Source organism: Paraburkholderia sp. WS6, from assembly GCF_030464835.1.
In the GTDB taxonomy this organism is placed as follows: Bacteria; Pseudomonadota; Gammaproteobacteria; order Burkholderiales; family Burkholderiaceae; genus Paraburkholderia; species Paraburkholderia madseniana.
The window spans coordinates 1-57671 of sequence record NZ_JALQCK010000054.1 but is presented as its reverse complement, the minus strand read 5'-3'; the positions used below and the strand labels follow the sequence as shown (position 1 = coordinate 57671).

52 protein-coding genes and 2 pseudogenes are annotated in these 57671 nt (G+C 60.2%); 32 read left to right on the top strand and 22 right to left on the bottom strand.

Translation table 11 applies throughout. The features are described 5' to 3' along the window. Positions 1–335 precede the first annotated feature (335 nt). Complete coding sequence (locus M0D64_RS39590; protein ID WP_266261658.1) at positions 336–1028, top strand: CBS domain-containing protein; 693 nt, start codon at positions 336–338, stop codon at positions 1026–1028. A gap of 377 nt (positions 1029–1405) precedes the next feature. On the opposite strand, the gene M0D64_RS39585 is transcribed toward M0D64_RS39590, so the two are convergent. Beyond that, a complete protein-coding gene (locus M0D64_RS39585; protein WP_266261652.1) occupies positions 1406–3112 on the bottom strand; it encodes a 3-(methylthio)propionyl-CoA ligase in 1707 nt (568 codons plus the stop codon). A gap of 440 nt (positions 3113–3552) precedes the next feature. Between M0D64_RS39585 and M0D64_RS39580 the strand changes: the two genes are divergently transcribed. After that, positions 3553–3843 carry a hypothetical protein gene (locus M0D64_RS39580; RefSeq protein ID WP_154562303.1) on the top strand — a complete coding sequence of 97 codons (291 nt, stop codon included), beginning with the start codon at positions 3553–3555 and terminating at the stop codon, positions 3841–3843. A gap of 87 nt (positions 3844–3930) precedes the next feature. On the opposite strand, the gene M0D64_RS39575 is transcribed toward M0D64_RS39580, so the two are convergent. Continuing rightward, positions 3931–4665: a phosphatase PAP2 family protein gene (locus M0D64_RS39575; RefSeq protein WP_266261651.1), complete on the bottom strand. Its 735-nt coding sequence runs from the start codon at positions 4663–4665 to the stop codon at positions 3931–3933. Between the two features lie 823 nt (positions 4666–5488). After that, the gene (locus M0D64_RS39570) at positions 5489–6064 is read right to left on the bottom strand and encodes a TetR/AcrR family transcriptional regulator (RefSeq protein ID WP_035538937.1); all 576 of its coding nucleotides are present in this window, start codon (positions 6062–6064) and stop codon (positions 5489–5491) included. Between the two features lie 130 nt (positions 6065–6194). Between M0D64_RS39570 and M0D64_RS39565 the strand changes: the two genes are divergently transcribed. The 4 genes from M0D64_RS39565 to M0D64_RS39550 all read left to right on the top strand — a co-directional run bounded on the left by M0D64_RS39565 (position 6195) and on the right by M0D64_RS39550 (position 10700). After that, the gene (locus M0D64_RS39565) at positions 6195–6929 is read left to right on the top strand and encodes an SDR family NAD(P)-dependent oxidoreductase (RefSeq protein WP_007588950.1); all 735 of its coding nucleotides are present in this window, start codon (positions 6195–6197) and stop codon (positions 6927–6929) included. Positions 6930–7031: 102 nt separating this feature from the next. Then, a complete protein-coding gene (locus M0D64_RS39560; RefSeq protein WP_154562299.1) occupies positions 7032–7631 on the top strand; it encodes an NADPH-dependent F420 reductase in 600 nt (199 codons plus the stop codon). An 833-nt stretch (positions 7632–8464) separates the two neighbouring features. Continuing rightward, positions 8465–10153, top strand: coding sequence for a long-chain-fatty-acid--CoA ligase (locus M0D64_RS39555; RefSeq protein WP_266261650.1), 1689 nt, complete (start codon positions 8465–8467; stop codon positions 10151–10153). Between the two features lie 193 nt (positions 10154–10346). After that, positions 10347–10700, top strand: coding sequence for a BON domain-containing protein (locus M0D64_RS39550; protein ID WP_266261649.1), 354 nt, complete (start codon positions 10347–10349; stop codon positions 10698–10700). A 392-nt stretch (positions 10701–11092) separates the two neighbouring features. Here the strand turns inward: M0D64_RS39550 and M0D64_RS39545 are convergent, their stop codons facing one another. The 4 genes from M0D64_RS39545 to M0D64_RS39530 form a co-directional block, all read right to left on the bottom strand. Then, the gene (locus M0D64_RS39545; protein WP_266261648.1) at positions 11093–12742 is read right to left on the bottom strand and encodes a PQQ-binding-like beta-propeller repeat protein; all 1650 of its coding nucleotides are present in this window, start codon (positions 12740–12742) and stop codon (positions 11093–11095) included. Between the two features lie 228 nt (positions 12743–12970). Further along, a complete protein-coding gene (locus tag M0D64_RS39540) occupies positions 12971–15790 on the bottom strand; it encodes an ATP-binding protein (protein WP_266261647.1) in 2820 nt (939 codons plus the stop codon). After that, positions 15787–16920, bottom strand: coding sequence for a substrate-binding domain-containing protein (locus tag M0D64_RS39535; RefSeq protein WP_266261646.1), 1134 nt, complete (start codon positions 16918–16920; stop codon positions 15787–15789). Before M0D64_RS39535 ends, M0D64_RS39540 begins: the two co-directional genes overlap by 4 nt. A gap of 204 nt (positions 16921–17124) precedes the next feature. Then, positions 17125–17481 carry a septal ring lytic transglycosylase RlpA family protein gene (locus M0D64_RS39530; protein ID WP_154565409.1) on the bottom strand — a complete coding sequence of 119 codons (357 nt, stop codon included), beginning with the start codon at positions 17479–17481 and terminating at the stop codon, positions 17125–17127. A 568-nt stretch (positions 17482–18049) separates the two neighbouring features. Here M0D64_RS39530 and M0D64_RS39525 point away from each other — a divergent pair. The 11 genes from M0D64_RS39525 to M0D64_RS39475 all read left to right on the top strand — a co-directional run bounded on the left by M0D64_RS39525 (position 18050) and on the right by M0D64_RS39475 (position 29802). Next, positions 18050–19234, top strand: a complete 1185-nt coding sequence (locus tag M0D64_RS39525) for an FIST N-terminal domain-containing protein (RefSeq protein ID WP_266261645.1) — start codon at positions 18050–18052, stop codon at positions 19232–19234. A 93-nt stretch (positions 19235–19327) separates the two neighbouring features. Then, a complete protein-coding gene (locus M0D64_RS39520) occupies positions 19328–20365 on the top strand; it encodes an MBL fold metallo-hydrolase (protein WP_266261644.1) in 1038 nt (345 codons plus the stop codon). 145 nt (positions 20366–20510) lie between these two features. Next, the gene (locus M0D64_RS39515; protein WP_174825323.1) at positions 20511–20729 is read left to right on the top strand and encodes a hypothetical protein; all 219 of its coding nucleotides are present in this window, start codon (positions 20511–20513) and stop codon (positions 20727–20729) included. Positions 20730–20735: 6 nt separating this feature from the next. Continuing rightward, complete coding sequence (locus M0D64_RS39510) at positions 20736–21215, top strand: DUF417 family protein (RefSeq protein WP_154565412.1); 480 nt, start codon at positions 20736–20738, stop codon at positions 21213–21215. Positions 21216–21333: 118 nt separating this feature from the next. After that, positions 21334–21621: a TlpA disulfide reductase family protein gene (locus M0D64_RS39505; RefSeq protein ID WP_266261643.1), complete on the top strand. Its 288-nt coding sequence runs from the start codon at positions 21334–21336 to the stop codon at positions 21619–21621. Positions 21622–21739: 118 nt separating this feature from the next. Next, positions 21740–22576 carry a shikimate dehydrogenase gene (locus tag M0D64_RS39500; RefSeq protein ID WP_266243217.1) on the top strand — a complete coding sequence of 279 codons (837 nt, stop codon included), beginning with the start codon at positions 21740–21742 and terminating at the stop codon, positions 22574–22576. 593 nt (positions 22577–23169) lie between these two features. Continuing rightward, a complete protein-coding gene (locus M0D64_RS39495) occupies positions 23170–24567 on the top strand; it encodes an MFS transporter (RefSeq protein WP_154565415.1) in 1398 nt (465 codons plus the stop codon). A 189-nt stretch (positions 24568–24756) separates the two neighbouring features. After that, a complete protein-coding gene (locus M0D64_RS39490) occupies positions 24757–25809 on the top strand; it encodes a Gfo/Idh/MocA family protein (protein ID WP_266261642.1) in 1053 nt (350 codons plus the stop codon). A 239-nt stretch (positions 25810–26048) separates the two neighbouring features. Then, complete coding sequence (locus tag M0D64_RS39485; protein WP_266261641.1) at positions 26049–26879, top strand: 3-keto-5-aminohexanoate cleavage protein; 831 nt, start codon at positions 26049–26051, stop codon at positions 26877–26879. Positions 26880–26994: 115 nt separating this feature from the next. Next, the gene (locus M0D64_RS39480) at positions 26995–28914 is read left to right on the top strand and encodes a bifunctional sugar phosphate isomerase/epimerase/4-hydroxyphenylpyruvate dioxygenase family protein (RefSeq protein ID WP_266261640.1); all 1920 of its coding nucleotides are present in this window, start codon (positions 26995–26997) and stop codon (positions 28912–28914) included. Positions 28915–28968: 54 nt separating this feature from the next. Beyond that, positions 28969–29802: a sugar phosphate isomerase/epimerase gene (locus tag M0D64_RS39475; RefSeq protein WP_266261639.1), complete on the top strand. Its 834-nt coding sequence runs from the start codon at positions 28969–28971 to the stop codon at positions 29800–29802. A gap of 288 nt (positions 29803–30090) precedes the next feature. Here the strand turns inward: M0D64_RS39475 and M0D64_RS39470 are convergent. Continuing rightward, positions 30091–30345, bottom strand: a pseudogene (locus M0D64_RS39470) (site-2 protease family protein); the annotation flags it as partial. A gap of 99 nt (positions 30346–30444) precedes the next feature. Here M0D64_RS39470 and M0D64_RS39465 point away from each other — a divergent pair. From M0D64_RS39465 to M0D64_RS39455, 3 genes are all read left to right on the top strand, one after another. Continuing rightward, positions 30445–30897, top strand: coding sequence for a DUF3828 domain-containing protein (locus M0D64_RS39465; protein WP_266261637.1), 453 nt, complete (start codon positions 30445–30447; stop codon positions 30895–30897). A gap of 431 nt (positions 30898–31328) precedes the next feature. Then, on the top strand, positions 31329–32702 hold the full coding sequence (locus tag M0D64_RS39460) for a M14 family metallopeptidase (RefSeq protein ID WP_266261636.1): 1374 nt from the start codon (positions 31329–31331) through the stop codon (positions 32700–32702). A 409-nt stretch (positions 32703–33111) separates the two neighbouring features. Continuing rightward, on the top strand, positions 33112–33633 hold the full coding sequence (locus M0D64_RS39455) for a PH domain-containing protein (protein WP_266261635.1): 522 nt from the start codon (positions 33112–33114) through the stop codon (positions 33631–33633). Positions 33634–33790: 157 nt separating this feature from the next. On the opposite strand, the gene M0D64_RS39450 is transcribed toward M0D64_RS39455, so the two are convergent. The 4 genes from M0D64_RS39450 to M0D64_RS39435 form a co-directional block, all read right to left on the bottom strand. Then, complete coding sequence (locus M0D64_RS39450; protein WP_200564999.1) at positions 33791–34243, bottom strand: cupin domain-containing protein; 453 nt, start codon at positions 34241–34243, stop codon at positions 33791–33793. Between the two features lie 156 nt (positions 34244–34399). After that, positions 34400–34831, bottom strand: coding sequence for a cupin domain-containing protein (locus M0D64_RS39445; protein WP_266261634.1), 432 nt, complete (start codon positions 34829–34831; stop codon positions 34400–34402). 45 nt (positions 34832–34876) lie between these two features. Next, complete coding sequence (locus M0D64_RS39440) at positions 34877–35704, bottom strand: SDR family oxidoreductase (RefSeq protein ID WP_266261633.1); 828 nt, start codon at positions 35702–35704, stop codon at positions 34877–34879. A gap of 35 nt (positions 35705–35739) precedes the next feature. Further along, entirely contained in the window at positions 35740–36486 is a 747-nt protein-coding gene (locus tag M0D64_RS39435; protein WP_154565445.1) for an SDR family oxidoreductase, read from the bottom strand. Positions 36487–36603: 117 nt separating this feature from the next. Here M0D64_RS39435 and M0D64_RS39430 point away from each other — a divergent pair, with 117 nt between their 5' ends. Beyond that, positions 36604–37539, top strand: coding sequence for a LysR family transcriptional regulator (locus M0D64_RS39430; RefSeq protein WP_154565427.1), 936 nt, complete (start codon positions 36604–36606; stop codon positions 37537–37539). Positions 37540–37714: 175 nt separating this feature from the next. After that, positions 37715–38410 (top strand): SH3 domain-containing protein, encoded by a 696-nt coding sequence (locus M0D64_RS39425; RefSeq protein ID WP_266261632.1) that lies wholly within the window; start codon positions 37715–37717, stop codon positions 38408–38410. Positions 38411–38477: 67 nt separating this feature from the next. On the opposite strand, the gene M0D64_RS39420 is transcribed toward M0D64_RS39425, so the two are convergent. From M0D64_RS39420 to M0D64_RS39395, 6 genes and pseudogenes are all read right to left on the bottom strand, one after another. Further along, positions 38478–39026, bottom strand: a complete 549-nt coding sequence (locus M0D64_RS39420) for a hypothetical protein (RefSeq protein WP_266261631.1) — start codon at positions 39024–39026, stop codon at positions 38478–38480. A gap of 225 nt (positions 39027–39251) precedes the next feature. Continuing rightward, positions 39252–39986, bottom strand: a complete 735-nt coding sequence (locus tag M0D64_RS39415; protein WP_266241124.1) for an LrgB family protein — start codon at positions 39984–39986, stop codon at positions 39252–39254. Positions 39987–40108: 122 nt separating this feature from the next. Then, positions 40109–40432, bottom strand: a pseudogene (locus tag M0D64_RS39410) (CidA/LrgA family protein); the annotation flags it as partial. 150 nt (positions 40433–40582) lie between these two features. Continuing rightward, complete coding sequence (locus tag M0D64_RS39405; RefSeq protein ID WP_266261630.1) at positions 40583–40846, bottom strand: DUF4148 domain-containing protein; 264 nt, start codon at positions 40844–40846, stop codon at positions 40583–40585. Positions 40847–41248: 402 nt separating this feature from the next. Next, positions 41249–41866, bottom strand: coding sequence for a response regulator transcription factor (locus M0D64_RS39400; RefSeq protein ID WP_266261629.1), 618 nt, complete (start codon positions 41864–41866; stop codon positions 41249–41251). Between the two features lie 28 nt (positions 41867–41894). Further along, entirely contained in the window at positions 41895–43565 is a 1671-nt protein-coding gene (locus tag M0D64_RS39395; RefSeq protein WP_266261628.1) for an MASE1 domain-containing protein, read from the bottom strand. Between the two features lie 402 nt (positions 43566–43967). On the opposite strand from M0D64_RS39395, the gene M0D64_RS39390 reads away from it, so the two are divergent. Continuing rightward, complete coding sequence (locus tag M0D64_RS39390) at positions 43968–44996, top strand: hypothetical protein (RefSeq protein ID WP_266261627.1); 1029 nt, start codon at positions 43968–43970, stop codon at positions 44994–44996. Between the two features lie 60 nt (positions 44997–45056). Here the strand turns inward: M0D64_RS39390 and M0D64_RS39385 are convergent, their stop codons facing one another. Then, a complete protein-coding gene (locus M0D64_RS39385; RefSeq protein WP_266261626.1) occupies positions 45057–45812 on the bottom strand; it encodes a TrmB family transcriptional regulator in 756 nt (251 codons plus the stop codon). Between the two features lie 310 nt (positions 45813–46122). Here M0D64_RS39385 and M0D64_RS39380 point away from each other — a divergent pair, with 310 nt between their 5' ends. From M0D64_RS39380 to M0D64_RS39360, 5 genes are all read left to right on the top strand, one after another. Beyond that, positions 46123–46464: a carboxymuconolactone decarboxylase family protein gene (locus M0D64_RS39380; protein ID WP_266261625.1), complete on the top strand. Its 342-nt coding sequence runs from the start codon at positions 46123–46125 to the stop codon at positions 46462–46464. Positions 46465–46493: 29 nt separating this feature from the next. Then, positions 46494–47180, top strand: coding sequence for a hydrolase (locus tag M0D64_RS39375; RefSeq protein WP_266261624.1), 687 nt, complete (start codon positions 46494–46496; stop codon positions 47178–47180). 217 nt (positions 47181–47397) lie between these two features. Next, on the top strand, positions 47398–47544 hold the full coding sequence (locus M0D64_RS39370) for a hypothetical protein (RefSeq protein ID WP_266261623.1): 147 nt from the start codon (positions 47398–47400) through the stop codon (positions 47542–47544). Positions 47545–47567: 23 nt separating this feature from the next. Further along, the gene (locus M0D64_RS39365; RefSeq protein WP_266261622.1) at positions 47568–48485 is read left to right on the top strand and encodes a glyoxalase; all 918 of its coding nucleotides are present in this window, start codon (positions 47568–47570) and stop codon (positions 48483–48485) included. Between the two features lie 76 nt (positions 48486–48561). Beyond that, the gene (locus M0D64_RS39360; RefSeq protein WP_266261621.1) at positions 48562–49260 is read left to right on the top strand and encodes a YoaK family protein; all 699 of its coding nucleotides are present in this window, start codon (positions 48562–48564) and stop codon (positions 49258–49260) included. Between the two features lie 118 nt (positions 49261–49378). On the opposite strand, the gene M0D64_RS39355 is transcribed toward M0D64_RS39360, so the two are convergent. Next, complete coding sequence (locus M0D64_RS39355) at positions 49379–51139, bottom strand: FAD-dependent oxidoreductase (RefSeq protein WP_266261620.1); 1761 nt, start codon at positions 51137–51139, stop codon at positions 49379–49381. 385 nt (positions 51140–51524) lie between these two features. On the opposite strand from M0D64_RS39355, the gene M0D64_RS39350 reads away from it, so the two are divergent. Further along, a complete protein-coding gene (locus M0D64_RS39350; protein ID WP_266261619.1) occupies positions 51525–54290 on the top strand; it encodes a glucosidase in 2766 nt (921 codons plus the stop codon). Between the two features lie 223 nt (positions 54291–54513). On the opposite strand, the gene M0D64_RS39345 is transcribed toward M0D64_RS39350, so the two are convergent. After that, positions 54514–54777, bottom strand: a complete 264-nt coding sequence (locus tag M0D64_RS39345; RefSeq protein ID WP_166618289.1) for a DUF4148 domain-containing protein — start codon at positions 54775–54777, stop codon at positions 54514–54516. Between the two features lie 568 nt (positions 54778–55345). Here M0D64_RS39345 and M0D64_RS39340 point away from each other — a divergent pair. The 3 genes from M0D64_RS39340 (at position 55346) to M0D64_RS39330 (ending at position 57482) form a co-directional block, all read left to right on the top strand. Continuing rightward, the gene (locus M0D64_RS39340) at positions 55346–55711 is read left to right on the top strand and encodes a DUF2946 domain-containing protein (protein WP_266261618.1); all 366 of its coding nucleotides are present in this window, start codon (positions 55346–55348) and stop codon (positions 55709–55711) included. A gap of 138 nt (positions 55712–55849) precedes the next feature. After that, positions 55850–56908, top strand: a complete 1059-nt coding sequence (locus tag M0D64_RS39335; RefSeq protein WP_266261617.1) for a transporter — start codon at positions 55850–55852, stop codon at positions 56906–56908. Continuing rightward, entirely contained in the window at positions 56898–57482 is a 585-nt protein-coding gene (locus M0D64_RS39330; RefSeq protein WP_266261616.1) for a TlpA disulfide reductase family protein, read from the top strand. The genes M0D64_RS39335 and M0D64_RS39330 overlap by 11 nt, the downstream gene beginning before the upstream one ends. A gap of 73 nt (positions 57483–57555) precedes the next feature. Here the strand turns inward: M0D64_RS39330 and M0D64_RS39325 are convergent. Then, positions 57556–57671, bottom strand: a 116-nt coding sequence (locus M0D64_RS39325) for an aldehyde dehydrogenase family protein (RefSeq protein WP_266261657.1), incomplete at its 5' end; no start/stop codon positions are given.

Sequence of the window (57671 nt, the reverse complement as noted above, 5' to 3'; positions counted from 1 at the left end):
CGTGTTGGTGGCCTCCGTCCTTTAATCGCTGCCTGCGCAAACGGCGAGCCAGACATACGCAGGGCATCGTCGGCGTGCTGTCGCTCGACGACGTAATCGACGAACTCGGCTGCGACCGGCCGCTGCTCGCGAGCATCGGCCACTTCCATCAGAACCGCGAGAGTCCGGACAGCGTGCAGTCATCGCCGCATGCGCGACACTGGAGCGAGCGGCCGTTTGTTAAGCACTGGATTCAGGCGCCTCAGCACCGCGCGGCCCGCCGCCGGTGCGTCTGCCGAAATCGCGCGACGGGTGCAACAGATGGGGACCCGTCGCGACACGCTGAGGGAGCGACCATGCGCGCACTCGACATCATGACGCCGTCCGTCGTCACCGCCACACCGGACATGACGATCCACGACGCGGCAAGACTGTTCGTCGATAATCGTATCAGCGGCATGCCGGTCGTCGACGCGAACGGACAGGTCGTCGGCATCGTCAGCCAGGGCGACCTGTTGCATCGCGTGGAGACCGGCACCTGCCGCGGAAAGCGCGCGTGGTGGCTCGAACTCCTTTTGTCGTCGCCCCGCGAGCAGGCTGCGAGGTATGTGAAGGAGCACGGGCATGTCGTCGGCGACGTCATGTGCGACCAGGTGATTTCGATTTCCGAGGACATGCTGCTCCAGCAGATCGCGGACCTCATGGAGCGCCGGCATCTCAAACGCGTGCCGGTGCTGAAGGACGGCAAGCTGGTCGGAATCGTGAGCCGCTCGAACCTGATCCGCGCACTCGCGAGCGTCGCGCTGGCCGTGGACTCGGCTTCGCACGACGATGTGAGCCTGCGCGACGCGATAGTCCTGGAAATGCACGGGCAGCCCTGGGGGTTGCCGAAACAAGGCGTCCTCGTCAAGGACGGCGTCGCGCATCTATGGGGCGTGATCGAGTCCGAGGAGGAAAAGCGCGCGATCCGCATCGCGGCCGAGGGCGTGCCCGACGTCAAGCACGTGGAGAGTCACTTGGTGTTTCCGAGCGTGATGCCGTCGCTATAGTCCGCAGGCGGTCGCAAGACGCGTGCAGGGCCGTTCGACCAGGAGCTGCGCCGGCTCGTCGACGCCGAAGGCGTGTGGGCCCATTGCATCGGGATGGCCGACGCGATGAACGGTGCGAGTTGGCCGGCCGCTCGCGACGAACTGGCCCCGCCATGTTCGGCAGAGACAGGCCTGTTTCGGTCATTCATCGGAACGCGCTCAGATAGCCGCTCATTTACTGCATGCGTTAGACCAGTATGGACGATGAAGGGAACGTCCGTTGTACTCCGAGAGCCGTCGTAATTCTGTTCCCGTTTGGAACGGCAGCTCCGGGTCGGCTACGGCCGGTTGCACCAAATGGCGGTGCGGTGGCGGTCCCTTTGACAGCCTCCTTCCGATTATTCCGCCGCAGGTTTCGACCCGGCGCCTTCCGTTGCGCGCTCGTCGGCAAGCGGACAGTTCTCAACTTCGAGCGCCGACGGCAGCAGGTGATCGCAGAACTGCTCGCGCAGCTTCTGTTTGTGCAGCTTGCCAACGGCCGTATGCGGCAATTCGTTGACGAAGACAACGTCATCTGGCATCCACCACTTCGCGACCTTGCCCTCGTAGAACGCGAGCAGTTCTTCGCGCGTGATCTCCGCGTCCATGCGTTTGACGACGACGAGCAGCGGCCGCTGCAGCCACTTCGGATGGGCGCAGGCGATGCAGGCCGCCTCTGCGATGGCCGGATGCGCGATCGCGATGTTCTCGATTTCGATCGAACTGATCCACTCGCCTCCCGACTTGATCACATCCTTGCTTCGGTCGGTGATGCGCATGAAACCGTCCCGGTCGATCGTGGCCACGTCGCCGGTCGGAAACCAGCCGTCGACGAGCGGCGAGTCATCCTGCTGGAAATACCGCTTGATCACCCACGGACCGCGCGTGCGCAGTTCGCCGAACGCGATGCCGTCCCACGGCAGATCGCGCCCATCGTCGCCGACGATCTTCATGTCCACGCCGTAGATCACGTGCCCCTGCTTTTCGCGCAGCCTGCGCTGCTCTTCCGGCGGCCGCTGTGATTGTTCCCAGTTCAGTTTTGCGACCGTGCCGAGCGGTGACATCTCGGTCATGCCCCATCCGTGAATGGCTTCGACGCCGTATTCCTCGAAGGTGCGCAGCATCGCCGGCGGGCACGCGGACCCGCCGATCACCGCGCGTTGCAGTGACGACAACCGCACGCCCGCTTCCTTCATGTAGTTGAGCAGGCCAAGCCAGACGGTTGGCACGCCGGCGGAATACGTGACGCGCTCCGCCTGCATCAGTTCGAACAGGGATTTTCCGTCGAGATCCTTGCCCGGAAGGACGAGTTTCGCGCCCGTGAGCGGCGCGGCATGCGGCATGCCCCATGCGTTCGCATGAAACATCGGCACGACGGGCAACACCGAGTCGCGCGCCGATAGACACATGGCATCCGGCAGCGAACCGGCGTACGCGTGCAGCACCGTAGAGCGATGCGAATACAGCGCGCCCTTTGGATTGCCTGTCGTGCCCGAGGTGTAACAGAGGTACGATGCATGGCGCTCGTCGAGGAGCGGCCAGTCGAATGCGCCGTCGTGCGGTTTGAGCAACGTCTCGTAGCTGATGAGCGGTATGGGCGTCTGCATCGCAGGCAGATGCGCGTCGTCGGCAAGCGCGATCCACCCACGCACCTTCGGGCAGAGGGGCGCAAGGCAATCGATCAGCTGCGCGAACGTCGTATCGAACAGCACGTAGCTGTCATCGGCGTCGTTGATGATCCATGCGATCTGCTCGGGGAAGAGCCGGGGGTTGATGGTATGGCAGACGGCCCCGAAGCCCGTCGTGCCGTAATAGGCTTCCAGATGGCGGTAACCGTTCCATGCCAGCGTGCCGATCCGTTCGCCCGGCTGCACATCCAGCGCGATAAGCGCCTGTGCCAGTTGCTTCGCGCGTTTTTCGCAGTCGCGATACGTGTAGCGATGCACGTCGCCTTCGATGCGCTTTGACACGATCTCGGTCGTGCCGAAGTGACGTGACGCATGGGCCAGCAGTGAGGAAACCGTCAGCGGCACGTCCATCATCTGTCCGAGCAGCGGTGTCGTCATAGCCGAGTCTCCCTGCTATTGTCGCGAACTCGGAATCGCGTAAGAGTGCTAGGAATATCGGACATGGCACCCGCCCGGCAGCCGAGCCTTCAGGCTATTCAACATAGTTGAGGCCTGCGAGTGTTGCAAATAGATAAGATGCATATTGCTCATGTCCCGCGTCTGTAGCACCCGCAATCCGCGCACGGAGACTAGCCACGCGCATGTCAGACCGTAGTCGGCCGATTGCGGACGTTGGCTGAAGGCACCTGGATTTTGCACCGCTTCTCATGTTTACTACGGCGGTACAGTTACTACACTTGGTATGGGTCGCGGAAGTCAGGTGCGCGGCCTTCTCAATTACTTCCACGCACTACACGCTGTCGGAAAGAGCAGTTACACGCTGCACACATTGTTCGTGCGGCATGCTCGTTTCGCTGGTCAAACAGGAGGATGCAATCATGCAAACTGTTATAAGGAGATTTTCCGGAAAGGGTGCAAAGGAGTTGTTCGATCTGCTGGAGAAGCGCACGGCTGACGTCGAAGAACTGATGCGTTCGGTCAAAGGCTTTGTCAGCTACACCCTCGCACGCAGCGGCGATGGCGGATTCTCGGTGACTGTTTGCCAGGACAAGACAGGCACTGACGAAAGCGTGCAGAAGGCGAAGGACTGGATCGCGAAAAACGCCGGAAACACGGGCGTGGGCGCGCCGGAGATATCGGAGGGATCAGTCCTCATTCACCTGAAGTAACTTTGCCTTGCGACTGGCAGCGCGTGAGTTCAGCGGGCGGATTGGGACGTGCGCCGCCGGTCTCACCATCCACTCCTCACGCTCACGCTATTGCCAGTGGTTGCCGGGCCCATAAGTTGCGGTCCCGTCCAGTCGTACTGCCTTTGAAACGGACTGCTCGAGCAAACGTATTTCCACCGACTGGGTTATCAGTTCAAAACACAAGAGAAACGCCAACGTATAACCGCCCCCGGGAAATCTCTGAATCCATCCCAGTATCGGCACCGCAAAACGCGTTCTGACGGAGTCCCGTGTCATTACGTATGTGATGATAATCCCGATCGCCGCACCCGCGAGTATGTCGGTCGGATAGTGCAAGCCGAGATAAACGCGCGGCATGCATATGAAGATCGCGGTGTACAAAAGCGCAAGCACGCCCACGCGGCGCCAGACGAGAAAAATTCCTGTCGCGACTGACATCCACAGCATCGCGTGGTCGCTCGGAAAGGAACTCCAGGTTCGCACGTCTCGCAGACTGGCGGATGGAAAGTGCAGGTGCAGCTCGGGGTTATAGATTGGCCGCACCCGAAATGGCAAATAATCGGCGAGAAGCCTGCCGATTGCGAGCGCCAGAAGGCCGCCCACAATCGTTGCAATGACCATTTCACGCTCCCATTCGCCATGCTGACTGGGTTTGAACCACATCCACCACAAAATGGGTATGAGCACGAGGCCCTTGAATGTATACAGGTCCGCGATTACCCTTATCGCGTGGTTAATCAGGTCGGAGCTAAAAGCGTTGTGCGTCAGGAAAGCTAGGATTGCTGTATCGAAACTGTTCATTCGGCATGTCCTCTTGGATTCATGGCTATAAAAATGCCTGGTTATCGGAAGCTGACGCGCGCTTTTCTCTCAACCGCGAATGAGCCAAGTATGCCACCCGGGACGTAAGGCACAAGACGAATGCAAAATAAGGGGCTTGGGGAGCAACGGCAGTGCCCCGACCTAAGGATCGGTTGAATCGCGCAGTGGGCGCAATTCACCGCGTGCGACGGCCACCGGCGCCGCGAACGAGTAGCGTACGAGCATGTTGACTTCGCGAGCGCGAAGTTAGAATGGCGCATGCAAGACATTGGGGCAAGCATCAATCGTTATCAGAAGTACGGGCGCTACTCGCCCATGATTGCGCTGATACGCCTCGCTGTAGACAGCATGCACCCGTTCGCAAGGGAGGCCGAGGCGCTCATGGCAGGGTACAGTGCAGCGGGTAGCGGATGACACGCTCGTCCCGTGAATGTACTAAAGGACGATGATTTCAAGCGATCCGTGGGTAGCTTCAGAAGCGGGTCGGGTTACCTTGAATCAATGTCCGCTTCGTAGAACGGTGAACGTCGGCTCAGGGTCGATGACGGTCTGACGCGAGTCGATCTCTGGCGATTACCCTATGCAATCAGGATCGGACCGTGATTGGCCATGTGCGGTCGCTGGGTAGTGCGACAGCTCAGCCGCTCCAACGTCTTATCGCCTTCGTCAACAGCCGCTCAAAACTCCCGACACGATCAGTTGCATTCGTCACCTTTGCCAAGACTTTTGCGCATAGTGTCGCCGGCGTCGGTCATAGAGGACGCCATCCGACGCAATGCAGACAACAATTCGTTGGACTCGGTTACGTTGCCTTCTTGATATCGTTGCCAGGCCGATTTGTCAGGATGGCGCTCGTAATAACGTGAAAGAGATGATCCCCCCGTGGCGCGAATCCGGGCTGGCCGACGAGCCAGCCGAGCGCCGACATCAGGGCGAACAGGTCGACCCCATCAATATCGGCGCGCGCCGTCCCCTCGGCTTGAGCGCGGAGCAGTAGTCGCGCGCCCGCCGAACGCAGCGCTGTGCTCGAAGCATGAAGCGCGGAGTCCGGGTCCGCGTGCGCGGTCGCAAACAAGGCGCAAATACCGCTATAGCTGCGAACGAATGCCACCCCATCGCGAAACCAGGACACCAGCGCTTCGTCAGGTGGATTCGACGTTTCGAGTTCGGCCGCCTGCTGTATCAGTTCGTCCACGTTCATGCGCAGCAACGCTTCGAACAAGGCTTCTCGTGTCGGGAAATGGCGAAATAGTGTCGCCAACCCGACGTCGGCCCGGCGGGCGATATCTCGCATGGACGCCTCGGCACCATGCTCGGTGACGACGTCACGCGCGACTGCAAGGAGATGGTCGTAATTCTTTCTGGCGTCAGCTCGCATAAATTGCCTTGACAAACGGATCAGTGATCCGAATATAATGAACCTGTATCCGGATCAGTGATCCACAAGATACAGCACATTTGTGCAGATGGGAACAGAGGCGCAGTACGACACCACGAAAGGAGATGTCATGGGAAAGCTTGAGGGTAAGGTTGCAGTCATCACGGGTGGATCGAGCGGCATGGCGCTGGCGAGCGCCAAGCGGTTCGTTGAAGAAGGCGCCTATGTTTTCATCACGGGCCGGAGGCAGGAGGCGCTCGACGAGGCCGTCAAGCTGATTGGCCGGAACGTGACCGGCGTGCGCGGCGACGGGGCCAATCTAGACGACCTCGACCGCCTGTTCGATACAGTCAAGCGGGAAAAGGGCAAGATCGACATCCTGTTCGCGAGCGCAGGCACGGGCGAAGCCGTCCCTCTGGGCGAGATTACCGAGCAGCACTTCGATGCGACCTTCGGTCTGAATACGCGCGGAACGCTGTTTACGGTTCAGAAGGCGTTGCCGCTGTTCAACGATGGCGGATCGATCTTCATGACCGGGTCAGTTGCGTCGGTGAAAGGTTTTCCTGGTTATGGCGTGTATTCGGCGAGCAAGGCGGCGTTGCGCTCATTCGCACGCACTTGGCTTAACGAACTGAAGGGCAGGAATATCCGGGTGAACGTGCTGAGCCCGGGGCCGATCGCCACGCCGATGCAGGACCAGGTTCTCACCGAGGAGGCGAAGCGGATGTTCGAATCCCTGATCCCGCGGGGAAAGATGGGTCGTCCTGAGGAAATTGCGACGGTCGCGCTGTTTCTTGCTTCAGACGATTCGAGCTTCGTGAATGGGGTGGAGTTGTCTGTCGACGGCGGCTTCTCGGCCATCTGAAATCGCGCCGAAAGCGTGTAGAAGGATCTTTCAACTCGACGAAGGTGATCTGATTTATGTCGATAAATACGGATTCCTTACAATACTGAATGGAGAGTTCGCATGAACTATTCGATTATTGGCTTTGGCGCGGTAGGCCAGGCGCTCGCCCGAGCGTTTGCAAGAAAGAACATCGATGTGACCGTCGCCAGCCGGCGCCCTCCCGAGACGTTGATGCAACAGGCACGAGCGATCGGCCCCACCGTTGTCCCCGGGACGCTGCAGGATGCAATCGCGTCCGACACGATCTTTCTGGCGGTTCCGTTTTGGGAACACCGCGAAGTCGCGAAGCAGATCACAACCTGGCAGGGCAAGACGATCATCGACACGACAAATGCTTTTGGTGTTCCCGTTGAAGACCTGGAGGGTCAGCCGCCGGCCGCGGTTGTCGCCAAGGCGTTTACCGGCGCCAGGTTCGTAAAGGGCTTTAACCATCTGCCTGCTGCCGCCCTGGCCGCTGATCCGAGCGTGAATGGCGGAAGCCGCGTCGTTTTTTTGTCGAGCGATGACGAAAATGCGGTGGCACCGGTCGCTGCTTTGGCCGAACAACTCGGTTTCGCGCCGATTGCGCTAGGACCGCTCAAGGATGGCGGCTTGCTTGTCCAAGGCAGGGGGAATACCTGGGGTCAACTGATCTTCAAGGATCTCGTCAAGTTCAAATAGCGGCGCCTCACGACGAAGTCACAGCGGCCACGCACATCGCTAAACGCTTGCTGGTGATTTGACCGAGATTCCGTTGGCGCTTCTGAGCGAGTGCATGATGGCCGCTCGCGACCCGTCGGCCGCGAGCGCCCGTACTGCAGACGTGATGCGGACGGATGTCCGTTCGGAATTGGAAAGCGGCCGTTGCCAACACGGCGACCCGAATGACGGCTCGGGGTCGACTTGAGCCGGATGCAGCGCGATCAAAACCCGGCCCGCCACTGCGGTTCAGCATCGGACCGCGCTCGGCCAGCTTCGGCCGTTCGCGCGCGCCCTCAGCTGGACATTCGAACGTCAGCTTCGCATTAGATATGCGGACTCGACTACCTCCTTTTTTGTTCTGAGCTGATCAGCACGCACGCCTGAACTTTCATTCGTCTGATGACAGCATTGCTGATCGTCGTTTCCTCCTGATACTGCTACCTTCTGGAAGTCCCGCCACAGCTGCGGCATGCGTGCAATGCACGGTCGATCCGGAGCAGAGGGCACGTCTCCACACAGCTACTGCATCGTAAAGGCACCCATTAAACAGCTACGGAAAGCCCCGGGCGTCGCTGTAGCGCTGCTCCGTGCGATACCTCCTCCCACACTGAAGGCGCTCGCAAGACAGCCGTCGACATTGTGCCGCATGGTCACTGGCGTACTAAGCTTAAGACGGACTCGAACGCACAAATGAAGCTCTATAACGCCTTTGGCATTCCCAGTCGCACATAACGAATGCCACGGCAAAGGTGCCGACTCAACGGCATCAACCATTGAAGGCAACAGGAGCGCCCCTTTTAAAGGAGGGAAACTTGAACTATTCGCCATACTGGCCCGACAGCCTTGCGCATCACCTGCCATTGCCGCAGCCTTCACTGTACGAAAACCTCGAAACCTCTGCCGGCCGATATCCCAGGAAGACGGCGCTTCACTACTACGGCGGGGCGTTGAGTTACGCGCAATTGCGGCAAGAAGTAGAGGCGCTGGCAGGCTTTCTGCAGCGTCAATGCGGCATCGCGCGTGGCGATCGCGTCGCGCTGTATATGCAGAACAGCCCGCAATATGTCATCGGCTACTACGCAATCTTGCGAGCCAATGCAGTGGTGGTGCCCGTGAATCCGATGAACAATACTGCCGAACTTCGGCACATCATTGAGGACTGCGGTGCCAAGGTCGCTCTGCTGGGTGATGAGCCCTACGAGAATGCCCGGCCCCTTCTCGGCGACGCGATCAGCCATGTGATCGTGGCGCGCTATGCCGACTATCTTTCTGACAGCACCAACCTGCCGCTGCCGGCTGTGCTGACTGAGGCCGTCCCCGAGCTCGATGTCCACCCCGAGTTCTCCGTAGCTATCGCGCCGAGAGCCGTGCGCTGGCGTGCCGCACTTGCGGCCGCTCAGCAGCCGTCGCCGTACGTCGCATCGCCCGAGGACCTCGCGGTAATCCCCTACACGTCGGGCACCACCGCTGCCCCGAAAGGATGCATGCATACGCATCGAAGCGCAAATCATGTTGTCGCCGCGTCTGCGCAATGGTGTGGTCTGTCGCAGGACTCAGTCATCTTATGCTCGATGCCGATGTTTCATGTCAGCGGGATGCAACACACCATGAATTTGGCGCTCTTCCTCGGGGCGGCCATGGTCGTGATGACACGTTGGGACAGTCACTGTGCCGCGCAATTGATTGAGCGCTACCGCATAAGTTATTGGAGCGCCATTTCGACGATGATGATTGACTTTATGAGCGTGCCCGATCTCGACCGTTTCGACCTGAGCTCCATCGAGATCGTGGGTGGCGGTGGCGCCGCAATGCCGAGGGCACTGGCGCAGCGCATGGCAGCACGTTTGGCCGTTCCCTATGTGGAGGGCTATGGGTTGTCCGAGACAATTGGTGCAACCCATCTCAACCCTCCGCAGCGCTGCAAGCAGCAGTGTTTGGGCATACCGATTCAGGACACGGAATCGATTGTGGTCGATCCCACAACGTTCGAGGTCCTCGATCCGGGTGTAACGGGTGAAATTCTTGTCGGCGGACCGCAGGTGTTCACGGGCTATTGGGGACGTCCTGAGGCCACGCGCGACGCCTTCGTCGAGGTTGCCGGGATACGTTATCTGCGCACTGGTGACCTCGGCTATATCGACGAGGACGGATATTTTTTTTTCGTCGACCGGCTAAAGCGAATGATTAATGTGTCCGGTTATAAGGTATGGCCTGCGGAAGTCGAGACTTTGCTGTTTGGACACCCTGCGATTCAGGACGCATGTGTCGTTGCAGCACGCGATGCGCGCAAGGGTGAGATCGTGAAGGCATTCGTGGTTCTACGCGCCGGCGCCGATGTATCAGCAAAGCAGATCATTGAATGGGCACACGAGCATATGGCGTCGTACAAGGTGCCCCAGATCGTCGAATTCGTTCTGGGGCTGCCCCGAACGGGCAGCGGAAAGGTTCAATGGCGGCTGCTGCAGGATCGGGAAAATTCGTCCCCCTTACTCGCCAGCTAACGTGACCAGGCGGAGGGCCGTTGTACCTTGAATGCTGCCGTTTATGTTGCGGCGTGTCGAACGGCCGAACCGGGTCGATACAAGGCCGAGCGCGCAGCAAACCGCTACCCATGTGCGTGAATGCATGTAAAGCGGCGGTACGTCGGGATCCTGGAGAGGGTCTTCCGTTAGGTGATTGATACTGGAGCAGCCAATGAACGCAATCAGAACACTCAAGCTCGCTGGTGCTGTATTGATTGTTGTCGCTTCCGTCAATGCGTGGGCACAGGAAAGCGAATCGTCTGCCATATCGGCGGCAACGCAAGGGACGTCGAAATCCGCCGTCAGAAAGGCGAATCGGGCATTAAGCAGAAAAGTGGTTCAGGCGCTTTCGAAGGGCGGTGTCGATACCACGGGCATCAATGTACTCGTAAAAGGTGGTGCAGTAACGCTAGCTGGAAGCGTCACCGATCCGGCACTGATCGACAAGGCGGCCTCGATAGCGAAAGGCGTTTCTGGCGTTACGTCCGTGAAGAATGCTCTGACGATTCGCGAAGGTGGGCCGTAATACCGCCCACGTGCCAATAGCTGCGACTCAGCACACCGGCAACAGACTGATCGTCAGTGTCATTCCTGCTTCGATTTCGGTTGTTGGGGTTGCTGTCGAGGCTCAGATCCGCGTTGTGTCGGCGCCCTCGTACATGCGTCCGGGGGCATTACGTAGGGCACGTCGTCGCAGCAGCACTTATACACCGGAAACCCGTGCGCGTTCGTGCGGATGATGGTCGTTGGCCCGTGCAGCGGGCACACCGCTTTCATGGTGTCTCCTGAGACTCATAAGTCAACTGGTCCTATCGTACACGCAGCTCGCCGGTCCGGTATGGTCCGATGCTGGCGAGCGCTATTGCAACAGTTTTGACCGACCGACGGGGTGCGTTAAGGGTTATTCGATGCCGTGTGCTACAGACCGAAGGCACGCAGTATGTGGTCGAGGCCCGCCACGAAAAGCTGCCCGTTCACGACCGTGGGCGACGTGAGGACGCCGCCCGCGGGCCGCTCAGCGACCGGAAGGTTATCGGTGCTCCAGAGTATCTGTCCGCTTTTTGCGTTCACCGCATACACCTGGCTGGCGATGCCGTCGGCGTAGTACACCACCCCGTTGGCGACGATGGGAGGGATGGACGGATTGTCGGAGATCGTGTTTTTGCCGACCGGTTGCTGCCAGGCAAGGCTGACGGTACACGTGCTGTTGAAGGCCAGCGCGAGAAGCCCGTGCTTGTTGAAGCCGGTCGGCGAATCGGAGGGCGACCCGATGTATAGCTGTTTCAGTACCGGATCAAATGCAGGCAGACCGATGTTGGTTCCGGCATCCCTGGGCTGACTGATATCCAGTGTCTGAACGGGGCCGGACGGAATGGTGGCCTGGTTATAGAGGAACAGTTCGCCGGTCTTCTGGAACGCTGCCAGCATCGTTGGGCAACTACGCGGCTGGAACAGCGGTGCCGTCGCACCGAAGTCGGCGTCTTTGGTAGCCGGCGGCATCGGTGCGTTTGACGCAGTCACAGCGAGGCTGCTGGTGAGCTTGACGACGTGTTCTGCAAACGCGGTATTTTGCGGATTGGCGAACGCGTTGCCCGTCAGGGCGTACACCGCTGACCCGCCACGCACGACCGAGACGCCCCCAAACCCCCAGATACCACCGCCATTCGGTCCGGTTGCACCGTCCGGGTACCATTGCTGCAGGATCGCCCCGCTGGTAACCGAGACTTGCGCGGCTTTTCCATGGTACGGCGTGAAATCGCAGGCACTGGCCGTCGTGACGTATAGCGACGTGCCGCTAAGCGTCGGGCCGCCGAAGACAAAGGTCCTTGACACATCGGCCTTATCCGGGATCAAGACGTGCAATGCCGGAAGGTCGGCGCCGGTTGCCAGGTCATACGCGTGTAGAAACCCGTCCCCGCTCACGATGTACAGCCGGTTCCGGGTACGGTCGATGGCAGGCGTCCCGATGTACCCGATGTTGCCACCTGACATGTTGAAGTCGGCGCAGGTGGTATGCGCGGGCGTGACCTTTTGTTGCCAGATGACGGCACCGGTGGAAGCGTTAAGCGCGAACAGGCTCCCCTGGAGGGTCGCGGCATAGACGACATCAGTCAGCGTGCCGTTGATGTTCACGCCCGCCGCCAGCGTCGGCTGGGTCAGGATGGGGCCGCCCAGATCCTTCGTCCAGTGAGTGTGCAAACTCGCCACGGTGGACGTCGTCAACACCGTCTCCACCGGGTTATTTCCGGTCCGCTGCGCGTTCATGCCGAACGTGGGCCAGTCGGTCGCGGTGAAGGATGGGGCGAGGGCGGCGCCAGGTGTCAGTGCGCGTGTCGCGGCACTAACAGCCGCAGAAGCGAGGTCCGGAGGATCCTCCGCTGGCTCCGACCCGTCTGCAACGTTGTCCGGATCGACGCCACTTAGCGGCTGCCGCTGGCTCACGGCCGAAGCATCGGGGGGCGCAGTCGCTTGCGACGTTTGCGCCTGCGCACTCGAGCCGCCGGCAACAGCGAGCATCACAGCGGCGACCAGTGTAAGGGGTTTGAGGGCGGGGCGGGCGTTCGTCATTAAGACACCTCCTGCACGTCGACTAAAAATGAATGGCTGGTAGGGAAACGTAATAGGTCGAAAATGTGACTGTATGGTGATTGTTCATAGCGCAAAGCATAGTCCTTCCGGAAGGACTCCATTAAGAATGCATCCGCTGCCGACGCTGTCCACCGTCAATAGGCACCAGCCGGCCACGAAGCCTCATTCGCCCGTCTTGCGGCTCGGACGCTCAGACGTCGGTGCCAATCATGGTGCTTGCCTCCTTTCCAGATATTGCTCGACGAAGCTGAGGATTGCTTTGGATCGGTAATCCTTCGCTAGCTGGCAAAGGTGGTCGGCGAAAGGACGATAGCGCTCGTCAAGCTCGGTCAGGTACGTGGCATGTTGCACGATGGCACGCATGTCGCCCAGTCGCGCCAGGTGGTGTAGCGCTTCGATTTCCCCCGGCGGCGGCACGATCAAGCTTCCCACGGAGGGATCGGCGTCGCGTACAGCCGTTCGGCCCGCTCCGGCGGTTTGCGTCTGCGGAACTTCGTCGTTCCACTCGATATTCAGGAGGGCCGCGACCTGTGACAACAGCCGACTGAGGTCAACCGGTTTTGACAGAAAGGCGTTTGCACCGGCCGCCAGGCTTTTCGCCGCATCACTCCCCGAGGCGCCGGCGGAAACCGCAACGATGGGCAGATCCCCGAACTCCGGCATTTCGCGAAGGCGCCGCGTTGCTTCGAGCCCGTCCATCCCAGGCATGAGGACATCCATCAGGATGAGCGCCGGCCGTAGCGCTTTGGCTTTCTCCAATGCTTCAAATCCGTTGACGGCCTCCACCACGTCGAATCCGAGCTGGCCGAGCATATCGACCGCCACAGCACGGTTTGCCGCTACGTCATCCACGACGAGAATGGTCTTGCGCGGCCCCTTATAGCCGCTCACCGTCCATTCGGACGGGACGACAACTGCCTGAGGCGCCACCACCGGGACGTTCAGCTCGAACGAGAAGGCGCTACCAGCACCGCGGCGGCTCTCGACGTGGAACTCGCCACCCATCAAACGCACAAGCTGCCGGCTGATGGCCAGGCCCAGCCCCGTGCCACCCACCCGGTGCCGAGCATCGCTCACTTGCTCGAAAGGCTGGAAGATCGCCTCCAGACGCGCTTCGTCTATGCCAATGCCGGTGTCCTGCACTTCGAAACGCAGCCGCGCGGGCGGCAGATAACCGACGCGCAGACGCACACTTCCCTCTTCGGTAAATTTGATTGCGTTGGAGAGCAGGTTGAGCAGCACCTGGCGCAGCCGTTTTTCGTCGACCCGCACGCCCGCGGGCAGATCGGGTGCCATCTCGCACGCGAAGGCCAAGCCCTTTTCGATTGCCTTCACCCGAATCGTCTCGGCGATGAAGTAGATGAACCGCTCAAGCGAAATGTCGGATAGGTTGAGCTCCGCCCTTCCGGCCTCGATTTTGGCCATGTCCAGGATGTCGTTGATGATCGCAAGCAGATGTTCGCTGCTGCGCTGGATCACCGTGACCCCATCGACCTGGCGTTGATCGAGGCGCTTATCGCGCTTCAGGATCTGCGCGTACCCTAGAATTCCGTTCAACGGCGTGCGCAACTCGTGGCTCATGTGCGCAAGAAAGTCACTCTTGGCTTGATTGGCCGCATCGGCGTGTTCCTTGGCGACGGCCAGTTCAGCCGTTCGCTCGCGGATCATATCTTCGAGGTGCTCGCGATAGCGCCGCAGTTCCTCTTCGGCACGCTTCTGCTCTGTGATGTCGCGTGAGATGCCGAGCAGGAACTGCGGCTCGCCGCGCACGTCGACGATCGGGATCTTCATTGTGTGCACCAGGCGCGGCCCGTGACGTGTGTGCACCGGCTCCTCCGGCACGTCGACCATCTGCTGCGACTCCAGCACGTCACGATCCTTCAGCGCGAAGAAATCTGCCTCCTGCGCCGGAAACAGCTCGTGGACGGACTTGCCGATGAGTTCCTCGCGCCGGTAGCCGAGCAGTTGCTCTCCCGCCTTGTTAAAACGCACGAAGCGCAGCGTCGCCGCATCCTTGACGAAGATCATGTCGGGGATGTTCTCGATGATGCTGTCCAGGAAGTGCTCGCTCGCTCGCGCAGCCTCTTCGGCGTGCTGCCGTTCGGCGATCTCGGCCGTCTGGCCCGCAAGCGCCGTGCTGAGTTCGGCCGTGCGCTGTGTCACGCGCGCCTCGAGTTCGGCGTTGAGTTCCTTCAGCGCATCCTCGGCTTGCCTGCGCTGGCGCCGGTCTTCGAGGAACTGCTCGACTGCGCGCGCCATATCGGCAATCTCATCGCGGCCGTGAACGGGGACACCGGCTTGCACGCCGTCGACGTCACCTTGCCGCAGGAAGTGGCTGACCCGGCGCAGCCGCGCCACGACGTGGCGACCGAGGAATGGCCGGGCGATCAGCCAGGCAAGCAGCAGGCTCACCGCAACTTCGCCCCCCACCCAGTTGCGCGTGCGGTCCAGGTCTTCGGCCAGATCCTGAACCGCTTTCCGGTAGTCGCGCGTGAAATAACCCAACTGCTGGCGCGCCGCGGCGGCCAGAGCGTCAGCCTGGCGGCGCAGATCGTCGTCCAGGTTGGCCAATGACGCGCCGGGCCGCGGCGCGGCTCTGGTGCCCAGCGCAGTCTCGCGCACCTGCGCCTCGATGTTGACCGTGTTGCGAAAGCGCTGACTCGATCGATGCATCGCCAGCGCGTCGACACCGACGTTGTCGCTCGTGGTCGCGGAGGCGAGGCGGTCCACCAGGCGGTCGAAGGATGCCAGCTGTTCGATGACATGCCGATGCGTCTCGCGCACAGCGTCCACCGTATCGTCACTGGACAACTGCGATGCCAGGCGTTCGATCATCAGCGTGCGCTGCGCCAGGTCCTGTGCGTCCTCCTGGCGGGCCAGCCGCTCTTCGGCCAACTGGCGGATCGCGTGGACCGAACCGGCCAACGAGTAGAGGGTCGTGGCACCGACCGCGATTACCAGCGCGGCCAGGCACGAAACCGCGAGCGTAAACTGCGCGGTGAGCGATCGTGGAACTGGGAGTTTCACGGGCGTTGCCAGATGCGGCGATAGACGTCGCGATAGCCGTTGGCCGGGTCGTAAAGCAGACGATTGCCGCCGTCCGCGGCGATGTTGTCCGCCGTCACGAGATGCACCGGAAACACGTAATCCGTGACACCTCCCCCGGCGAAGAGCCGGTTCATCTCGTCGACCAACTGCCAGCCGTGCAAATTCACGGGTTCGGCCACGGTGGCCGTCTGGAAGCTGCCCGTCTGGATACGCAGGAAGGCGGACTCGCTGCCGTCGCCAGCCGACAGCATGGCCATGGCGGTGTTCGGCATTTCGGCCTGGGTCAGCACCGGGGCGGCGTAGTCGAAGTAGATGTCGTTGACGGCCAGTGCATACGTCCACCGCTTGCCATACCGCGCGAGCAAGGCGCGTGTCGTGCCCGGCATCAGTTCATGGCTGCGCGAGATCGCCACGTCGCGCACTTCGAGCAAGGTGCAGCCGCTGCACGCGCGCACAACGGCAGCCATTTCATCGGCCTTGCCTTGCGCAATTCGGAAATTGGAGTCGGTGAAGATGACGACTGCCGCATGCCCGCCGGACTGTACGATGGCTGCCAGCGAGGTCACGCGCGCGACCTCGAGCGGATCCGTCGCCACGTTCATCGCCACGGGCGTGCCAGGCACCGGTCCGGCCTGGGCCGCGACATGCCAGCCGACGATCGGAATGCTCCGCTCGGCAAACGGCCGCAGCCCGGGCAGCAGCGCGCGTGCGTCGCCACCGACGATGATCAGACCGTCTGGACGACTTGCCAGCGCATTCGCAAGCATCTTCAGCCGCAGGTCCGGCGTGCCGCCGGAGTCGAATATCTTTACGCTCCAGCCGATGACCTTGGCCGCTTCCAGCACGCCGTCGACTACGCCGACGATGCCGCCGTTGCGCAAATCCTCGGCGACGATGGCGACGCGTTTCCCGAGTTGGGCGCGCGGCCCGTTGCGAGGCCCGTTCCAAGGTGCAGCGGGTTGCGCCGCAGCATCGACGACTCGCTTCGCTCCGGCCAGGTAGTCCTTCGCGGCGACCGTGGTCCCGGGCACGGGAGCAGTCGGCAGACCCTGCGCCGTGGCAACCGACAGCACACACGCGCATACCCATGCCACAAGCAAGCCCCTCATGCTGTTCCCCAAGGGCCCAATCGCGGTTTATTGACCGCCATTGACGACGTACCCAATGCCGCGCGCAGGATGATCCTGCGAATACGATAGTACACCCCGATGGTTGCGTGTCCTGTCCAGCCACGATTACTGTTGGTGGCGAAGTCGCTGGGGTGCTTTTTTAACGACCCGGAACCACAACGCCGTTGACGCCCCGCGTGTTTTCTACCGACTGCCGTTTCCCGTCGTCAAGATTCCGCCGCCGTCCGACTCCGTCTGTGTGTTCGCCGTGCTCTCTACTCGTTCAATCCGTACTTGCATCGACCGTGCGTCTGTCAAACCCAAGGTCTTCGCCGCGGCATAAGAGAGATCGATAATTCGGTGTTTGATGTATGGTCCGCGATCGTTGATACGCACGACAACCGACTTTCCTGTTGCCAACGAACTGACGCGCACATAGCTGCCGAGCGGCAATGTTCGATGGGCAGCCGTTAATGCGCCGCCATCATAGCGTTCTCCATTTGCGGTCAGATGCCCCTGGAACGTTGCCGAATACCATGACGCCTCGCCGGATTGCAACATCTCGTGTCGCATGCGACAGGAATCAGCTCTGCACGCAGCATGTTCGGGCGCAATCTGTCCGCAAGCCGCGAACAAAGCGCAGATTCCCAAAACTCCCAAATAGCGGAGTGATAGCACCATAGACCACATGTCAGTTAATGAGGCGTGGTTTTAACGTTCTCAAAAAGCTCAGGCAAGCCGCATGCCCGGGTGACATAACATCTTGACAATTTCTTTAGGTCTCATGCAGTGGGTCTGTCAGTCCGACCCTGATTTCATTGCAGGTGTCGCCGATGCGATTGGTACCGGCCTTGACGAAAATACGTGAAATACGTATTCATTTGCCGGGGGCCACATGGCTATCATAACGGCCACCGATCTCTCCCGGTGCGCGAAGTTACACGCCGCACCGCTCAAGTGTTCGGGCTGCTCGCCACGATGCAACGTCCACAACGTTCCGGACATCACGGGTTGTACTCATGAACCGCAAGCCCTGGCGGCCGGTCTGATCTCGGGTTTCTCAACGGCCGGCTGAACATGCCTTGCCAGCGGAGGTCCAACTTATTGTTGTCTTCGACAGGGTTGGGCCATGTCCCGCGCTTCGTTTGTCCACGCTCACGCCGCCCACGCCGATTGGCGGGTGGCTCTCGCCGAGTGCCAGAGGCAAATTCAAACCCAAATTGCGGCCCGTGCGGCGCAGCTTGACGAATCCGCTCCGTTCACGCTCGGCTGGTGTTACGTGAGCGACTATTACGCACCCGCGTCCGAGGCGATCCTCGACGAACTGCACCGGGGTCAGCCAGGCGTCGCCTGGGTCGGTACGGTCGGTGTCGGTGTGGCCGCCAGCGGCATCGAATACATCGACGAACCGGCCCTGGTGCTGATGCTCGCGCCGCTGCCACGTGAATCGTTCCGGCTATTCTCCGGTCTGCAGCCCCTGCCTGCGACATCCTCCGGGTTCGTGGCCCATACCGCGCTGGTCCATGCCGAGGGCAGCACGCCGGACGTGCAAGAATTGCTGCACGAACTGAGCGCCCGCACGACCACGGGTTATCTCTTCGGCGGCCTGTCCTCGGCGCGAAACCGTCCGCTGCACATGGCGGATGGAGTGTTCACCGGGGGAATGTCCGGCGTGCTCTTCGGCCCCGAGGTCGGTCTGATCTCACGCGTGACGCAGGGCTGCCAGCCCATCGGACCGGTGCGCACCATCACCCAGGCCCAACACAATCTGGTGGGCACGCTGGACGGCAAGCCCGCACTCGATTGCGTGTTGCAAGATCTTGGACTCGACCGGGATCTGCCAATCGATGCGTTGTCGCAGGCGCTGTCTACCACCCTGGCGGGCTTGAGCACCGGCGCCGAGGACGTGCCGAAATGGCCTGGAAAGTTCGGCGCGGATACACTCGTGCGGCACCTGGTGGGCGTGGATACCCAGCACCGGGTCCTGGCGATTGCGGATCGGGTCGAGCCCGGCATGCATCTGGCCTTTTGCACGCGCAACCCCGAGGCTGCGCGGGTCGATCTGGTGCGCATTGCAACGGAAATCCGCGCGGAACTGGAAAGCGGCACGGCGGGGCACATGTTGGGCGCCCTGTATGTCAGTTGCTCGGGACGGGGCGGGCCGCACTTCGGAGCGCGGCATGCGGAGTTGCAGACCGTGCGAAATGCCCTAGGCGAGGTACCGCTGGTGGGATTCTTCGCCGGCGGCGAGATTGCAAGGAATCACCTTTACGGCTACACCGGCGTATTGACGGTCTTTACGACCCCGGACTGACGCTCCGGACGGTTCTGATTTTTGCCATAGCACGAAGAATATCCATACTGCGTTCATCCACAACAGCCATTCGTACTCCGCCCTGGCAGATTCATGCATGCCCTCTTCAATCCAAGGCTTGTCAATGACGCGTTTGGCGACCCAGGTCTATACGTGGACTTTTGCGACGAACGGCGTGCCCTCCTTTTCGATCTTGGCGATATCTCCACGCTGCTGCCCCGCCACCTGATGCGTTTGTCACATGTGTTCGTTACCCATACGCACATGGACCATTTTTCCGGCTTCGATCGTCTCTTGCGCGTGATGCTCGGGCGCAAGGCTGGCATCGTGATGTTTGGCGGACCCAACTTTCTTGCACAAATCGAACACAAGCTGAGCGCCTATACCTGGAACGTAGTGCATCGTTACGAGGTCGAGCTGGTGATCGACGCGCGCGAAATCGGAGTGGACGGTGGCGGGCAGCGCGCACTCTTTTCAAGCCGGAGACGGTTCGTCCGCGAAGCCGGCTCATCCTTTGAGCGATCTGACGACGTGGTGCACAACGAAACAACCTTTCGCGTGCGTGGCCGATTTGTCGATCATGACATCCCGTGCCTTGCGTACATGCTCGAGGAGAAGGCCCGCGTCATCGTCGCGAAGGACCGGCTCGCGGCGCTGGGGGTGTCGACGGGTGCGTGGCTGCGCGAACTGAAACATGCGGTGCTGACCGGCGTCCCCGACGAGACGCCCATTCAGGTTCAGTGGCGCGATCGGCATGGCGAGCACGCGATGACCCGACAGGTCGGCGAACTGCGTCACCTGATCCTCGACGTCGTTCCCGGGCGGCGCATTGGCTACGTAACGGACTTGCGCTATACGGAACCGAACGTAGAGACCCTGTCGGAGTTGATGCACGACGTGGACCTGCTTTTTATCGAGAGCGTATTTCTTGACGAGGACAAGACCCATGCCCTGCGCAAGAATCACCTGACGGCCCGCCAGGCGGGTCTGATTGCGCGCCGGATCGGCGCCCGGGCGGTTGTACCGTTCCACTTTTCGCCGCGTTACGAAGGACGCTCGGCAGCATTGATTGCAGAAGTGCAGGCGGCGTGGTCCGCCACGTCGGTTCCGGGTGACGAAAAGCCTGATTAGACGCGATGAACGCGATGCCCGCGTTGCCCGACCAACTGAAAGAAATGATACGAATGAGCATTTTATTGCGACTTTTTAGGCTTAAAAATATCATTCCCTCGGCTTAAAGTGAAGACTCCTACCCACCTGATGAAGGAGTAACACCATGAGCCGAATCACCGTACCCGCAGTTGAGTCCGCCACTGGCGCGACTGCCGAAGTCTATGCCCAGGTCAAGAAGGCCGCAGGCAGCATCCCGAACCTGTTCGTTGCGCTAGGCGCGCTGTCGCCCGAAGTACTCAAGGCGGTGCTGAATGCCGAAGGCGTTCTGGCTTCCGGCACGCGCCAGGACAAAACCATCGCAACTTCTACAGAGGCAGTGTGAAAGATCATGAACATTCATTTCCGAGTGGCAGAAAAGAGCAGCGGGACTTATCTGCATCTGGCATTTTTGCGGTGGTCGATGGTGGCCATCTTCATCTGGTTCGGGATACAGAAATTCACGCCCTATGCGGCCGACGCCATCGCGCCGTTAATCTCACACAGCCCGTTGATGAGTTGGTTGGGCGTGTTCGGCGTAAGAGGTGAAGCCCGGATTGTGGGGACGATCGAACTGACGACCGCGGCCGCTCTGATCATCGGATCGATGATTCCGGCGGTGTCCGCCTTAGGAGCAGCGATGGCGAGCGCCACCTTCCTCCTGACGACGTCCTTTGTTCTCAGCACGCCGGGTATCACTCAAATAAGCCCGACCGGTTTCCCGATCATCTCGACGTTGCTGGAGCAGTTTCTGCTGAAGGATATCGCCCTGTTGGCAGCCTGCTTTACACTGCTTCTCGCCTCTTTGTCGCCGCGCGCTGCGGCGTCGTAAAGGCTCGGATCTATGTCGTATCCTGGCGTCGTTGCTCCATAAAAGCCGAAGGATTCCACAGCATGAACATCGGACCTGCTTCTCTCCCAATTGACCTGGTATCAACGAAGCGGGAACCATGCAGGCTCTTGCTCCGCGTGACGGAAAACCGCTCGTCATCAATCTCTGGGCAACGTGGTGCGCTCCTTGCCAGGCCGAGATGCCGGTACTTGCAAGCGCCCAGGCAAGATACCCAGGATTGAATCTGGTTTTCGTCAATCAGGGGGAGCGGCGCGATACCGTTGATGCATTCATGAAGGCGCTGAATTTGCGCATCGCTAATTCGCTGTTCGATCCCGAACTCAGCGTTGCCAAGGCTACAGAAACGACCGCATACCCGACCACACTCTTTTACGATGCGTCGTAAGCAGCACGTCCGTCGTGCGGCCGCCCTAGTTGGTGCGCTGTCATATATATTCATTGTTAGTGATGGTCGACGCGCCGAAATCCCGGCCTGGTTCTGGAATCTTTTCGGGAGTGCTGCAATGATCAGCGGAAGAACTACCCTTATCGCGCATCTTGGGTATCCCACCGAGGCGTTCAAGGCGCCCATGATCTATAACCCGTGGTTCGAGAAAAACGGCATCGACGCAGTCGTCATGCCGATGGGCGTGAAGCCAGACGATTACCCGACCTTTCTGGCTTCACTGTTCCGGCTCACCAATATCCGCGGCGCGCTAGTCACCATGCCGCACAAAGTCGCCACCGTCGGCCTGGTTGACGAAGTGACGCCGACCGCGCGCATTGCGGGCGCATGCAACGCGATTCTCAAGCGGCCTGACGGAACCCTGCTGGGCGATCAGTTCGACGGCGCCGGCTTTGTGCGCGGCGTCGAACGCAAGGGCTGCCTGCTCGAGGGGGCACGCGCGCTCGTATTGGGCAGCGGTGGCGTCGGCTCGGCCATCGCCGCGTCATTGGCTGCGGCAGGTTTGGCGGGACTGGCGCTGTTCGATGCCAGCGACGCCGCGGCCGGTGCGCTCGGCGAGCGGTTGCGCACGTATTACCCGCAACTGGTCGTCACCACTGGCTCTAAAGATCCGGCGGGCTACGACCTGATTGTCAATGCCACGCCGCTCGGCATGAAGGACGACGATCCATTGCCATTCGACATCGACCGCATCGCACCGACCACGTTTGTGGGCGAAGTGGTCATGAAGGCGGAATACACGCCGTTGTTGCTGGCGGCGAAGGATAAAGGATGCAGCGTGCAGGTCGGCACCGACATGCTGTTTGAAATGATTCCTGCGTACCTCGAATTTTTCGGCTTTGGCACTGCCACACCGGACGAGTTATACGCGGTTTCGCAAATCAAATACTCGTAGCGGTCACATTCGACGCAGTGCGTCTCCCGGTTCTGGTCCTATAGGCTGCTCAAGCTGATTGCTGCGACCGCACAACCGTTGCGATCCCTTAGCGGTACTGATATCCCTCGCATGCCCGTTTCGAGCTATTGCTCAGAGAACGCATAGCCGCGGTTAAATACCTGCTGATCGCCAGCGCTTTCGCCGTGCCCTCGATCCGGTCTTTGTCGTGCATCGCCGAGCTCCGTAGAAACCCGATTTTCGGGCGAAAGTCGCGCGTGATGCGCGAATAGCGCCCACTTTTTGCCGATTGATGTTGTCCCCTATCGGTCCGTCGCGTACTTTTCAAACATACCGTTCGCGCGATCGCAGCGGCGCAAACTTAGACGCTCACGCGGCTCTCTTGAAACGGCCACGCCCGTCTCATGAGTCTGCCGGATGCACATCATGAACACTTCAGATTCGCCTGCGCGGGTAGCGCTCGTCACCGGAAGCATCGGTGAATCGTCAGAGGTATGGCGATCGCGCTCACGAGGCGCGGCTTCCAGCCTTCTTGACCGCTGACGTGCAGGGCGCACGCCGACTTCAATCAATTACTAATATTGGAGACTCAAATGGCTAGCATCACGGAACATGAACCGCACGGCGCACATCAGACCAAAAAGGCGACCGCCAGCGGCTGGATCGGCTCGGCGCTGGAGTACTACGACTTCTTTATCTATGCGACAGCGGCGTCCCTGATTTTCCCCCAGTTGTTCTTCCCCTCAGGGAACCCCAAGATCGCCATTGTCGCGTCGCTGGCAACCTATGGGGTTGGATATGTCGCGCGGCCGATCGGCGCCTTCGTACTCGGGCACTGGGGCGACACCCATGGCCGTAAGACGGTGCTGCTCCTGTGCATGTTCCTCATGGGCTTTTCGACGATGGCCGTCGGCCTTCTTCCGACGTACCACCAGGTCGGCCTGCTCGCCCCAGTGCTGCTCGTCATCCTGCGTCTCATCCAGGGTTTCGCGGTGGCTGGGGAGATCTCCGGCGCCAGTTCGATGATTCTCGAGCACGCGCCATTCGGGCGGCGCGGCTACTACGCCAGCTTTACGCTGCAGGGCGTGCAGGCCGGACAGATCCTCGCCGCGGCGGTATTCCTGCCGCTCGCACATTACATGCCTGAAGACGCGTTTAACTCGTGGGGTTGGCGCATCCCCTTCCTGCTGAGTGTCGTCGTGCTGTTTGCGGGCTACATCATTCGTCGCGAAGTTCACGAGACGCCCGCTTTTGCCACGGAGGAGGAGCAGGGTGAAGTCCGAAAATCGCCGATCATCGAAGCCTTCACGCATTGCTGGAGGGAGATGCTTGCCGTCGTCGCCCTGGCGCTGATGAATGTCATCCCGGTGGTCACCACGATTTTCGGCGCGGCCTACGCGGTCCAGCCGTCATACGGGGTCGGCTTTCACAAGAGTGTCTACCTGTGGATCCCCGTGATAGGCAATATCGTGGCGGTGATTGTTATTCCAATTTTCGGCAATCTGTCGGACAAAATCGGCCGGCGGCCGCTGATCATCGGTGGTGCGCTCGGTTCAGGGTTGCTGTCGTTCGGCTACCTCTACGCGATCAGCATTCACAGCGTGGCGCTGGCAATCGTTATGTCAATGCTTATGTGGGGCATCGTCTACCAGGGCTACAACGCGATTTTCCCGAGCTTTTATCCCGAACTTTTCCCGACACGCGCCCGTGTCTCGGCAATGGCCATTGCCCAGAACATCGGCACCACGATCACTGCATTGCTGCCCGCACTCTTCGCCACCGTGGCGCCGCCCGGATCAACCGACATTCCCCTCACGATCGGGGCAATCACCTTCGGCATAACGATAATCTCGGCGTTCGCGGCCTGGATGGTCCGGGAGACGTACCGGATTCACCTGAACGATCTCGGTGAACGTGGCGCAGTTCCAGTCGACAAGCTGGACTACAACCTGATGCGCAAGCAAACCCTTGCCGCGGCGAAGGCTGCCTGAGTATCCGTGTGGGCGCCAGCGTCAGCGAGACCGTGCCGGTTGCGGGGTCTCGCATCCGGCTCTATCGCGGGACCGTTGCCTCTGACAGCGCTCGCTGTGCCGCCCGGGTCAGCGAGCGGGAGTCGCCGCACAGATGACGTGCGGCATCGGCTGGCAGCGCTCTGTCCGTTACCCGAGGGGTCCATATCAATGAACAAGACACGAATTGCCGTGGCCGGCGCCGGTTACATCGGCCTCGCCCATATGGGCGTGACACAGCGGAGTCCGACCTGCATGCTATCGGCCGTTGTGGACCCGGGTCCTGCTGCAGAGGCAGCCGCGGCCAAGGCTGGTGTGCCGCTTTACCGGTCACTGGACGAAATGCTTGAAAAGAACCGCCCCGATGGCGTGATTCTCGCGACGCCTAACAAGTTGCATGTCGAGCACGCACTGAAGTGCATCGAGGCGGGAGTGCCCATGCTGCTCGAGAAGCCGATCGCGCCAGGCGTTGAGCAAGCCGAGGTGCTGGTGGAGCAGGCCGACCGGGCGGGGGCGAAGATCCTGATCGGCCATCATCGGGCGCACAGCCCGATCATGGCGCGCGCGAAGGAAATGATCGATGAGGGCCGGCTCGGAAAACTCGTTGCCGTGATGGGTGCCGCGGCATTTTTCAAAGCCGACGAGTACTACGCCGAGGCGCCATGGCGCCGGGAACCCGGCGGCGGCCCGATCCTGATCAACATGATTCACGAGGTGCACAACCTTCGCATGCTGTGCGGCGACATCGTCGCGGTGCAGGCGTTGTCGTCGCACGCCACGCGTGGCTTCCCGGTGGAAGACACCGTTGCGATCAACCTGCGCTTCGCCAATGGCGCACTGGGCAGCTTCATGCTGTCCGACACAGCCGCTTGCGCGCGCAGCTGGGAGCAGACCTCGCAGGAGAACAAGGCTTATGCGACCTATCTCGACGAAGACTGTTATGTCATTGCCGGCACCTTCGGTTCGCTGTCGGTGCCGACGATGCGCATGAAGACGTACGCCCGCGCGCAAGACCGCTCGTGGTGGAAGCCGTTCGAAGTCAGCGTCGCCGAGATGACGCGCGAGGATCCGCTCGCGCGTCAGATCGAACACTTCGGCCGCGTCGTGCGAGGGGAAACCGAACCGATCGTCAGCGCACGGGACGGTCTGCGGAACCTGCGCATTACCGAAGCCATCACTGAAGCTGCGAAAAGCGGATCGATCGTCGACACGACGCCGGTCTGATTTCGCTGCCCGACATCACGGCATCGCGGTCGCGTTCTAGCCAGTGGAGGAGAAAAAACATGCGGCTGCGCCGCCGAATGGCGCACACCGCGGTCGCTTAAGAGTACCCGGACGTCAGCGCGTCCGGGTTGAACTAGACTTGGTAATGGCATGCTGCGCGGACAGTTTCCCGGGCACGCTGTCATGATTGCTCGCGACATACGCGAGACAGGTTGAACCGATATCCTGGAGTGTTAGCCATGAGTCAACCATGCATTATCTCCGTAGCCATCACAGGCTCAGTGCCGCGCAAGAAGGACAATCCGGCCGTGCCGATCACAATCTCCGAGCAGATTGAAAGCACCCATGAAGCGTACGAAGCCGGTGCATCGCTCGTTCATCTGCACGTGCGCGACGAACAGGAAAACTCCAGTTCCGACCGGTCGAGTTTCGCCGCGCTTCAGGACGGCATCCGCAAGCACTGCCCCGACATCATCATTCAGTTTTCGACAGGCGGCCGCGGCCGCTCATTCGAGCAGCGTGGCGCGATGCTCGATCTGCGGCCGGACATGGCATCGCTCGCGACGGGTTCGGTCAATTTTCCGACTACCGTCTATGAAAATCCGCCGGACTTCGTGCGCGCGCTCGCGAAGATGATGCTCGACTACGATGTCAAACCGGAAATCGAGATCTTCGATCTGGCGATGCTGTACAGCACGGTGGACCTCGTGCAACAAGAGCTGCTGAAATCCCCGGTGCATGTTCAGTTCGTGATGGGCGTGAAGAACGCACTCCCGGCACGTCGAGAGATTCTTGAGTTCGAGGTCCAGCAACTCAAGGCGTTGTTGCCGGATGCAACATGGACCGCGGCTGGCATCGGGCGGCACCAGCTCGAGGTGAACCACTGGACGTTGCAGATGGGCGGGCACTGCCGCACGGGTCTGGAAGACAACGTGCGCTGGGACAAGGAAACGCTAGCGAAGAGCAATGCGCAACTGGTCGCGCGGGTGGCGTCGTTGTGCGGCGAATATGGCCGGCCGGTGGCGAGCGCAGCCAAAGCGCGCGAAATGCTGGGTCTGCCGGCTCGATAACCCGACGCGATGCGCGAGCACCCGGCCCAGCGGGCGGTCCGCCTCAATGGCACGCGCGACGTCGGGCAACGATGCCCCATGGAGGGCGGCGGTAACGTAAGCCGAGGAACAAGTCATGCGCCGAACCATCGCGACCGTGTCGCTCAGCGGGACGCTGCCCGAGAAGCTGGAGGCCATTGCGGCCGCGCGCTTCGACGGTATCGAACTGTTCGAGAACGACTTCATCAACTTCAAGGGCACAGCCCGGGACTTGCGCGTCATGGCGGCCGACCTTGGGCTGACCATCGACCTGTATCAGCCGTTTCGCGACTTCGAAGGGATGCCCGAAGCGCAGTTTCGGCGCAGCCTGGAGCGTGCCGAGCGCAAGTTCGACCTGATACAGGAACTGGACGCGCCGGTCATGCTGTGCTGCTCGAATACGTCGCCGCTCGTCATCGACGATCCGGCGCTGGCGGCCGCGCAACTGCACGAACTTGCCGGGCGCGCGGCGATGCGCAACCTCAGGGTCGGCTTCGAAGCGCTCGCGTGGGGGCGTGTGACCAAGCTGTATGGGCAGGCGTGGGAGATCGTCCGGCGCGCTGATCATCCGCACCTTGGGTTGATACTCGACAGCTTTCACACACTGTCGCTCAACGATGACCCGTCGGGCATCGCCGACATTCCGGGGGAGAAGATCTTCTACCTGCAGATGGCCGACGCGCCGCTACTGTCGATGGATGTGCTGCAATGGGCGAGGCACCACCGGTCGTTTCCCGGCCAGGGACAGTTCGACATGACGAATTTCCTCGAGCAGGTGCCGCTGGCGGGCTATACCGGACCCTTGTCGCTCGAGATTTTCAACGACGTATTTCGCGAGACGCCCAATCGGCGCACTGCGGTCGATGCTATGCGCTCGCTGTTGTATCTGGAGAGCCAGGTGCGCCAACGTCTGCAGGAGCCGGCGCAGAGCAACGCACGCTTCACGGACCGGCGCGCGAGCGTGCTGCAACGCGTCGAGCTGTACAGTCCACCCCCGGTGCCCGACATCATGGGACTGTCGTATATCGAGTTCGCCGCGGATGAATCTTCAGCCGAAGCTTTTGACGTACTGTTGCGGCAGTTCGGCTTTCGGCGTGCCGGCACCCATCGCTCGAAGGCCGTCGTGCTGTACCGGCAGGGCGACATCAATCTGATTGTCAACGCGCAGCCGGACTCCTTCGCACGCCGCCGCTTCGAGGCCCACGGGCTGTCTGTGTGTGCGCTCGCCATGCGCACCGCCGATCCGGCAAGCGCGGTCGGCCGCGCCACCGCGATGCACTCCCAGCGCTACGATGGTCCTTTGGGGCCGCATGAGCAGCGGGTTCCGGCGATAGTTTCGCCCGGGGGGATGCTGATCAGCTTCGTGTCGTCCGCGCTCGGACCAAATGGTCTGTACGAGGCGGATTTCGTGCTGGAGGACGAGCCCGGCAGGTCCGCCGCTGGAGCCGGCCTGAAACGTATCGATCACGTTGCGCTCGGGCTCGCCGTCGATCAACTCGACACGTGGATCCTGTTTGTGCGCGCGGTGCTCGGCCTGGAGCCCGGGGAGAGCCTCGAACTCGCCGATCCGTTTGGCCTGGTACGCAGCCGCGGCGTAGCCAACGCAGATCGCAGCGTGCGACTGGTGCTCAACGTCTCGCTGAGCCAGCGCACGCGCACGGCCCGCACGGTGAGCGCCGGAGGAGGCGTGGCGGTTCATCACATAGCCTTGAGTACCGATGACATCTTCGACGCAGTGGCGCGCCTGACGGCCAGCGGCGCGCGCTTCGTGCCGATCTCGGGAAACTACTACGACGATCTGATCACGCGCGTCGACCTCGATGACGATCTGCTGGCGCGCTTGCGAAGCGCGGGCGTGCTGTTCGACCGGTCCGCGGCCGGCGACTATTTCCATATCTACACGGAGTGTTTGGACGGCGGGCTGTTCTTTGAGGTCACGCAGCGCGTGAATGCATACGATGCGTACGGCGCGATCAACGCGCCGGCACGCATGGCTGCGCAAGCTCAAGGAGCCTGACGACGCAATCGATGCGGCACCAGGTCCTTCATCGAACGAATGGAACGAGACGACATGACACAGCAATCTTTGCGCGCGCTCTCGCTGTCGGCGCTGACCATACTCGAACTGAGCCCGCCGCAGATGGTCGAGTGCGCAGCCCGGGCCGGCTACGATTTCGTCGGCCTGCGGCTGCTCCCGGCGACCGATCACGAAGTGCGGTACGAGTTCGTCGGCGACACCCCGCTCAAACGCGAGACGCTGGCGCGCCTGAAAGACACCGGCGTGCGCGTGCTCGACGTCGAGATCCTGCGGCTCAAGCCCGATACCAATGTGACCGCGTACAAGCCCACGCTCGACACCGCCGCCGAACTTGGTGCGCGCTACGTGCTGGTGGCTGGCAACGACCCGGATGAGGCTCGTACCGCCGAGCACCTTGCGCAACTCTGCGATCTCGCCGAGCCGCTCGGCCTTTCTCCATCGCTCGAACCGATGCCGTGGACCGACGTGAAGAACATCACGCAGGGCGCGCGCATCGTGAAGGCAACGCGGCGGCGCAACACAGGGCTGATTATCGATCCCATCCACTTCGACCGGGCAGCGTCGTCAATTGACGAGCTGCGCGCGTTACCGCGCGAGTACTTCGGATACGTGCAGTTCTGCGACGCGCCCGCCGAACGTCCCACCGATCTCAACACGCTGCTGTATCAGGCGCGTTGCGAGCGTTCGATTCCGGGGGAAGGCGGTCTCGATCTGGCGGGCATCCTGCGGGCGCTGCCCGACGATTTGCCGATCAGCATCGAAGTGCCGATGGAGCGCTGGGCAAAAACGGCGAGCGCCGTCGAGCGGGCTCGCAAGCTGCGCGATGCGACATTTGCCGTCGTCGAACGGGCCTATGCGGGGGTGTAAACGGCGGGCTGATCTTGCCTGGCCGAGTTTACCAGTCCACCAGTTAGTCGACCGGCAGGAACCGGCCGAGGCTGTGTGTAAGGAAAAGCTCGTGGGCGCAAACCTGCTCACAGCCGATGATGAAGCTGCCCTTTCTCTCATACGCGGCCGCCAGGGCGAAAACGTGTGTGAACGGTAACGTGGAGACCGGAGCGGCATGCCACGATACGTTCACCCCGTATCACGGCCAGCGCAACCGATTGCCTTCCCGTCTTCCTAACTAGCCGCCGGACACAGCCAAAACGCAAATCAGCGCGTACCGCCACGCAACGGTCCAAGCATGTCGTGGATGCCAAACGTCATCATCGCGAGAAACGCCAAAAGCGCCAGATAGTAAAACGCATAAGTGAGTTTCACCGACGGTGCAATGCCATAGTATCGAACGTTCTCCGGACTAGCCGGATCGTAATGCCATGCGCGCTTGAGTTGCGGCATCGCCAGGATAGCCATGACGATCAGGAGTGGACTAGGATGCCACGCGAACAATCCGACAAGCACAGGAACGAGATAATGGCCATGCTCCGTGAAGCCGACCATTAACATAACGATCCGGGACGCAATGCAACCGGCATATAAAATTTATCGATACAACTGAGACGAAAGATGAAGAAGCTATTTACCTTCGCCGTGTCGGTACTGCTGCTGGTTGGCGGGTTGCTTTTCCAGCAAGGGGCGTTCGCGGATAGCGCGACTCCTGACGCAAGCACGAAGGCGTTTTACGCCTGGTATATCAAGTTGGAATCTAAAGATACCTATCCGTTGTTGGACAAGGGCATTTATGTCTACGTGACCAAAACGACGGTTGACAGACTTCGAAGCGCGTATCGCCATAACAGGCTGCCTGGCGACGTCGACTATTTCACGAAGGTTCAGGACTACGACGAAGAGGACTGGTCTAACAACATCGCAACACACCAGGCGATCATGCTTGACGATGTTGCGGTTGTTCCAGTTACTTTCGGCTCGAAAGACAGAATCAGCGTGTTGGTTTTTCTGCGCAAGCAAGGTGACAACTGGAAGATCACCAAAGTCGACGACACGCTAGATTATCAATAGACATGTCTAACGTCGGCGGTCACGTTGTCGACCTGCTGATGCATGTTCAAGGCATACACCTAACTCAATCCCTTTCCAGCAATGTCAGACTCCGACGCGCTCGATCGGTTTGAGATGACCCAAAGCATCACCCCCACCGCCTCCGCCTGCGACGCCTCGGCCGCCGTGAGGCCGAACGCCTGGCGCAACTGGACCGCTGTCACGAGACGAACGCCGTGTGACACGCTTTAGCTGTCGGCGCCGACTAGGTAGTCACAACATTAGTTGAAGTTGTCGTCAGCCTTTCAGCCTGTCGATCGTATAGGTGTCGGGATCGGTTTAGCAGGGATCACAGGCATCAACCAGATATTCGAATGACACGTGGTTTTGAAATGACTGCCGCTGTACCGTCTTTAAGATTACGAAGGCAGAAAACTGAAGGGAGAATGAAAGTGTCGAGCTACCATGCCAGAATTACCGGAAGCGACTACGCGGCGATGGCCGACCTCGTGACAAAGTATAAAGTCACGGTCGCCCGGCATACTGTCGAGAAAGTCGCAGAAGGCTACCGCGTCGACGCGCACGCTAGCGACGAACAAATTCGTGCGCTTGAAGCTGCGGGTTACAAGGTTGAACGTCTTGAGGATGCGCAAATCCAGGGTGTGGCGCGACAGAAGGAGAAACGCAAAAGCCCAGTCGGCGCATTGACGCGTGAAGCATTGTCGGTCGCCGCTGGCACGGGATACCTCGACGTCGCGCATATTGAAGCGGCCCTGGCTGCCGAATCAGAGGCTCCGAATGACGCGTTCACCACGTTGATCAAGCTGCCGAACGAGACATGGGAGAAGCGTGTTTGTCACGCGCTCAAGATTGGCAAAGGCAGCGGCGCGGGCCGCGTCGGAATCTATTTCCTTGGCGGCGTTCACGCACGCGAATGGGGCAGCCCCGACATTCTCGTCAACTTTGTGCAACTGCTCGCCAACGCATACCGGACAAATACGGATATCACAATAGGCAGCAGGACCTTTACCGCAGCGCAGATCAAATCCGTGGTGGAGAAGAAGGACATTTACGTCTTTCCGCAAGCCAATCCTGACGGACGCAACTACAGCATGCTGACCGAACCGATGTGGCGCAAGAATCGTCGACCGGCACCGGCGGGACATACGCAATCCCAATGTGTCGGTGTCGACGTCAACCGCAATTACGATTTTCTCTGGAACTTTCCAAAGTACTTCGATCCGAAGTCGCCGATTGCAAACTCCACGGATCCGTGCGATCACGATGTCTACATTGGCCCCGCGGCAACCTCCGAGCCGGAGACAAAGAACGCTGTCTGGATGTTCGACAACTTTCCGCACATTCGCTATTTTGTCGACCTGCATAGCTACTCGGAAGACATCCTGTACAACTGGGGTGACGATGTCGATCAAAGCGCCGATCCAGCGATGAATTTCCAGAACCCCGCGTATGACGGCAAGCGCGGCATCGCTAACGACAAGGCATACCGAGAGTACATCGCGGCCGAGGACAAGAAGATCGCAGTCAATCTGGCGAATGAGATGCGTGATGCGATCAAGGCATCGCGTGGCCGACTCTACAAGACGGAACAGTCGATGAGCCTTTATCCGACTGCCGGCACGTCGGATGATTATGCGTTTAGCCGTCACCTGGTCGATGCAAAAAAAGCGAAGGTGTTTTCGTACACGATCGAGTGGGGCAGTCCGCAAAATCCAACCCCATTCCATCCCCCGTATCCGGAAATGAAGCAGATCATCGACGAGGTCACGTCGGGACTTTTGGCGTTTTGCATTTCGGCGCAGTGACTATCGCGCCTCCAGCAGGAAAAGGTTTCAGCAGCAACGAATCGCGGGCCGCTCTAATGGTCCAGCCGAAGTTCGGTATCGGATAAAGCTGGTCTCTGTGCGTAGATCGCGGACGATACTCGTCGTAAAGGCTATACTGGCACACCATAGGTATCAAGTCGCGCTACGACTTCAAGACAGTGACGTGCGAGTCAACTATGTTCGCTTCAACAGCCGATGCGTCGACGATGCGTTGCGTCGCCACCGGACGTTTGAAACATGTGCAACTAAGCCGGCGCGTATGTCTGCATGGCGCGAGAATCGCTGCATTGCCGCCGGCCACTCAATTTGCTGACGCGCAACCGAATCAGGCAGCGCTGCCTTTTTCGACGGACAAATGGTCCGTGGGTCAGAAAAAGGGACATGTGCAATGGCCAATCAGGTAATTTTCAGTGGCGCTCCGTCGCAGGCATGCAACCTTGCCGCGATCCTGAAGGGGGGCGCTGTCATGGCAATGATTGGCGCTATACATGTCTGCGCGTCTAACTCTTTCCCGCTTCAGTGGCATGTGCTGCTCGCACAAGCTGGTGCGGTTTTGATCGGTGTCGGCTTGCCGTTCGCCAAGACCGCGTTCACCCGAATCGTCATCGATACCGCGCGGATTACCTGGACGCAAGGTATTCTGCATCGCCGTGTATCAATTCTCGAGATTTCCCGGATTCAGTGCGTCACGTCGATCCACCCATGGTGGCAGCGCCTGTTGGGCGTCGGCACGATCATTCTAACGACCAACGATGCAACTCGTCCCGTGAGGCGTCTGCCGGGCATCAAGGGCGCTGACCAGGTCGGCAGGAGGCTTGCCGAGGCCGTTGCCATGCATCAGGCGCGGGGCATTTCCGCAAACACATATGATCCGAACGCCGCTGGTTACTCTCAGGCGCAGAGTGGTTGAGCAGGCGGTATCGGTTCGCGACTGACAGGTCTTGTCGACCGTCCCATACTGGCCGCGTGCCTTCAAACGGCATGTGCAGTTTCCGATGCTCGCGTGTCCTGTTCAGCCACGACATGATGACGCGTCATGGCGCAAAGCTCCCTTGCACTCAGCTCAATCAGAGCGGTGAAGGCAGAACGCTCGACCAGTCAGGTAAGGCATCAAGATCCGGCCGCATCGTGACGCTCTCCTGTTCGTTGGGATCGGTTCGGGCGATTACCGCGACGCAAGGCTCATCCGCGCTCGCGTTGTACGGAACATGCGGCATCCCTGCGGGGATGTAGAAGAAATCTCCGGCCCGAACCACCGCATGGTGCTCCAATCGTTCGCCATACCAGCACCCCGAGATGCCGCTCAGCTGATAGATGGCCGTCTCATGCTCCGCATGGAGATGCGCTTTGGCCCGGGCAGCCGGCGGAATTGTTGCTAGCTGAAGATGCACATGCTTCGATCCCACACTTTCAGCTGAGATACCTACCGCATAGGTCAGCCCTTGCTTCCCCTCGAACTGTGGGCCGGCTTGCACCAGTTGACAGGTTGGAGTGCCAGGCTTGTGTGTGCTGATGTTCATCGCTTCTCCAAACAATGAGCGCCGACGTCGGCGAAATGGCGTGCATACGACCGCAGAATACACCCGCCCGCTGTTTGAAAATGGTCATCTTTTATCGGGAGATGTCGGCCATGAAGCGCCATTCGACAACATCGTTAGACAGTCTCGGTTTGTGGCTTAGTCAGTGATGAGCGGGCCAGCCTCATACTGCTCATCGGTTACCGGCTCCATCCACTCGACGTTCTTGCCGTCGAGCATTTCAGTGACCGCAAAGTGCGACATCGCCGTGGTTGCAGCAGCACCGTGCCAGTGTCGCTTTCCGCACGAGCACGAGACGATGTCACCAGCGCGGATTTCACTGCGCTGGCCACCTTCGCATTGAGTCCAACCTACCCCTGAAAGCACGACCAGAATCTGACCGAGTGGATGCGTATGCCAGTGGGTGCGCGCGCCGGGCTCAAACGTCACGATGGCACCACCGGTTCGCCCCGGCTCCTCCATCTGGAACAGGCTGTCGATACGGACGGCGCCGGTAAACCAGCTTCCCGGGCCTTTGATGGACGGCTTGCTGCCGTTGCGGATGATGGTTTGGGCTTGTTTGTCTGTCATAGCTTTTAATCCTTTCACGTAGGAGTCTGGCGTAACGTCACACCATTATTGCGGTGCCAGCTCTCCGAACCAGTAAGACGCCGTCACGCCACCATCCATCAGGAAATCGCTTCCGGTGATGAATCCTCCGTCAGGCCCCATGAGCAGCGCGGCAACATTTCCAACTTCATCCGGCGTGCCGGCGCGCTTGGCCGGGCACCCGTCAATCATGCGCCGATAGCCTGCCCCACGCGGGCCGGATAACTCGTCCTTCGCAAGCGGCGTGATGATGATGCCTGGGCTGATGGTATTGATACGAGCGCCACGCTTGCCCCAGCGGACTGCCTCAAACATCACGCGCAAGGCGTTGCCGCGTTTCGACAACTGATAAGCATGCAACGAATCCTTTACCTGATCAGACTGAAGCATTGGCAGCTTTAGCAATTCTTCGACAGGCGTCGTCGCAAGCGCGTGGTTATCTTCCGTGGTCAGCGGCGGCAGACGATGACCGGACTGAGAGGCGATTACAACTCCCGCTCCGCCCTCGGCCATCACTTCGCCAAATACTTCGAGGATCAACGCCGTGCCGTAGAGATCGATTTTCAGGATCGTCTCTGGTGAGGCCTGCGACGGCGAAACGCCGGCCGCATGAATGAGGCCATGGACGGCGCCCAGTGAAGTCGCTTTCGCGACCAGGGCCTCAACGGACGCACGCGATGAAATGTCGACGGCCGCCGTCGTCACCTCAAAACCCGCCTCGCTCAGCGTCTTTGCCGCTGCGTCGGCCTGCTCCTGACGCAGGTCGGCGAGTAACAGGTGTTTGCCTGTGCCCACCCGTCGCGCAATGGCTTGCCCAATTGATCCCGGACCGATTACAACCATGACTTTTTGCATGACGCTTCTTCCTTGTTCCTGGATTGGCCGATCGCTTAAATTTCCTGACGAGTGGGTCGAAACAGGATTTCATTTACGTCGACTTCCGGAGGCTGACTAATCGCGAAGGCGACGGCGCGTGCGAACGATTCCGCTGGGATCGCGATCTCTTCGTAGAACTTGCTGATGAAGCCGGCTATATCCGGTTCCGTAATGCTGTTCGGAAGCTCAGTCGCAACCGCACCCGGCGAGAGAATCGTCGTGCGAAGACCGTAGGGTTTGACTTCCTGGCGCAAGCCTTCCGAGATCATGAGCACGGCGCTCTTGGTTGCCGCATAGACAGCGCTGCCGGGCCGCACGATCCGTGCCGCCACGGAAGCGACGTTGATGATCTGGCCGCTCTTCTGCTGTTTCATGTGTGGCAAGGCAGCGGCGATGCCGTACAACACACCCTTGATATTTACGTCGATCGTCTGGTTCCAGTCATCGATCTTCAGGCGCTCAAGCGGTGAATGCGGCATCAATCCGGCGTTGTTGAGCATGACGTCGACGCGCCCGAAGGTCTGCACTGCTGCATCGACCAGGGCTTTGACATCCTCGTGACGAGTCACGTCGGTTGCCATAGCCAGTGCCTTGCCGCCTTTGTCGATTAATTCCTGTGCTAGCGACTGAATGCGATCGACCCGCCGCGCGCCCAGTACGACGATCGCGCCCTGCGCGCTCAGATGCTTGGCAGTCGCTTCGCCCAAGCCGCTGCTGGCACCCGTGATAACGACAACTTTGCCTTCAATGTTGTTGCTCAAGCCATTGCGCGTTTCCACAGACCTTCTCCGGTTGAAATCAATGTCCAGATCTTAGGTTGATGTGAATTAATTAACAATAAGGCTACAATTTCACGGGGTGTTAAATGGAAGTTAATTATGCTGCGCACAGGTCTGTCGGAACTGACGGCGTTCATTGCCGTCGCTGAACATCGAAGTTTCCGCGCGGCGGCGAAAAAACTAGGGGTTTCCGCGCCAGCGTTGAGTCATGCGATCAGGAATCTCGAATCGGGTCTCAACGTGCGCCTCTTCAATCGGACGACCCGCTCGGTAGCGCTAACTGAAGCTGGCGAACATTTGTTGCGGCGTGTCGGTCCGGCACTTGCCGACCTTGAAGATGGCATCAATGAAGTGATGTCCGCAGGTACCCGGCCGTCCGGATCAATCCGGATCAGCTCGGCCGAAGCCGGCGCGAGACCACTGATCCAGCACGTGCTCCCGGATTTTCTCGCGGCTTATCCTGAGATTCACGTGGAGGTCGTCGTGGATACCCGATTGATCGATATCGTGGCAGACGGATTTGACGCTGGGATACGGGTGCTCGACGATGTTCCGCGCGACATGATTGCGGTCGAATTCGGTCCGGCATTCCGGTTTGCAGCGGTCGCCTCGCCCGAGTATCTCTCTCGCCACCAGCCGCCTAAAACACCTCAGGACCTAAGACAGCACAAATGCATCCGCTATCGATTTCTTAGCGGTACGCTATACCACTGGGAGTTTGAACGTCGAAGCAGTGGCCTCAATGTCGATGTCGATGGCCCCATGACGCTAGGTAACTCAAACCTGATGGTCGATGCCGCGCTGGCCGGCATCGGTGTCGCCTGGGTTCCGGAATATCTTGTCGTGGAACATCTGGCGACCGGCCGATTGGTTCATCTACTACCGGACTGGAGTCCTTCCATGCCAGGCTTGTGTCTCTACTATCCGGCTAACCGGCACCCACCGGAAGCGCTTCGGCTGTTTTCGCAGGCGGTACGCGAATGGGCCAACAAATCGACGAAAGATAAAGGCAACGCAAAGAGCGGCAAAGCATGAAAGTTGCTGAACGGTAAGAACGCTGACAAACCGTAATTGCGCAGACAGTCGGGTGCAATTCGAACGCCCCCAGGCTTGTCAAAGCAATGTGGCCCTGCTATCGAGGCGCCGGTAAGGCCGGGACGAAACGAATAGCGCACCTCATGCATGGGCCGCTCTTTCCGAGGGAGGAATCGTGCAAAAGAAAATCGTCACTCGAGCCATCGCGGGAGGCGTTTGCCTGATGGCGCTGTCCGGCGCTGCGTTCGCTCAATCGCTGGCGTATACGAATCAGCCCGTGGACGTTTATGCGGGTCCGTCCGGGGATTATCCGGTGGTCGCGCAAGTGCCGCCGAGCGCGGAGCTTACGGTGTACGGCTGCGTTTCCGATTACAGCTGGTGCGACGTCGGAGCGCCCGGACTGCGCGGCTGGGTCTACGGCGAATATCTCGACTATCCGTATCAGGGTACCGAGGTGCCGATCATGACTTACGGCTTGCAGATTGGGGTGCCGGTCGTGGCGTTCTCGTTCGGAACTTACTGGGATCACTACTATCGCGGCCAGCCTTGGTATCACGACCGGGACCGGTGGGCGAATCATCCGCGGCCGCATGGTGGCCAGCCGGCGGCGGGCGGTCCGGCTATGAACCCGAGGCCGGTCATGCACGGCAGCCCGCAGCCGCAGCCGCAACCCCAGCCCCAGCCGGGGTACGCTCATGGGCCGATGCAGCCGCAGCCGGGATATACGCACGGGCCTGCGCAGCCGCCCGGGCAAATGACGGGCGGTCCTCAGGGACAGGCTGCCGGGCACCCGGGCGGTCCGTCCGGTGAGCACGGCGGCGAGGCGCGCGGCGGCAATGGAGACCGCAATCATCCGCCGGATAACCATTAGCGATTGAACGCTTCTCGCCCGCCACCGCTTCGCGATCGCCTGGCAACGCGCCTCGCGCCCATGCCGCTCAATTCGACGGATGATCGTCGAGGTGATCGTGAAGCGGGTCCGGGCTCTTTTGCGTCGAGCGCAACACGCCTGCGTCGTCGAAATAGAAGTGAAAGAGCTGGTACCACGTATTGTCTTCCAGGTACCGGTAGGTCCAGACTTCGCGCTTGACGAGCGGCAGGTACATCGTTTCTTCGGGACGGCCGAAATTGACGAGCACGTCCGCGCGGGTCCATTTTCCCGGCTCCGCGCGATAGAACTCCAACGGCTGCAGCACCTGGCGGACGTCGACGACTTTGCCGTCCGCGTCGATATCCGCGGCGACGGTGGTTTCGCCCATTGGTTGCGTCGGCCACATCAGACGCCTGCCGCCATTCGGAAGGTCATAGGTTTCTTTAGGCTGGCCCAGCGCGGTAGTCACGGCGGATTCCGGCTCGCCGGCCTTGAAGCGATCCCATGGTTGAACGCAGGCGCTCAAGGCAAGTGTCAACACAAAACCAAGCGTGAAGCGCCACACGTCCAAGCGATGTTCAAGTGGACAGCCGATCTTCGATTTGCGCCGTGTCATGCCGAACCTCGTGCGCGATGCGATGCATGAGGGTTGGACACGGCGCGCCGGAAAAGATTTGAGGGCTTCAGAAACCGACGAAGCGCTCGACAGATTCGTAATCGCGGCCACCGCGGGCTTGCCGGTCGGGTCCACGCCGCTCGCATGCTCGTGGAGGGCGACAAGTATAGATCTGCGCGAGCAGAAGGAGTGTTGCAAATAAAGCAGCGAAGTGGGTCTGTCGCGTCAGAAAAAACCGCTCAGGATTGGATAAATAATTGGCAGGACAAAGGACGTCAGAATGCCGTTCAGGCCCATCCCAAGGCCCGCAAATGCGCCGGCTTCTTCACTCATCTGCAACGCACGAGCAGTGCCGATTCCATGGGACGCGACACCCAGTGCGAAGCCACCCAGGTCATGCCTCGACACGTGAATCAACCTCAAAAGGCCGCTGCCAATCACCGCGCCAGTGATGCCGGTCATGATCACAAGGACGGCCGTCAGCGACGGCAACCCGCCGATTTTCTCGGAAATACGGATAGCAATTCCTGCCGTAACGCTCTTCGGCGCAATCGTGGCAAGTATTTGACCCGTGGCTCCCAGGAGCCTTGGGATCAAAAGGGCCGATGAGATGCCCGTCGCACAACCCGCCACAAGTGCGCCAGCCAATTGCGGGGCCAGCCGGCGCAATTTAGGCAATTGTCGGTGCATCGGTATAGCGAGCGCGACGATTGCCGGTCCGAGCAAAAATTGAATGGGCTGGGCGCTTTGCATGTAGGTGACATACGATGTGTTCGATTCACGCAAGGCAAGTATCAAAAGCGCCACTGCAATTAACACGGGATTCGCGAGCGCACTTTTTCCCAGCGAACCGTGGACGACCTGCGCGATTGCGTACGCGAGGAACGTGAGGGTCAGCCAAAGAAGCGGTGTTGTTCCGAGAAATGCCCACGCGGACGCGATGTTCTGATGAACGTTCACGGTGTATCAACCTTCTCAATGTCGGCAGCCGCAAGCGCTGTGTTTCCGTCGGCATGGAGCGGCGATGCAAACGGTGTTGTCGTGGGTGCAAGCGGTGCAGCGCGCGCGGGCCATAAAGTGCACAAGCCTTGGCCGACAAGCGCGGTAACGACGATTGTTAGCGCCGTACACACAACAACGGACACGGCTATCGGGAGCAGGTCATGAGCCACGCGGCCGGCAAAAACCATGATGCCGACGCCTGCTGGAACGAACAAAAGAGGCAGAAACCTAAGCAGGGCAAGAGAGTCGCTCTCAATGGCGGATGAAAGGCCGGGGCGGAGACTCAGGGAGGCTAACAACAGGATCATCCCTATAACCGCGCCGGGAATCGGCAGGTTCCCGGCGTAGGCTATTAATTCGCCAAAGCACTGGTAGGCGAGAAGGACAGTGAACGTCTTGATCATCGGGTCACCTTCGCTTCGGACGCGCACACGTTGAGCCACCAGCAAAGCACGACAAAGTGGGTGAAAGCCGCCGTGCCAGAACTTGTTCACCCGTTGGCAATATTCATCATTGCAGTGAGCAAAAAGGCGTCGGCCATCCCGTGCATCTGCTCACTGCCCGCCGTAGAGCGAGTTCAAGCGATCCATCGTGCCGTCCTGCTGGGCGCGCAGCAATTCCTGTTTGACCTCCGCGCGAGTCTTGGCATGGAGGGCACCGCTATTGCTACTGCCCATGGACGTACCGCCGACTGCGTCCGACGTCATAGCTGCGTTGCTGTCGGTGGCCGTTTTGGATGTGTCGGTGTTGTCACCCGCATAGGCGAGCGTGGTGCACAACGTCAATGCGGCAATAGGGATCAAAGTCAGAGCTTTCATCATATTCTCCAGCATGGTGCATGACATGCCCGACGCCGATCGAATCACGCAGTTTGCGCCGGGATTTCGTGCCGCTTCGAAAAGCATCAAAGGTTCTCGCAAGGACTCGGCACGCTCTTGCATACCCGGGAAGAATTTCCTTCATTCCCGAGTCATCTTCCTCTTTTGTATCGCGACCGCTCCAGGATAGGACCGGTGCATCCAGCCTGGATCTATTTTCATCACCTGCAACCTGGCGGCGATCCTCGTGGAGCTGCTGGGTTTCGACTGCCCACCCCGTCCACGGGTTGCGGCATGCCGGCAGGTACCACTGCACTGTATGCGCTGACCGCAAGCGCATGAATAAGGCGCTTTTCCTAAACGAGGCTAGGGGATTGCCTTATTCAGTGACTGGGCTCCGCTCTATTGGCTCTCGATCCACTGAATTGCAAAGCGCATCAGCTCGTTGCCGCTACGGATATTCAACTTTTCTTTGATGTTGGCCCGGTGTGCCTCGATGGTCTTGACGCTCCGATTCAGTTTCGCGGCGATTTCGCGGGTACCGAAACCGAGTCCGATCAGATGCAGGACCTCGAATTCCCGAACCGAAAGGCTCGCAATTGGGCCGGCCGGCGTTTTTCTGGGACCCGCAAGGGCTCGCGCCAGCTTTCCATGCATGGCGGCGCTCAAATAAATATTGCCTGCCAGCACTTCGCGGATGGCGCTCACGACATGCTCCGTGGCCTCGAGTTTCATCAGATACCCGTTTGCCCCGGCCCGTAGTGCGCGTTCGGCAAACAGGCTTTCGTCATGCATGCTGAGGACGAGGATTGCCAATTTCGGGTAGCGGTGGCGGAGGGTCTTGACAAGATCCAGGCCGGAGTCCGATTGCAGACTGATGTCCACAATGGCCATGTCGGGCAGGCAGTCCATCGCCGCCAGGGCCTCTTCGGCGCTGCCGACCGCGCAGCAGACGTGCAGATCCTCTTGCAGATTCAGCAAATGCGTCATCCCCTCCCGGATGATGGGGTGGTCATCCACGATCAGGATTTGAGTCGCGCGGCCTGGGCTAGACGGCTTCCCGTGCATGGTCTGGGCGCTCCGGTATCGGATAGCTGATGGCGACCGTGGTGCCACCCAAAGCATTGCGGGCCACCGTACAAGAGCCGCCCAGAAGACTCGCCCGGTGACGCAGGTTTTGGAGTCCCAGTCCTGAGGCACGCGCCATTTGTTCCGGGCCGACGCCCACCCCGTCGTCACTGATTGAAAGCGTCTGCAAGCCGCCTACGCGCTCCAGGTCGATCCAAATGTGACGGCCTTCGCTATATTTCAGCGCGTTGTTGACTGCTTCCTGTGCCGCACGATACAGGTTGATCTGAGTAGGCTGATCCAGTAAGTCTACATCTGGCTGGATCCGGAGCATGCAGTCTATGCCGTCAAGCGTGCGAGCCGTTTCCGCCAGCCCATGCAGTGCGGCCGCAAGGCCACCATATTCAATGGCGACCGGGTCCAGGCCATGGGCAATCCTGCGGGTCATCAAGGACGACTGCTTCACCAATCCGACGATGGTAGCGGCGTCGGCGGCGGCCGGGTGGCCCTGCGTCTGCAGTTTCTGATTCAAGGCGGCGCAGTACAGACCCAGGCTGGTCAGGTGTTGCCCAAGTCCATCATGCAGTTCCCGGCCAAAGAGTCTTTGCTGCTGATCGCCGATCTGGATCAGTTCTTCTTCCAACAGACGACGTTGCGCGATCTCCTCCTTTAGTTCGCTGTTTGTCTTCTCCAGGTCTTCGGTTCGCTCCTCTACGCGCCGTTCCAATTCGACGTAGGAGGCCTGCAGCAGGCGATGGACGCGCTGCTCCTGAGCACGTGCCGCCACCAGCAGCAGTCCGGTTATCGCCACGACGTTCGCGAAGGTGCACCACCTCACGAGGCTATCCACCGGAGAATTGGCGGCGAAGGGGCCCGTGCCGTGGGTGGTACCCCAGATAGCCACGACTGAGACCATCAAGGTCGCGAGACTGGTGCCCAGGTGATCGAAGCGCAGAGCCGCCCAGATAATGAACGGAAAGATCGCCAAGGCTGCAGGATAGTAGCCGTGTCCGGCAAGTTGCGGGGCACCGAAGATGAGGTAGCTCACCCAGAAGGTCGCAATGGCCAGTCCGCACGCCTCCACGGCCTGCTCCGCCGAGCGGATGGGGTTCGGATACGCGAGCAGGCTGAGCAGGGGCGGAGCCACCACCAGCACGCCCATCATGTCACCGAGCCACCATTTCAGAAAAGCTGCGCCGTACTCGGCGGCCGGCATCAAGCCCCCTCCGAATACGGCGGTCGCACCAATCAGCGCACTCACTGCCGTGCTGAGCACCGCAGCGAGAGCAATGAGGGCTAACACGTCCTTGATGCGGTCGAGGGTGATCTGGAATCGGGCTACGCGGTTCAACAGTATTGCCGCCGTCAAGGCTGCAACTATCGCGCCAACACTAATCACGGCGGCCACTGGCAAGGGCACGCCCACCGACACGTTGGCGAGGAGGGAGCCAATGACGATTCCGGGGGCAACTTCGAAGCCCAGAGCGAGCAGTGCAACAAGGGCGATGCCACTGGAGGGCCACACCAGAGACACTGCGCCGCCCACTATCGCATAAGCAAGTCCTACTTTTGCGCCCGCGTAGTAAGCCAATGCCACAAGCCCGGTGAGCAGGAAGAGTCTAAACCTGGAATCGCCCCGAATAATGGCCATTGTTCGCTTCACCCCCTCATGCGAACGATGCCCCACACGTCCCGGCACAGCCCGCAAGCAGCAATCCTGATGAACCTATCAATATGGCGAATTTGATGCCGGGATTACGCGGGTCACATTCCTCATATCAAGGCGACCAAAACTACTATGAACCCACGTCAGAATTCTTCTGCGCGCCATCGCACATACGAAGGATCATCATGGTAGTACAGGGCGAGTTCGTTCAGGCGGGCGGCCTCCTATTTCGTGAGAGGTCGGACCGCACTACCGTTCGATATCGATGGGTGTTCCCTCGCATCGCCCGCCAAAACACAGGTTCGAACTGGCGGAACTCCGTTCGGCCTCCGCCCGGGGCCTATGCTTGATTGGCGCATTCGCACTATATGACCAAGGAGGCGTGTCATGAAACCCGCGCTATGTGTCGCCGTCGTCAGTATGCTGTTCGGGGTCCAACTGGCGCACGCCGCCTGCCCCAACGACGCCGTCTTCCTCATTCTCGGTGATCAGATTCGCGGTTACTCCTTGCGCGCCAACGGAGCGACGGAGCCCTGCCAGGTGCTGCAAGGGCCGCTCACCACCCTCATGACCGCCGGAGCGACGGTGATCGACAAGAAGGACTCCTTTCACGTCGCGCAGTTTCTTACCAACAGCACCGTCGACATCTTTTCGCGGAAGGCCGAGGGCAATGAGGCACCCAGGCGGTCGTTCATGTTGACGATGACAAATGACCTGCTCAGCATCGCGGTGGATTCCCACCTCAACGACTTCGTCCTGACCGTTCGCCCCACGGAGGCGGGGGTGCTGGTCGCTCCCGCCAACAGCTCCGGGCCTGTAACCAATCCGGTTCACATCACCGATCCGAATATCGTCCAGTACGTGAGCATTGCGATTGACAGCGACGACAATCTGCTGATTGCGGGCTATGACATACGGGGGGCGGCGATCATCGACACGTTTGGCACGCGTCGGAGCATGACCGCGCCGCCGCTTCTGCGCAGCCTCACGGGTAGCAAAACCGGCCTGCTGCCGGGGGCCGGACTTTTTGCAAGGAACAACATGACGATCGCTGTCGATCCGCGTACGGACGAGTTATTCGTCTACAACCAGACCGCGGACGTGACGCAGATCCAGGTGAGCGTTTTCGCCGCCAAGGCGAACGGCGACGTGCCGCCGGTACGGACAATCAGCGGTCCAGCCACGGGAATCACTGGCTCTGGCTTGCCGGGAAACAAGATCGCCATCTCCTCGGACGGGCGGCTCTTTGATGCCGAGCCGAACCTGCGCATTCTCGCGTTCGCGCCGGGGGCAAGGGGCAATGTGGCGCCGTCTCAGGTCATCGAGGACTCCACCCCCGGTCCAGTCACCCTGGGCGGGATCGCGGTCCGGTCGAGAGGAGGCCGGCAACATGATGAAAATGACGATGCTCAATGAAACGGACGAAGCCGGTGGCAAACCTTGACGCGCAGTACCCTTGGCGCGAACTAAAACCGTTCACGCGGGTTTGTCGGACCGATCGGACGTGCTCGTGTTCCATAGCACTTCGAACAGACCGCACTCGAACGCAAAGAACTCCGCGCTTTGAATGGACAGCGCGTAGTGCTCGGCACGCGATGAAATAAAGGCCACGGTGTCGTCGTACAGATAGGTCGTGATGCCCGCTTCGAAATCCGCGGGCGCAAAGCGGAGTTCGCGGCGATCGCGCGTCGATGTTCGCCACAGATCGCGTGTATCGCCCGGACCGGAGCGGATTATGCGCAGATTGATACCCGCACGGATGCGTCGCACCGCGACGTCCCTGATGACCTCAAAACCCGGCGTCTCAAACAGCTCGCTGTTAGACATCACCGCGCGCAACTCTTTGCTCTGACATTCGAGCGTTTCGTTGAGCACAGTCTTGATCCCTTCGATACCCGGGAAATAGCGCACCCGCGGTTTTCCACCCGCTGAGTTGTGAATGGAGCGCAGCCGCGGGAGCACTTCCTGAACGAGCTGACGCTGCGCCTCGATACGCCTGAGCAGCGCGATCGGATCCTGCGGAATGACATAGCTGCGCGCGCCTTTCTGCACGGTCGCGACGAGTCCGTCGGCGAGCAGCCGGTCGAGCACTTCGTATGCATTGGTGCGGCCGATGCCCGCCTTCTGGGCGATCGAAGCGACGGTGGACTCGCCGAGTTCCAGCGAGGCCAGATAGAAGTCGGCCTTGTTTCCGTCGATGCCGGCGGCCTGAAGCATCTCAACAAGGTTCATGTTCGCCAACCTGATGTCGCCAACCTCATTTTCGCCAACCGCTACGCACGGGTGATGGTCGTTACACGTCGATTCGTTCGCTTGGATAGTACAAACAAAATCTTTAATAATCAAATAGATAACAAGTTAATCGCAAGGTGTGAACGTATTTCAGGGACGCGTTTCACGGCCGCGACTAGCATTCATCTCAGTCAATTCGTTGACGCCCGGAGCCGATGAATCGCATCGATCCGAAGCGAGGCGAACCGTGGGCCGGTTGAGTGGCCCGCTCGTGCGCCTGATCACCATGTAACCCTATTGGAGTCATCTCATGATTGAGTGGAAAGAAACGATTCAGGACATCAATGTTCGCCTCAAGGAACTGTCCACACGCACGCCGGACACCCTTCACGGTTTTGGCCTCATCGCTGGTGCGGGCGCCAACACGAACCATCTCGGCGCGAAGACGCGTGAGCTCATCGCGCTGGCCGTCGCAGTCACCACGCGCTGCGACGGTTGTATCGCCTTTCATTCGGCAGAGGCCGTCAAGCTCGGCGTGACCGATGCGGAAATCGCAGAAGCGCTGGGTGTCGCGATCAACCTGAATGCCGGCGCTGCCATCACGTACAGCACGCACGTGCTGGATGCCATCGACAAACTGAAGCAAGCCTGATCACCCAACCACACTGAAAGGAACCCATCATGAGCAACCCCAAGCTTGAAGTACTGACCCCGCAAAACTCCCAGCTGCTTTTCATCGACCAACAGCCGCAGATGGCATTCGGCGTCCAATCCATTGATCGGCAAGTGCTGAAGAACAATGTGGTAGGTCTCGCCAAGGCAGCGAAGCTATTCGGCATCCCCACCACCATTACGTCGGTCGAATCGCAAAGCTTCTCGGGCTTTACCTACCCCGAACTGCTCGACGTGTTTCCCGGTCAACCGGTGCTCGAACGCACGTCGATGAACTCCTGGGACGACCAGAAGGTTCGTGACGCGCTGGCTGCGAATGGACGCAAGAAGATCGTGGTTTCCGGCCTGTGGACAGAGGTTTGCAACAACACCTTTGCACTCAGCGCGATGCTGGAAGGCGACTACGAGATCTACATGGTCGAAGACGCCTCGGGTGGCACGTCGAAGGACGGACATGACTATGCGATGAAGCGCATGATTCAGGCCGGCGTCGTGCCCGTGACGTGGCAACAGGTGATGCTCGAATGGCAGCGTGACTGGGCGCGTCGCGACACGTACGACGCCGTCATGAACGTGGTCAGGGAGCACTCTGGTGCGTACGGGATGGGCGTGGACTACGCGTACACAATGGTGCACAAGGCGCCGCAGCGCGCCAACGGGTCCCACGAGATCGTGCCCGCGGTTCCGGCCAGGTAATCGGTCAGATAACCGGCCACCCACTGCCTCAACTGATGTCATGACTCCGGCCGTGCGGCAAGGTGCCGCTGGCCATCAGGAATCCATACGATATCCAGTTAAGACAGCCCCGATCTGATTCGGCCCGATGGTCGCTTCACGACGCTGAATCGTGCGAACCCGACAGCGAGCGCGATCGCCATCAAGGACGGGAAATTCACGGCCGTTGGCGTCTGACATGAGTACAAACGCACAAAGGAATCCGCACTGGATCGCTGCGCTGCTCGCGCAGCGCTGGTTGCCGCTGGTGGCGCGCGCCGCGCTCGTCATGGCGACATGCCTTGCCGGTATCAAGCAATCCTCCGGTCGTTCCGGTGTTCAGTAAAACCCCAAAGGACTTTCAATACCATGCGTAATCTTCGCTCCCTGGCAGCGACAGCGCTTGCCGTCATCTGTCTCGCTGCATCGTCAGTCGCGTCGGCTACACCACCAAAAATTCCACAGCCCATTGCAGAGCCGCAGCTGGCTGTGGGGCCGCAATACGACACCACCCATGTCTATGTAGCGCCTGAAGACTTCGACAAATTCACCGATAGTCTTGTCGCAACCTTCGGCGGCCATAAGTCGCAACAGGGCGTCTTTCAGGTGACACCCACGTCGAGCAAGACGATGTCGCAACTCGTTTTCACGCCGGTCGGCACGTTGTCGGTGTTCGGCTTCAAGACGCCTGTTCCGTATCCGTTCGGTAGCGAGCGCACGGGATATCTCGTGACCGACATCGACGCGGCCGTCAAGTCGGCCAGGCGGCACCACGCCGACGTCACGGTGGCGACGTTCCCCGATCCGATCGGACGTGACGCGATCGTCTCCTGGCCGGGCGGCGTCAACATGCAGTTGTACTGGCACAATCAGGCGCCGAACTATGGTTCTTTGCAGACGGTGCCCGAGAACCGGGTCTACGTGTCGCCGGAGCGCGCCAATCTATTGATTCGCAACTTCGTGGCTTTTTCGCATGGCAAAGTTGTGTCCGATGATCACAACGCGCCCGCCGTCGAAATTGGCCGGCCGGGCGATACGTACCGGCGTGTGCGGATCGAGTCGGGATTCGGCAAGATGACGGTGCTGGTGACGGACGGCCAGTTGCCATGGCCGTTCGGCCGGGAGATGACGGGCTATGAAGTGACGAATCTCGCCGACACGCTGCAGAAGGCGAAGGCGGCAGGCGTCATGGTGCTGGTCCCGCCGTTCACTTCGGATAAGCGCGAAGCCGCGCTCGTGCAGTTCCCGGGTGGATATATCGCCGAGATTCATGCGGTTACGCAGTAGACGCGGGACGCCGGGGTGATGCGCCATGACGGTCGCGGGGCCGCCCGATGTCATTCCCCAACACGGGAGACGATTGATGAAATCTGAAGACAGCGTGCTCGCCGCCATCGCGGGCTACGTGGACACGCTCAGCTTTGTCGCGCTTTTTGGGCTGTTCACTGCGCACGTCACGGGCAACTTCGTGCTGATCGGCGCCGAAGCGGCAGGTTACGGCCAGGGCGTGTTCATGAAGTTGATGGCGTTCCCCGCATTCGTTGCAGGTGTGGCCGTCAGCAGCGTGATTGTGAAGCGCGTCGAACCCGCGACGCCCAACCGCGCGGCGTGCGTTCTCTACGTTGTCCAGGCAGCACTCATGCTGGCCTTTTGCCTCGCGGGCGTCGGCGTCTCGCCCGTTGTGCATGCGGATAGCACGCCCGTCATCGTCTGCGGGATGATCGGCGCAGCGGCAATGGGCGTGCAGAATGCGCACGGCCGGCTTGTCTCGCGTCCCGGTGTGCCCAACACTGTGATGACGGGCAACGTGACGCAGGCCGTGCTCGACACGCTCGACATCCTGTCGCCGCAGATGCCATCCGACGCACGAGCGGTGGCGCGAACGCGTCTGGGGAAGATGTTGCCGACGATTCTCGCGTTCGCCGTTGGCGCAATCCTCGGCGCCCTCGCGTATCGGCACACAGGGTTCTGGGCGTTGCTGCTGCCGTTCGTCGCGCTCCTGTGGCTGGCATTGAAGGCACGCGGCGTATTGCACCCAGCTCACGACACGGAGACGCCATGACACGTACGTGGCCCAGGCCGTTCGCAGGTACGAACGCGGTGGCGTTCGTTGCCGGTTTGCATGCGCGGACTATGTCGGCATCGAACTTAAATTTGGATGGTAGTCACATCCGAAGCGGTCAAACCTTGCAATCCATCGCGACAGACGGCTTATGGCTGGCAAGAAAACGGTGAATCTCCGCGACCACGGCGGCCCCCTCCCCCACGGCCCCTGCAACGCGCTTGGTCGAACCCGATCGAACATCGCCAATTGCAAACACACCGTCGACACTGGTATGCAATGGCAGCATGGACCTGGTGGCTCCCGTTTCGAGGTCCGTACCCGTCAACACAAATCCTTTCGGATCCAACGACACATTGCACGTGCGCAACCAGTTCGTGTTGGGGTCGGCACCGATAAAAAGGAACACATGATGCGTCTTCAAGCATTCGAGACCACCATCGTGTCGCCGATAGTAGACAGAATCTAGCCGTTCATCGCCTTCGAAGGCTGTGATCTCAGCGCCTGTATGGATCGTCACATTCGGCAACGCGGCAATACGCTCGATCAGGTAATGCGACATGCTGTGTTCGACGTCCTGGCCCCTGACGAGGACATGAACGTGGGCAGCATGCGAAGCCAGAAACACAACGGCCTGCCCAGCTGAATTTCCACCGCCAATCAGCAGCACCGGTTCGCCGCGGCAAAGTCGAGCCTCGATCGACGTCGCCCAGTAGTAGACACCGTGACCTTCGAAGCCCGCAAGGCCGCTCACTGCCGGGCGCCGATACTCCGCGCCGCTCGCGATGACCACCGTTCGTGCCGCAATGCGCCGCGAACTGGCAAGCTCGACCTCGAGCGGGTATGCGCTGCAATGCAAGGCCTTCACTTCGACCGGAATCGCGATGTGCGCACCGAATTTCTGCGCCTGGTTAAATGCCCTGCCGGCTAGCGCTTGCCCCGATATACCGGTCGGAAAGCCCAGATAGTTTTCGATGCGCGCACTCGTGCCGGCCTGGCCGCCCGGCGCGTGGCAATCGAAGACGGCCACTGACAAGCCTTCGGACGCCGCATAGACGGCTGCCGCCAGGCCGGCAGGCCCGGCACCCACGATCGCGACATCGTAGAGATGCCCTGAATCGAATTCCGGCACGAGTCCCAGACACGACGCGAGCTGCCCCTCGTCCGGATTGCGCAGCACGGTGCCATCCGGGCAGACGACGAGCGGCATGTCATCGCGCCCGGGAGTCATGCGCTCGAGCAATGCGATAGCATCGGCACCCCCTACGTCAAGCGTCATATGCGGGAGAGCATTGCGTTGCAGGAAATGTTGCAGCGCGAGGAGCCGCTCGTTGTCGGGCGGGCCAACGAGCACCGCCCCTTGCCCACGCTCGATTGCAGCGACGCGCCTCAGAATCAGCGCGCGCATGATCCTTTCGCCGAGCTCTGCCTCGCCAATCATCAGCGCACGCAGCTTATCCGGCGAAATCACGAGCGCATTGACGTCTTCAATAACCTCAGCATCGACGAGCCCGGGCTTGCCTGAAAGCATGCCAACGTCGGACGTGAATTCACCCCGCTTTGCCTGAGAGCGCAGCAAACGTCGATGGCCGAGTCCGTCGCGTGCGGTGTATCGAATCGAGCCTGACAACAGGACGAACATGCCTGGACTCATGCCACCCGCGCGATAGAGAAATTCGCCGACGGCGTAGCTGCACATCGCACCGAATCGCCTTATCCGATCGATCTCAGGGTCCGTCAGTACCGGAAATATCTGATTCCAGCGTGAGGTGCTATATGGAGTCTGCGCATCTGCCGAGGTAGAACGATCGGCGCCGTTAGTGTCGGCTTCTGCCTGGTTCTCCTGCCCGCCCGGTGGCGAAGCTGCGTCGCTGTTCATCGTGAACCTCCCAGCAATGCGATCTTTTGGATAACCCACGTAGTCAATGCCATCCAGTAGTACAAGATAGGTTAGCCCTCAACGCGTCGCAAATAGCTAACCTGATCTTGCTCATGTCCGAGCCCTTGTGGTACTCGCGACCGGCACAAGTGGACTTCCTCGCGCGCCCGGTTGCACTGTCATTGGAAAATCCGTTAATCAGCTAATTAACGCGACGCTCGGCGATGTCGGTTATCGACGTTCGCTGCTGGCGCCTATCATTAAGGCACCGTAGAGAGGATATTGAGCGCCTGATGTGCATCGCGCACACGGTGCTCGTGATGGAAAGGGAACGACATTCACGCACTGAACGCGTTGGATGGTCGATTTCGGGTTGGGAGGTTCCGTGCCACCGCTACGCGCAATCAATCTGCTCCAGTCGAAGGAAGGTGCCCGTCTCCATGGTCCGGAACTCGACCGATGGCGCCGCTGGGGGCCTTATCTAAGCGACCGGCAATGGGGCACCGTTCGCGAAGACTACAGCGAATACGGCACCGCATGGGACTACTTTCCGCACGACCATGCGCGCAGCCGCATGTACCGCTGGGGTGAGGACGGCATTGCCGGATTCGGCAACGACCCGCTCGACTGGTGCGTATCGCTCGCCCTCTGGAACGGGCACGATCCGATCATCAAGGAACGGCTCTTCGGGCTGACGAACGCGCAAGGCAATCACGGCGAGGACGTGAAGGAGCTTTACTTCTATCTCGACGGCACGCCGACGCATTCGTACATGAAGATGCTGTACAAGTATCCTCACGACGCGTACCCGTACCAGGATCTGATCGATGAAAATCTGCGGCGCGGCGCCGATCAGCCCGAATATGAAATTCTCGATACGGGCGTGTTCGACGATAACCGCTACTTCGACGTCTGCGTCGAGTACGCGAAGCACACGCCCGACGATATCGTGATGCGCGTTAGCGTCGAAAACCGCGCGGATCAGTGCGCGGCGCTTCATCTGTTGCCGCAATTCTGGGTTCGCAACCGATGGGCATGGTCGGGCAAGCCCGGCAAGCCGTCGCTCACGCTGGAGCCGAATACTGAGGAAGGCGCGCGCGTCGTCGCGCACAATCCCGCGCTCGGAACGATGATCGTGACGGCGTCGGCGCAACAGCCGATCGAGTGGCTCTTCTGTGAAAACGAAACGAATGTGCGCCGCATTTTCGGCTTCGAAGGAACGGGACCGTTCAAGGACGGCTTCAATGACTACCTCGTTGACGGCGACGAGCAGGCAATCCGGCGCGACAAGGGCACCCGCGCCGCCGCGCATGTGTATCTACAGTTCGCGCCTCATGAGCGCTCGGTGCTGTATCTGCGCTGGCGTCAAGAATCGTCCCCGGCTGCGGCTTCGGACGCCGTGGCTCTCGACATGGAAGAACTCTTCGCGCGCCGGCAAGCGGAGGCCGATGAATTCTATGCGGCGCTTCAGCACGACATTCCCGACGCCGATGCTCGGCTCGTGCAGCGTCAGGCGCTCGCCGGCATGCTGTGGTCGAAGCAGTACTACCAGTTCGACGTGACGCGCTGGCATGACGGCGACCCCGGCCAACCGAATCCACCGAGAGCACGGAGGCGCGGCCGCAACGCGGACTGGCGGCACATGTGCAATGGCGACGTCGTGTCGATGCCCGACAAGTGGGAGTATCCATGGTACGCGTCGTGGGACCTCGCGTTTCATGCGGTCGCGTTCGCCATGATCGATCCCGACTTCGCGAAGAAGCAATTGCTGCTGCTCGTGAAGGAGCGTTATATGCATCCGAACGGGCAATTGCCCGCCTACGAGTGGGCGTTCGGCGATGCGAATCCGCCCGTTCATGCGTGGGCAACATGGCGGGTGTACGAACTCGACCGCGAGGTGACGGGCATTGGCGATCATGAGTTTCTTGAGGTCATGTTCCACAAGCTGCTGCTCAATTTCTCGTGGTGGGTCAACCGCAAGGACGCCGATGACCGCAACATCTTTCAGGGCGGCTTTCTTGGGCTCGACAATGTCGGCATCTTCGACCGGTCTTCACCGCTGCCGACCGGCGGCCGCATCGATCAGGCCGATGGCACGGCATGGATGGCCTCGTACGCGCTTGACCTGATGCAGATCGGCCTCGAACTGGCGATGACGAACAGCGCGTACGTCGAAATCGCGGTGAAGTTCTTCGAGCACTTTCTGTATATCGCGGAAGCGGTCAGTTGCAGCGAAGGCTGCAGAACAGGGTTATGGGATGGACAAGACGAATTCTTCTACGACGTACTGCACCTTCCGGACGGTACCCGTGTGCCAATGCGCATTCGTTCAATCGTCGGACTGATTCCGCTGTTCGCCGTTCACGTGCTCGAGGATCGGGTGTACGGTCATCTGCCGGGATTGCGCGAACGGCTGGCGTGGTTTCTCGATCATCGGCCCAATCTGGCAAAGCTGGTGTCGCGCTGGACCGAACCCGGCACGGGTAACACCACGCTGCTGTCGCTGTTGCGCGGACAGCGGATGACAGCGCTGTTGCGCCGCGCGCTCGATGAAAACGAATTTCTCTCGGAGCATGGCGTGCGGGCGCTTTCCCGTGTGCATCGTGATGTACCGTACGTCTTCGACCACGATGGCGTGAACCTCCGCGTTCAATACCAGCCAGCCGAATCGGACTCGCGTGTTTTTGGCGGCAATTCGAACTGGCGCGGGCCGATCTGGATACCCGTCAACTACCTGCTGATCGAATCGCTGCATGAGTTCTATCGCTACTACGGCGATGAGTTTCGCGTCGAATATCCGACGGGATCGGGCAACCGTGTTTCGCTGAGCGGGATTGCCGACGACCTTGCACGGCGGGTCACCACGCTCTTTCTCAAAGATGCACAAGGCGTGCGGCCCGTGATGGCCGCTTATCCAATGCTGCAAGCCGACCCGCGTTCGCAGGATCTCGTCCTGTTCCATGAGTACTTTCACGGCGACACTGGACGCGGCGTCGGTGCTTCGCATCAGACCGGCTGGAGCGGGCTCGTCGCGCTGCTGCTCCAGCCGCGCATGATGAAGCTGTCCCATGTAGCGCCTGATGTTGCGCCCGATGTAGCGCCTGATGTTGCGTCGGTGGCCGAAGACACCGCATCAGCCATGGCTCGGTAGCGATGTGTTAGCGTTCCACCGCGAAACAGGCTGCCTGGCGACGCCGACTATTTCACGAAGGTTCAGGACTACGACGAACAGGACTGGTCGAACAACATCGCAACGCACCAGGCGATCATGCTCGGCGACGTTGCGATTGTTCCGGTTACTTTCGGCTCGAAAGACAAATTCAGCGTGTTGGTGTTTCTCCGCAAGCAAGGCGTCGGCCATCCCGTGCATCTGCTCACTCTCCGCCGTAGAGCGCGTTCAGGCGGTCCATCGTGCCGTCCTGCTGGGCGCGCTGCAATTCCTGTTTGACCTCCGCGCGAGTCTTGCCATGGATGGCACCGCTATCGCTACCGCCCACGGACGTACCGCCGACTGCGTCCGACGTCATAGCCGCGTTGCTGTCGGTGGTCGTTTTGGATGTGTCGGTGTTGTCACCCGCATAGGCGAGCGTGGTGCACAACGTCAATGCGGCAATAGGGATTAAAGTCAGAGCTTTCATCATATTCTCCAGCATGGTGCATGACATGCCCGACGCCAATCGAATCACGCAGTTTGCGCCGGGATTTCGTGCCGCTTCGAAAAGCATCAAGGGTTCTCGCAAAGACTCGGCACGCTCTTGTAATACCCGGGCAGAATTTCCTTTATTCCCGAGTGATCTCCCTTTTTTGTATCGCGACATGCCCCGTTCTTTCCCTACTCTTTTGTAGGATATTTACCCATCGGCGCTGTCAAAAACTTGCGCGACAATCGTCTACAACACACTAGCCGGTCGGTCCGTCAAGATCATGCCTCGCCTTTTCAATCCGAAGATTGGCGGCATTCTCAGATTGCTTGCAATCCCGATGGCAATGCTCGCACCGCCGGTCTCGCAAACCCTTTCGGCTGATCAACGTGTCGATCTGACCGCGGGCGCTTTCTGTTCCGCGCGAAACGGTCCCGACTTCCAGTTACCCAACGAAGTATCTGTCCAGCCGATCCGGCCCCTTCCGGCTGATGGCACGCATAAGGTAGGTGCTATACGGGCCCGCTATCCGACGGATAGAATCCTGAAAAATTTTTGACTACCCATGAAGATCGGCGCCCACAAACACTCCGTCGCATGGCTTGGCCTTATCGCCATGTGGCTTGTCGTTTTCGCGCCGCTCGTGAGTCAGTTGCTCGTTGCGTCCCGCGCCGATGAGCCGGTCAGTGCCATCTGTTCGGCAGTCGACAGTGACGCTCCCGCCGCGCATCATGCGTCCCCGGACAAGACCGCAGCGTGTGGATACTGCGACTTCCTCGCTCATCATGTAGCCGCTCCGAGCGTCCCTCCGGCCGGCCTCGTTGCAACGCTATCACTAGCGGATGCGCAAGTATCGGCGCCGCCCCCGTTTGTCCCTCACGCCGCCGCGTTTCCCTCTGGCCGGCCTCGCGATCCTCCCGCCCTTTCCTAGTCGTTGTTTCTGTCAGTCGCAGCGTCAGCCTGCTTCGTAATCAGGCCGTCGCGGCAGCCTGTCATCTCAGGAAAACACGCGCGTCCTTCCACCCGAGGAGGGGGTTGACGCGCGCCCGCATCGAGCGGAGAGGAAACCATGTCTACCAACCCGAACGCGCTATTGCGCTGCACGCTGCCTTTCGCCATGGCCGCGATCTTTCCCGCTGCGGCTCACGCATGCGCCACTTGCGGCTGCTCCTTGAGCACCGATGCAGCGATGGGCTATTCCGCCGCCCCAGGCTGGCGAATCAATATCGAATACAACTTCATCAACCAAAACCAGTTGCGCAGCGGTACCGGTTCGGTGTCGAACACGCAACCCGCCAGCATCAATGACGCCGGTGGCAGCCAGGAGGTGGAGCGCCAGACGATCAATCGATACATCAATCTCGGCATCAGCTATAGCCCCAGCGCGAGCTGGAACTTCAGTGCGCTCATTCCTTATATTTACCGTAGCCACACGACATATGGCAACGCGACGACGGACCAGCTCACTCCCGACAACGTGAGCGGCGCAACCAGCAAAGGCCTGGGAGACATCAAGCTGATCGCAAGCTATCAGGGTTTTCTTCCAACCCACAATCTTGGATTGCAGCTTGGCGTCAAGTTACCCACAGGCCGGTACGGTGGTCAGGACGTCAATACGGGTGCAACCGTTGGGCACAATCCAGTGTTCTTCTCGAACGGCCCCAATGCGGCCGCAGGCCAGGCGCTCGACACCAGCTTGCAGCCGGGCACCGGCAGTACTGACCTGATTGTAGGGGCCTACTATTACCAGGCGATCAGCCAGAACTTCGACGCGTTCATCAACGGGCAATTCCAGTCCGCAATCGTGGAGAATCTCGATCACCCCGGCGCGACATACCGCCCCGGGAATCTGGCCAGTTTGAGCCTCGGCCTGCGCTACGAGGCGAATCCGAAGTGGGTTCCGCAGTTGCAGATCAACGTTACCCGCAAGAGCCATGACCAGGGCACGCTTGCGGATACTGCGAACACAGCGGGAACCGTCGTTTATCTCAGCCCCGGCATCACCGTCAACGTATGGAAAAACCTGGAGGTGTATGGCTTCGTGCAGCGCGCTATATACAGCAAACTCGACGGTTATCAGTTGTTTCCACGCTGGAGCGGCAACGTGGGGATGAGCTATGCGTTCTGACGAATCGCGAGCGCCACTGGCGCATGACGACCCCGCCTCTTCGATATCGACTGCGCGGCGCGCGTGGTTGCGTGCCGTGCTGGCAGTGTCCCTGGGTGCAGGCGGGTTGGGCCGACCCTTGATGGCCCGCGCGGCCACGCTGGCCGTTGGTCAACCTGCTCCGCCTCTAGTCCTTCATACACTGGATGGCCGGAGCATAAGCAGCGCTGATCTGCTCGGCAAGGTGGTTATTCTGACGTTCTGGGCCACCTGGTGCGAGCCGTGCCGTGACGAACTGCCTCTGCTGTCGGCCTATGCCGTGCGCAACGCAAATAGCGGGCTGCAAGTACTCGGGTTCAGTCTGGATGGAGCAGACGATCTGTCAACCGTTCGTGAGGTTGCCGCTGGCCTTAGCTTTCCGGTGGGTCTGCTGGGCAGCGCCTGGGCAGGCGACTACGGGCGCATGTGGCGCATTCCGGTGAGCTTCACGATCGGACGAACGGGTCTCCTCGCGGACAACGGGTGGGACGACAAATCTCCCGTTTGGACATCCGATCGCTTGCAACGCGTTGTCACGCCACTTCTGAGGCAATAGAGGCGTAAATGACGGGTGCGAATTGTGGTGACCGTCTGCTTACGAGCCCACCGGATTTGACCGTTTCGCGCTTCTAAACAGCCATGACCGACACGGCCTTCGTCACCAGATAACCTTCCATCGCCTCCGGACCACCTTCCGACCCATAGCCCGAATCCTTCACGCCGCCAAACGGCATTTCCGGCCAGG

What these genes read in the sequence shown, in the direction of transcription:
- M0D64_RS39390 (WP_266261627.1), top strand. Translation starts at nt 43,968, where the DNA reads ATGAAACCCGCGCTATGTGTCGCCGTCGTCAGTATGCTGTTCGGGGTC.
- M0D64_RS39450 (WP_200564999.1), bottom strand. Translation starts at nt 34,243, where the DNA reads ATGAACATCAGCACACACAAGCCTGGCACTCCAACCTGTCAACTGGTG.
- M0D64_RS39360 (WP_266261621.1), top strand. Translation starts at nt 48,562, where the DNA reads ATGAAATCTGAAGACAGCGTGCTCGCCGCCATCGCGGGCTACGTGGAC.
- M0D64_RS39380 (WP_266261625.1), top strand. Translation starts at nt 46,123, where the DNA reads ATGATTGAGTGGAAAGAAACGATTCAGGACATCAATGTTCGCCTCAAG.
- M0D64_RS39455 (WP_266261635.1), top strand. Translation starts at nt 33,112, where the DNA reads ATGGCCAATCAGGTAATTTTCAGTGGCGCTCCGTCGCAGGCATGCAAC.
- M0D64_RS39365 (WP_266261622.1), top strand. Translation starts at nt 47,568, where the DNA reads ATGCGTAATCTTCGCTCCCTGGCAGCGACAGCGCTTGCCGTCATCTGT.
- M0D64_RS39495 (WP_154565415.1), top strand. Translation starts at nt 23,170, where the DNA reads ATGGCTAGCATCACGGAACATGAACCGCACGGCGCACATCAGACCAAA.
- M0D64_RS39355 (WP_266261620.1), bottom strand. Translation starts at nt 51,139, where the DNA reads ATGAACAGCGACGCAGCTTCGCCACCGGGCGGGCAGGAGAACCAGGCA.
- M0D64_RS39345 (WP_166618289.1), bottom strand. Translation starts at nt 54,777, where the DNA reads ATGAAAGCTCTGACTTTAATCCCTATTGCCGCATTGACGTTGTGCACC.
- M0D64_RS39430 (WP_154565427.1), top strand. Translation starts at nt 36,604, where the DNA reads ATGCTGCGCACAGGTCTGTCGGAACTGACGGCGTTCATTGCCGTCGCT.
- M0D64_RS39580 (WP_154562303.1), top strand. Translation starts at nt 3,553, where the DNA reads ATGCAAACTGTTATAAGGAGATTTTCCGGAAAGGGTGCAAAGGAGTTG.
- M0D64_RS39370 (WP_266261623.1), top strand. Translation starts at nt 47,398, where the DNA reads ATGAGTACAAACGCACAAAGGAATCCGCACTGGATCGCTGCGCTGCTC.
- M0D64_RS39530 (WP_154565409.1), bottom strand. Translation starts at nt 17,481, where the DNA reads ATGTTGCAATCCGGCGAGGCGTCATGGTATTCGGCAACGTTCCAGGGG.
- M0D64_RS39505 (WP_266261643.1), top strand. Translation starts at nt 21,334, where the DNA reads ATGCAGGCTCTTGCTCCGCGTGACGGAAAACCGCTCGTCATCAATCTC.
- M0D64_RS39565 (WP_007588950.1), top strand. Translation starts at nt 6,195, where the DNA reads ATGGGAAAGCTTGAGGGTAAGGTTGCAGTCATCACGGGTGGATCGAGC.
- M0D64_RS39545 (WP_266261648.1), bottom strand. Translation starts at nt 12,742, where the DNA reads ATGACGAACGCCCGCCCCGCCCTCAAACCCCTTACACTGGTCGCCGCT.
- M0D64_RS39385 (WP_266261626.1), bottom strand. Translation starts at nt 45,812, where the DNA reads ATGAACCTTGTTGAGATGCTTCAGGCCGCCGGCATCGACGGAAACAAG.
- M0D64_RS39570 (WP_035538937.1), bottom strand. Translation starts at nt 6,064, where the DNA reads ATGCGAGCTGACGCCAGAAAGAATTACGACCATCTCCTTGCAGTCGCG.
- M0D64_RS39490 (WP_266261642.1), top strand. Translation starts at nt 24,757, where the DNA reads ATGAACAAGACACGAATTGCCGTGGCCGGCGCCGGTTACATCGGCCTC.
- M0D64_RS39500 (WP_266243217.1), top strand. Translation starts at nt 21,740, where the DNA reads ATGATCAGCGGAAGAACTACCCTTATCGCGCATCTTGGGTATCCCACC.
- M0D64_RS39515 (WP_174825323.1), top strand. Translation starts at nt 20,511, where the DNA reads ATGAGCCGAATCACCGTACCCGCAGTTGAGTCCGCCACTGGCGCGACT.
- M0D64_RS39330 (WP_266261616.1), top strand. Translation starts at nt 56,898, where the DNA reads ATGCGTTCTGACGAATCGCGAGCGCCACTGGCGCATGACGACCCCGCC.
- M0D64_RS39520 (WP_266261644.1), top strand. Translation starts at nt 19,328, where the DNA reads ATGCATGCCCTCTTCAATCCAAGGCTTGTCAATGACGCGTTTGGCGAC.
- M0D64_RS39335 (WP_266261617.1), top strand. Translation starts at nt 55,850, where the DNA reads ATGTCTACCAACCCGAACGCGCTATTGCGCTGCACGCTGCCTTTCGCC.
- M0D64_RS39340 (WP_266261618.1), top strand. Translation starts at nt 55,346, where the DNA reads ATGAAGATCGGCGCCCACAAACACTCCGTCGCATGGCTTGGCCTTATC.
- M0D64_RS39485 (WP_266261641.1), top strand. Translation starts at nt 26,049, where the DNA reads ATGAGTCAACCATGCATTATCTCCGTAGCCATCACAGGCTCAGTGCCG.
- M0D64_RS39585 (WP_266261652.1), bottom strand. Translation starts at nt 3,112, where the DNA reads ATGACGACACCGCTGCTCGGACAGATGATGGACGTGCCGCTGACGGTT.
- M0D64_RS39440 (WP_266261633.1), bottom strand. Translation starts at nt 35,704, where the DNA reads ATGCAAAAAGTCATGGTTGTAATCGGTCCGGGATCAATTGGGCAAGCC.
- M0D64_RS39465 (WP_266261637.1), top strand. Translation starts at nt 30,445, where the DNA reads ATGAAGAAGCTATTTACCTTCGCCGTGTCGGTACTGCTGCTGGTTGGC.
- M0D64_RS39375 (WP_266261624.1), top strand. Translation starts at nt 46,494, where the DNA reads ATGAGCAACCCCAAGCTTGAAGTACTGACCCCGCAAAACTCCCAGCTG.
- M0D64_RS39590 (WP_266261658.1), top strand. Translation starts at nt 336, where the DNA reads ATGCGCGCACTCGACATCATGACGCCGTCCGTCGTCACCGCCACACCG.
- M0D64_RS39535 (WP_266261646.1), bottom strand. Translation starts at nt 16,920, where the DNA reads ATGAGGGGCTTGCTTGTGGCATGGGTATGCGCGTGTGTGCTGTCGGTT.
- M0D64_RS39405 (WP_266261630.1), bottom strand. Translation starts at nt 40,846, where the DNA reads ATGAAAGCTCTGACTTTGATCCCTATTGCCGCATTGACGTTGTGCACC.
- M0D64_RS39525 (WP_266261645.1), top strand. Translation starts at nt 18,050, where the DNA reads ATGTCCCGCGCTTCGTTTGTCCACGCTCACGCCGCCCACGCCGATTGG.
- M0D64_RS39550 (WP_266261649.1), top strand. Translation starts at nt 10,347, where the DNA reads ATGAACGCAATCAGAACACTCAAGCTCGCTGGTGCTGTATTGATTGTT.
- M0D64_RS39445 (WP_266261634.1), bottom strand. Translation starts at nt 34,831, where the DNA reads ATGACAGACAAACAAGCCCAAACCATCATCCGCAACGGCAGCAAGCCG.
- M0D64_RS39560 (WP_154562299.1), top strand. Translation starts at nt 7,032, where the DNA reads ATGAACTATTCGATTATTGGCTTTGGCGCGGTAGGCCAGGCGCTCGCC.
- M0D64_RS39420 (WP_266261631.1), bottom strand. Translation starts at nt 39,026, where the DNA reads ATGACACGGCGCAAATCGAAGATCGGCTGTCCACTTGAACATCGCTTG.
- M0D64_RS39575 (WP_266261651.1), bottom strand. Translation starts at nt 4,665, where the DNA reads ATGAACAGTTTCGATACAGCAATCCTAGCTTTCCTGACGCACAACGCT.
- M0D64_RS39510 (WP_154565412.1), top strand. Translation starts at nt 20,736, where the DNA reads ATGAACATTCATTTCCGAGTGGCAGAAAAGAGCAGCGGGACTTATCTG.
- M0D64_RS39480 (WP_266261640.1), top strand. Translation starts at nt 26,995, where the DNA reads ATGCGCCGAACCATCGCGACCGTGTCGCTCAGCGGGACGCTGCCCGAG.
- M0D64_RS39395 (WP_266261628.1), bottom strand. Translation starts at nt 43,565, where the DNA reads ATGGCCATTATTCGGGGCGATTCCAGGTTTAGACTCTTCCTGCTCACC.
- M0D64_RS39475 (WP_266261639.1), top strand. Translation starts at nt 28,969, where the DNA reads ATGACACAGCAATCTTTGCGCGCGCTCTCGCTGTCGGCGCTGACCATA.